The sequence below is a fragment of the Micromonospora sp. NPDC003944 genome (genome assembly GCF_053605225.1).
In genome coordinates this window covers 1-57,251 of sequence record NZ_JBSGIV010000016.1, presented here as the reverse complement: position 1 = coordinate 57,251, position 57,251 = coordinate 1, and the positions used below count along the sequence as shown (strand labels likewise).

The following is a 57,251-nucleotide window of genomic DNA, read 5'->3' as shown; positions in this document are numbered from 1 at the left end:
CGCCGCCACCGGCCCGGACGGCCTCACCGTCATCCCCGACTTCTCCCACATGACCCGCGCGCACATCACCGACGATCGGCTGAAGATCCTGCGCCGGCCCTACAACTACGACGGTGTGCCGACCGCCGAGGGCCACGCCGACAGCGGCCTGATCTTCGCGTCCTACCAGGCCGACATCGCCCGGCAGTACCTGCCGATCCAACGCCGGCTGGCCGAACGGGACCTGCTCAACGAATGGACGACGCCGATCGGCTCCGCCGTCTTCGCCATCCCACCCGGGTGCCAACCTGACGGTTGGATCGGCGAGCAGGTGCTCGGATGACCGTCCCGTCCCGTCGCACCGCCGTCCGACTCGGCGCAGCGATGCTCGCCGTCCTGATGGCGGTGCTCATCCCGACCGGCCCGGCCTGGGCGCACAACTCGCTCCGGGCGGCCACGCCCGCTCGGGACGCGACCCTGCCGAGCGCGCCGACCGAGGTCACGCTCGAGTTCATGCAGCGGCTGGACCCGGCGTTCACCACGATCGTGCTCACCGACGCGGCCAAGCGGAAGCTTCCGACCGGCGACCCGGTGGTCACTGGAGCGAAGAGCACGGTCCAGGTGACCGACACCCTGCCGAACGGGACGTACACGGTCGCCTACCGGGTCGTCTCCGTCGACGGGCACCCGGTCCAGGGCTCGTACCCGTTCACCGTGGCCGATCCCACGTCCACCGCAGCGCCGGTCGTCGCGGTCAGCGCGTCGGCGTCCGCCCCGCCCGCCGCCGCGGCAGCGTCCGGCGGTGGTGGTCCGAGCCTCGGTGTCCTCGTCGCGGGTGTCGCGCTGACCCTCCTCGTCCTGGTGACGGCTGGGCTGCTGTGGCGACGGGCGATCCGAGATCCCCGGGGAACCACCGCCGTCTCTTCCCCGACTACCGATTAGGGCCGACGCGACACCTCACCGGGCGACCAGACCAGTTCGGGAAGACCTTCGTGCTTCCCGACTCTTCCGATCGGATCACCATGTCTCTCACCGAGTTGTCCGGCACGCCGACGCCGGAACCCGTCACGACCGCCGAGCAACCGGCCCGGCCGGTCCGGCGCACGTCACCGTTCGGTGCGTTGCTGCTGCGGCTGCACTTCTACGCCGGCATCCTCGTCGCCCCGTTCCTGGTGGTCGCCGCGCTGACCGGCCTGGCCTACACCACCACCCCGCAGCTCGACCGCATCCTCTACGGCGACAAGCTGGCCGTCGCCCAGGTGGGTGACCGTCAACTCCCGCTGGCCGAGCAGATCGGGGCCGCCCGCAACGCGCACCCCGACGGCAGCATCGCCACCGTGCAGCCCGGCGAAGGCGACCAGACCACCAAGGTGGTGTTCTCCCTACCGGAGCTTGGCGAGAACCAGCACACCGTCTACATCAACCCGTACACCGGCGAGTCCCAGGGGCAGCTCACCACCTGGTTCGGGTCCACCCCGATCACCACCTGGCTTGACGACCTGCACCGCCACCTGCACCTGGGCACGGTGGGCGAGCACTACTCCGAGCTGGCCGCGAGCTGGCTGTGGGTGATGGCGCTCGGTGGGGTCATCCTCTGGTGGCGGCGCCGCGGGGCCGCGCGAGCCGCCGTCCGGCACCTGCTCGTGCCGAACCTGTCCACGGGTAAGGGTGTGCGCCGTACCCGGGGGTGGCACGCCACCACCGGCATCTGGCTCACCGTCGGACTCCTCTTCCTTTCGGTCACCGGCCTGACCTGGTCCCGCTACGCCGGCGCGAACTTCGCCGCGGGCCTCGACGCGCTGAGCGCCCGCACTCCCGAGATCTCCACGAGCCTCACCGTCGGCCCCACCGCCCCGGCCGAGACCGGCGGCGGCCACGAGCACGGTCCCGCCGGTGCGGGCGAGGTCGTTCCGTCGGCGACCTTCGACCGGGTCCTGGCAGTCGCTCGCGGCGCGGGCCTCTCCGGCCCGGTCGAGATCTCCCCCGCGCCGGAGGCAGGCACCGCCTGGACCATCACGCAGGTCGACAACACCTGGCCGGTCAAGAAGGACCGCATCGCCGTCGACCCGGCCTCCGACACGGTCACCGCCCGCAGCGACTTCGCCGACTGGCCCCTGCTGGCCAAGCTGAGCAGCCTCGGCATCCAGGCCCACATGGGGATCCTCTTCGGCCTGGTCAACCAGATCCTGCTCGCCGCGCTCGCCCTCGGCCTGCTCTGCGTCATCGTCTGGGGCTACCGGATGTGGTGGCAGCGCCGACCGACCCGCGCCGACCGCCGGGCGATCACCGGCGCCCCGCCGGCCCGTGGCGGCGTACGCGGCCTGCCGCTCTGGGCGCTGCTGATCGGCGTACCCGTGGTCGTGGCGGTCGGCTGGGTGCTGCCGCTGTTCGGGATCACCCTGCTCGCCTTCCTCGCCATCGACGTCGTGGCCGGGGTGGTGTCCCGACGCCGACGCCCCGCTGCGGCTCCCACCTCACCGGCACCCGCAGGGAGCTGATTCACCCGGCCGCGCCGTCCGTCGACCGACGGACGGCCGGCCGGGCGTGGTGGTCAGATCACGACCTGTTTGGTGTTCGGCAGGCTGTCGACGATCGACTTCTGCACGTTGATCGTGTCGGCGATGACCTCGTGGGGCGTGTTCGCCATCCACTGCATCACCGAGATGTCCTCGAACCGGGGATGCCGGAACATCTCCAGGAACACGAGTGGCTCGTCGCCGGTGTTCTCGATGTAGTGGCCGTACGCGAAGGGGACGTAACCCACGTCGCCGGCCTGGAAGTCGAACGTCCGGGCGGCGGCCTGCGAGGCGAAGACGCCCATCCGCCCGGTGCCGGAGATGTAGTACTGCCACTCGTCGGTGGTGGGATGCCAGTGCAGTTCGCGCATCCCTCCCGGCTCGACCTCCACGAGCGCGGCGGCGGTGGTCACCGAGGCGGCGAAGTTCGTCGAGTCGGTGATCCGGACCGTTCCGCCACGGAACCGCTGCGGGGTCTGCGCGAGCATCCGGTGCTTGAAGCTCCGGGGGATGTCGCCGGTTGGGCTGACCACCCGGTCCTGTTGCAGGGGTGGTGGGACGTCGCCCTGGAAGATGTACTTCTCCCGCTCGGGCAGGTTCTCCATCTGTTCCAGCGTCCAGCCGAAGTTCTTGGCCAGCACGTGCCGAGGGGTGTGTGCGAAGAAGTCGCTGAGCAGGAACGTGTTGTTCTCCGAGAACGCGCCGTCGTCGAAGACCAGCAGGAACTGCGCGCCGTCCTCCAACGCCTGGATGTTGTGCGGCACGCCCTGCGGAAAGAACCACAGATCGCCGGCCTTCACGTCCTCGATGAAGTTGCGTCCCTCGTGGTCGACGGCGCTGATCCGGCAACTGCCGCTGAGCATGTACGCCCACTCCGACTGCTGGTGCCAGTGGATCTCCCGGTACGCGCCCGGTTCGAGACCGAACTGGACACCGGACAGTTGGCTGGCGATCGGAAGGTCGCGGCTGGTGACCTCGCGGGTCCAGCCACCCTTCTCCACTCGGGTGTGCGCCTGCGAGAACGAGAACTTGAGGTTCGGCACCAGCCGACTGTCGGTGGTCGGCGGCACCAGCAGGTCCGGATTCTGCCGCTCGAGTTCGACGTTACGGCCCGCGAATGGCGCGGCGCCCTGGTCGCCACGCCGCGGCTGGGGATCGGTGTTCGCCATGCTCGCTGTCTCCTCACTCGGGGTGGGTCGGATGGGGCGCGGGAACGGGTCCGCCTCGCAGCCGGAGCCGGGACGAGATCCCCAGCAGGGCTCGCACCCCGGGCCAGCCGTACTGGGCCGCGATCGCGACCGGGATCGCCGCCGCGGTCGCCGTCAGCACCAGGCGGGTCCACGCCGGAGCGTGACCACCCGCGCCGGTGCCGGCGTAGAGAAGAAACACCAGCAGTACGACCCGGAGCCGACGCAGACCGGGGAGTTCGGTGAGCTGGGCCATGCCTCGATGATCGGCGCGCGACACCCCCCGGCGCTTCACGCGATCGCGCTATTGGCGCAGGTCGGATCCCGGACGCCGCAGGCCATTCCGCCCAACGGAGCCGGTTCGTCGATCTGGTCGCCGGTGCCTGACGCCATGGCTAGGCTCGGTCGCAGGACGGCTTGTCGACGCGCCTGGTAACAACCGGGGAGAACGCCCTTGTCCGAATCAGCAGTCAACGCCGGCACGGTCCCGGCCGACCACACCGCCGTTAACGCCGAGCAGCGACGGCACCGGCTGTTCGCCACGGCGGACCAGCTCCGGCTCGCCGGGCGCGGGATGGAGGCGCTGCACGTCCTGGCGGCGGAGATCGCGACCAGTCGCGGCAACGAGCGTCACCGCGCCCACCTGCTCGGTCGCCTCGCGCAGACCGTGGCACTGGAGCCACCGACCACCGCTCTGGCCGGGCTACGGGAGGCGCTGAACCTCCGGCTGGACGCCCGCAGCCGCAGCACGGTGCTCGCCCTGGTCGCCACCGTCGCGGCCCGCACCGGACACCCCGACACCGATGCCCTGCTCCGCGACGCGGGCACCGCGCACGCCGCCTCGGGTGACCAGTCGTCCGCACGCCACCTGGCCCTCGGCCGGGCCGGCCGGGCACTCGCACACGGCGACCTGCCGGGCGCCCAGGCCGTGCTGGCGGCGCTGAACCCGGAATCCTGGGCGGCACGAGCCGACGCCCTGTCCATCCGGGTCGAACGGATCCTCGTGCAACTCGGCCTCGGACGGCACCAGGACGCCCGGACCGCGACCCGCCGGACGCCCGACGAGGCCGACGTCTCGCTCACCGGGCTGACCGCGCTGGACTGCCTGCGCATGGTGGCCGTGGGAGAGCTGCCCGAGGCGGCCGCGCTTGCCGTCACCACGCTCAGCTCCAGCTCGTCGGAGATCAGCAGGGAGGTACGTGCCCTGTTGGTGGCGGTGATCGGCGAGGTCCGCTACCGCCGTGGCGAGCACGACGACGCACGTGCCGTTCTCCGCTCGTGCCTCGGCGAGGACCGATGGCCCGACCGTACGATGTGGACTCCGGCACTCTGCGTGGCGGTTCGCGACCCCACCCTCGGTGCTCAGGCGGGCCTGCTCACCAGGGTCGTCGCCGACCTGCACCGCTCGGTCCGGCCGCTCCTGCCGGTGCCGCACTTCGGCCCCCGACTGGTACGCGCCGCGGTCGCCGCTGACGATACCCAGGCCGCCCGTCGGGTCACCGAGCTCGTCGAGCTGGTATCCACCCGTACGCCGGTGCCGCTCTGGCGCGCGCTTGCCGACCAGACCCGAGGGTTGCGCGACGGTGACCCGGACGCGCTCCGGTCGGCTGTCGACAGGCTGCGTACCACCGCCGCCCGGCCGGCGCTGGCCGACGCGTTGCTCGACTTCGCGAACAGCCCTGGCGCGCGGTCCGGGGAGGCGCGCGACGCCGCGAACGAGGCGGCTGCCCTCTACGCCCGGATCGGCGCCCCTGGCGACCAGGCGATCGCCGACCGGCGCTGCGCCGACCTCGCCGCCACGCCGCGCCACCGGCCGTCGCTCGACGAGCTGCCGGGCGGGGGCATCGACGCGCTCACCCCCGCCGAGGAGCGGGTGGCCGAGGTGCTCGCCGCCGGTGCCACGAAGAAGGAGGCGGCCAGGAGCCTCTTCGTCTCCTTCCACACGGTGGACACCCAACTCCGCTCCATATACCACAAGCTGGGCATCCACAACCGGATGCAGCTGGTGCGGGCCTGGGAACGGGCCGGACGATAATCTGCCGATGACCGCGCCAGCCGACCTGACCCCGCTCGCCGAAGCTGTGGAGTGCGAATTCATGTACTCCTACGAGTCGCAGGCGCCCGGGCCCGCGTACACCGATCTCGGGATCGCGACCGCCCGCATCGGCGGCGGTGTCGCCCTGGCCATGCGCAACGATCCGACCGGCGGTTACTGGAGCAAGGCTCTGGGCTTCGGCACCACCGAACCGTTCACCGTGCAGACCCTGGACCGTGTCCTCGACTTCTACCGGGAGCAGGGCGTCGACCAGGCCGTCCTGCAGCTCGTACCGTCGGTGCTGCCCGCCGGTTTCGACGAGGTCGCCGCGGCGCGCGGGCTGGAGCCGGGAAGCACCTGGGTCAAGCTCGCCGCCCGACCCAACGACGTGGTCGCCGCGCAGACCCGCCTCCGCGTCGGCCCGGTGCCGGCCGCCGAGGCGACGCGCTGGGCCGACGTGCTGCTCACCGGGTTCGGCATGCCGTCCGGTGGGCTCACCGACATGCTTGCCGCGACTGTCGACAAGCCGGCGTGGCGTCCGTTCGCGGCCTGGGACGACGCCGAACTGGTGGCGGGCGGCAACCTGTTCCTGCACGGCGAGGCCGCGTCGCTCAACGCCGCCGCGACGACCTCCGGTCACCGCGGCCTCGGGGCGCAGTCGGCGCTGATCGCCGCCCGAGCCCGAGCCGCTGCCGGGGCGGGGTGCCGGTGGCTGTTCGCCGAGACCGGCAAGCCCGCGCCCGGTCAGCAGAACCCGTCGCTGAACAATCTGCGCCGCGCCGGGCTGGTGCAGCTCTACGAACGCCGCAACTGGGTCTGGCGAGCAGCGTCCTGAGCCCGCTCCCCCGCCGTCACTTCTCGCTGTCGAGCAGGGCCATCATGGCGGTGGCGTACCGCTGACCGGAGGCGGCGCCGGCCGGAACGGCCCGCTCGATCTCGTCCACCGCGTCCTGGTCGAGCACCACGTCGACCGCGGCCAGCGACTCGGCGAGCCGGTCCCGCCGCCGCGCCCCGACCAACGGCACGATGTGTTCGCCCTGCGCCGCCACCCAGGCGATCGCCACCTGACTGGTGGTCACCCCCAGACGCTGCGCGACCCGGCCGAGCGCGTCCACCAGGCGCAGATTGGCGGCCAGGTTCTCGCCCTGGAACCGTGGACTGTTCGCCCGGAAGTCCGTGCCGGTCAGCTCACGCTCCGCCGACCAGTGGCCGCTCAGCAGACCTCGGGACAGCACCCCGTAGGCGGTCAACCCGATGCCCAACTCCCGCAGCGCCGGCAGGATGGTGGCCTCCGGGCCACGGGAGAGCAGCGAGTACTCGATCTGGACGTCGCTGATCGGCGCCACCGCCGCGGCCCGCCGGATGCTGTCCGCGCCCACCTCGGAGAGCCCGATGTGCCGGATGTAGCCGGCCTGCTGCATCTCGAGCAGCGCGCCCACGGTCTCCTCGACCGGCACCTGCGGGTTCAGCCGCGAAGGCCGGTAGATGTCGATGTGGTCGGTGCCCAGCCGGCGCAGCGAGTACGCCAGCCGGTCCTTCACCGCCGCCGCCGACACGTCGTACGGTGCCGCCTGGAAGCCGCCGTCCGGTGTGCGGCGGGCGCCGAACTTCACGCTGAGCACCACCTCGTCGCGGCGACGCTCCCGCAGCACCCGGCCGATCAACATCTCGTTGTGACCCGACCCGTAGAAGTCGGCGGTGTCGATCAGGTTCACCCCGGCGTCGATCGCCGCGTGCAGCGTCGCGATGCTCTCCGCCTCGTCGGCCGGCCCGTACAGGTCGGACATGCCCATCGCGCCGAGCCCGATGATCGACACCTCCGGCCCGGAGGCACCCAACCGTCGCCGTCGTAGACCCGTCATGTCGCTCGTCTCCTTCGGTCGTCGTCGCGGTGCGTCGTGGGGTCCGGACACCGCTGTGTACGCTGTGTCCATATAACCAGCAAGTAGACACCGTGTCCATATAACCGGGAGGACCAGTGGCCGAGCTCACGCCGGACGCCCGCACACCAGCGCGCCGTGGTCGCGGCCGTCGCCCCGCCGAGCAGGTACGCGCGGAGATCCTCACGGCCGCCGGTGAACTCCTGCTGGCCGAGGGCATGGCCGGCTTCACCATCGAGAAGGTCGCGGCCCACGCCGGGGCCAGCCGGATGACCATCTACAAGTGGTGGCCCTCCAAGGGGGCGCTCGCCCTGGACGGCTACTTCACGGTCGTCGCGCCCACCCTGGCCTTTCCGGACACCGGCGACATCGTCGCCGACCTGACCCACCAGCTCGTCGCCTTCGTCCACCTCGTGCGGGACACCACCGCCGGGCGCGTCATCAGCCAACTCATCGGGCAGGCGCAGACGGACCCGGAGTTGGCAGCCGCCTACCGCGAGCGCTACTCCGCCCCCCGCCGGGCCCTCGCCGTCGAGACCCTCACCACGGCCATGGCCCGTGGTCAGCTACGCGCCGACATCGACCGTGAGTCGGTCGTCGACCAGCTCTGGGGCGCCTGCTACCACCGCCTGCTCATCGCCGACCTGCCGCTCACCGAGGACTTCGCCCGCACCCTTGTCGACAACCTCGTCCTTGGGCTGCGCTGACCGGCGACCGATCAGGCCAGGTCGCCACGCCACGTGTCGACCGGGCCTCGCGGCTGGTCGCCCCGCAGGGTGATCCGGTGTACGACCCGGCGCGCGCCGCCGTAGTCGCGGTTGGCGTAGTGCGGTGCTCCACCGGATCCAGCCGGGTTACCACCTCCCCCTCCCACACATTGCCCCGGCCACCACGACGCTGCGCCAGGTAGTAGCCGAACTCCCGGTTGCCGTCGTGCACGGCGACCAACTGGTCCACCAGCCGCCGCACCGGCTCGGCGAGGGAGTCATACGCGAGTTGGCTGTCCGCCCAGGTCGTGTCGCCGCCGCTGGGCGGCAGCGTCACCGCGCGCAGGATCGAGCCGAGCGGCGGACGGGCCACAAAGGTCACGTCGGTGTGCCAGACGTCGGCGAAACCGTTGTCCGCGCTGTCCAGCGCGTACACCTCGGGGTGTCTCTCGTCGACCCCACCGACCACCGGATGCGAGGCGGTCAGCTCGCCGAGCCGGCGACCGAGGCGTACCTGGCCGTCGTATTCCTACAGCTTTGGTGGGGTATCCACAAGGCGCCGCCCACTGCGTGGAACCAGAGGGCCGGACGCGGAGCCACCTCGCGCGTCGACGCGGCGCCCCCGCCCTGCCTGCGCAGCTGCGCCAGGCACCCGACCGCGCCGCGGACGAGAGTGGAAACGGTGCTGCCGGTGAGTCATCGTGATGACCCACCGGCAGCACACCGATCGGGAGGACCCCCGACCGTCGTCCGGGCTCACTGCGGCGGCGTGGCCCCCGACTGCTCGCTCACCATGTACGCCGCGTACCAGTCGGGCCAGTTGTCGTCCCGTTGACCAGTACGCTTCTCGTGCTCACCGTGGGCTTCGGCAGCGCGTCGCAGCGCGCTCGCCAGGTCGCTCGTGGAGCCGAACGACGTCAGACCGCCCTCGATGCGTCCGGGGAGCGTCGTCGTGATCTCCTGCATCAGCCAGGTGTTGCCATCCGGGTCGCGGAACGTGGCGCGGGAGAAGTAGCTGCGCCGCTCCGGGTCCGGCCCGTCGACCGGGCCGTCCGGGCTGACGTGGAAGACGTCGCCGACATCGACACCGGCCGAGACCAGGGTGTCGTGGGCCGCCTCGACGTCGGTCACGACCAGGTACGCCATGGCCGAGCCGGGTGCCGCAGGTGTGAGGCCCGGACCGAACTGGACGGAGCACCCGGAGCCGTGCGGCGTCAACTGGACGATGCCGGGCGGGGTCTGGTCGAGCCGCCACCCGAGTCGTTGGTAGAACGCCTTCGCCCGGTCGACATCCGAGACCGGGATGACGACCACCTCGAGCTTGACGTCGAGGCTCTCGATGCGTGACGCCGCACTCGCGTCGCCCTGGTCAACCTTCGGGCTCATCGCCGCTCCCTTCCTGATCATCACGCTACTGTTCGCGTTCCTGCCCGATCCCGGCTTCCCGGCATCAGCCGGACCCGGTTCTGGTGGCCCTGCGCAGCCCCAGCAGGGCGACCAGGGCGAGGAGGATGACGGCGACGGAGTACTCGTCGGCGGTCTGTGGCAGGCCACCGGCGTAGACCACGAGGAACCCGGCGATCACCGTGGGCAGACCGAAGCCGACGTAGCAGACGACGTAGAGCACGGAGAGCACGCTGGCGCGTTGGTGCGCCTCGACACGGGGCATGACCGTCTTGAGGCTGCCCTGAAAGCCGCTGCCGAAGCCCACGCCACCGAGTGCGAGGCCGACGAAGAAGCCCGGGATGGACTCCGCCATCACCGACACCAGCGTGACGATCATGCCCAGGATGAGCGCGACGATCCCGGTCAGGATCACGGTCCGGGCGGCGGTGTTGCGCTGCACCAGGACGGCTGCCGACCCGAAGACGGCGAAGACGAAGAGGACCAGGCCGCCGACCACGATCGACGTGTTCATGAGACTGCGCACGAGCGCCGGGCCGAGCGCGCCGAAGAACCCGGCAAGTGCCCAGACCGAGAAGAGCACCGGGACGACGACCAGAACCGGCTGGCGCACCGCGCGGGGTAGCGCGACGTCCGGCCGGAGGCTGCGTCGCGCCCCGGCCATGGGGGTGACCGTCTCCGGCATCAGCGTGACGCCCACGGCCTGGATCAGCAGGACCACGAGCAGCACGATGTACACCAGTCGCGTCGGCGCGGGCAGGAACTGGATGAGCAACGCCGAGAGCAGGGCGCCGCTTCCGGTGCCGATACCGGGGGCGAGGGAGTTGGCGAGCGTGCCCCGGGCACGGTCGATGTCGAGCATGGCGGCGCCCACCGCGCCGGTGGCGGCGCCGGCGGCCAGGCCCTGCACGAGGCGGGCGACCAGCAGGGACGCGACGCCGTTGGCGAAGACGAAGACGACGAGCGCGAGCATCTGCACCACGATCGCGACGGCCAGCACCGGCCGCCGGCCGACGTGGTCGGACAACTTGCCGAACGTGAGCAGCGACGCGAGCACCGCGAGCGCGTAGACGGCGAACACCACGGTGGTGGTGACCGGCGAGAAGTGCCAGCGTTCCTGGTAGGTGCCGTAGAGCGGGGTCGGGGCTGCCGACGCGGCCAGGAACGACACCAGGATCGACGCCAGCAGCACCAGGGAGGCCGTCTGCGAGAGTCGGGCCCGCCCTGAGATCGACATGTCGGTGCTCCTCGGCTGCACGGCAAAGCGGTCCGACCTGGGCGTTGCGCCAGCCCAGGGCCATCGCGGCGTACCCGGCACGCGGCGTCACATGCCCGCTCGACCGGATCGTCGTGGTCGGTCGCCAGTTGCTCACCGAGGAGCGCGGGTACGGCGCCCGGCTCAGCCCTCGGCGTCCTGACCCGTCGCCGGGAGGCTCGCCACGCCACGGGCCAGCGCGTCCCTGAAGTCGCGGTACCGTTCGGCGCCGAGCGTGTCGGCGAGTTTCTGCTCGATCGAGCGCACGAAGCCGTCGGTGGCCGTCATGAAGCTGAGGCCCCGATCCGTCGGAACGATCAACTTCGCCCGCCGGTCGGCCGGGTCGGGCGTACGCCGGACGTAGCCCAGCCGCTCCAGCTCGTCGAGGATCGCGCCCATCGTCTGCTTGTTGCGGCCGGCCAGCCGGGCCAGTTCGCCGGGGCGGGTGCCGTCGGCGTCCAGGTACGCGAGGACCGCGCCGTGGCGGGGCCGGACGTCGTCGAACCCCTGCTCCGCCGAGCGTCGGAAGATCTCCCGCTGGACGCGCGCGGAGAGCTGCACGGCAAGGATCCCGAGGTCGGGCTCCTGCTCCTTCAGTGTGCTGCGCTTCATAATTTGGTCCAATCATTGGACGGTACAAGTTATGGACTATATCGTCGCTGGCGGCGACCGGTGGTCCTTCCTCGGTCCGCCTGACCGAGAGGATGACCATGACCATTCTGGTAACCGGGGCAAACGGCACCGTGTCGCGGGACGTGCTGCGAGAGCTGGCCGGTAATCAACCGGTCCGCGCCCTCGTGCGGGACGCGTCCCGCACGCCGAGGCTCGACGGGGTCGAGTACGTCGTCGGCGACCTGGACCGCCCCACCACGCTGACCCCGGCGTTCGAGGGCGTGACGACACTGTGGCTGCTGATGCCGATGGGCCCGCTGGCGCCGAGCCAGAGCATGAACGCGGTGTGGGCGGCCCGGCGGGCCGGCGTGCAGCACATCGTCCGGCTCTCCGCGATCGGCGCCGCGCACGACGCGCCCACCCGCAACGGCCGCCTGCACGCGCTCTCCGACGCGGAGCTGCAGGAGTCGGGGATCCCCTGGACGATCCTGCGACCGAGTTACTTCATGCAGAACCTGCTCGGGGCCAAGGCCGGTGAGCACCTCTACGGCCTCTTCGGTGCCGAGCGGGTCGGCCTGATCGACGCCCGGGACATCGCCGCCACCGGAGCGGCGATCCTCACCGCGCCGCAGCAGCACGCGGGCAAGATCTACACGCCCACCGGCCCGGAGAGCATCACGCTTGACGAGGCGGCCGACGAGATCACCCGGGCGCTCGGGCAGCCGGTGCGCTACGTGTCGCAGAGCCCGGAGCAGACGCGCGACGGCCTGCTCCAGGCCGGCCTCGACCAGTGGTCGGCCGAGGTCCTCGCCGAGTACCGGGTCGCCTACGGCTCCGGGTGGGGTGACTTCACCAACGACCACGTCGCACGGATCACCGGCCGGCAGCCCCGGACGTTCGCCGAGTTCGTCCACGACCACCGCGAGCACTTCGCAAGCGTCTGACCCGTCGACAGGTCGGTACGGTGCCCTCCGGCGCGATCGCGTCGGAGGGCACCGCCGTGCGTGCCCGGCTGGTGCCCTACACCTCGGGGTGGCCGAAGAGACCGGGCAACCCACCGCTGTGCAGAAAGACGACCCGGTCGCCGCGCGGGAAGCTGCCGCCCAGCAGCGCCGCCATCGCCCGACCGGTGTACGTCGGGTCCAGGAACACCCCCTCCGTACGCGCGGTCACCTCCAGCGCCGCCCGGGCGGCGTCGGTCAACGTGCGGTATCCCGCGCCCACCTGGATGCCGTCGATCCGCAGCACCTCCGGCTCGACCTCGCCGACGAGCAGCCCGGCGACTGTCGCCCGTGGGTCCGGCACGGCCCCGACATCCACGCCGATCACCCGCTGCGCGCCCAACTCCCGCACCAGGCCGGCCATCGTCCCGCCGGAACCGAGCGCCACCACGACCTCGACCTCGTCGATCGTCGGCAACTGGGCCCGCAGCTCACGACCGCAGTCCACGTAACCCTGGATGGACGCGGGCGAGGTGCCGCCGAACGGGATGACGTACGCCGACCGTCGCTCCCCCTCGTTCGCCACCACCTCGGCGGGCGGACGATCACCGCTCCAGACGATCTCCGCGCCGGCAAGCCCGTCGAGCAGCAGGTTTCCTCGCCTGGTCTCCGGGGGCGGCCCGGCGAGCACCAGCACGCAGGAGAGACCGAGCCGGGCGGCCGCGGCCGCGGTGAGCCGGGCGTGGTTGCTCTGCGGCGCACCCGAGGTGATGACCGTGGTCGCACCGACGGCGATCGCCTGCGCACAGGTGTACCGGAGCTTGCGGATCTTGTTGCCGCCCGCACCCAGGCCGGTGAGGTCGTCGCGCTTGAACCAGAGCTCGGCCAACCCGAGCCGGGCGGCGAGCCGGGGTGCGGCCTCCAACGGCGTCGGCCAGGTACCGAGAGGAACGGGTGTGATCATCCGTTCAGCTAAGCACTCCGCGCCCAGGCTGCCCGGGGCAGCGGGCCAATGTCCGAGTGACGACCAGGACGGAGCGCAGGGTGCCGCCGGCCGGAGGATTCCGGCAGGCCGGTCAGCCGGGCCAGGACCCGGGCCGGCACGTAGGAGTCGGGTCGACCGGTCACCCGCTGTTCGATCTTCTCGGCGGCCGTCATCACCGCCACCCCGGCCAGACCCGCCCGGGGGGTAGGGGCCGCACATGCTACCTACACCCCTGGATATCTGCCGCGCCGGTGCGCGGACGCCTGCGCCGCGCCCTCTGCCCCCCGGTAGCGTGAACGGTCGTGGCCACCAGCGCCGACGTACGTCGGGAACTCGCCAGCCTTGCCGACCCACGTCGCGCCGAGGCATCGAGCCGATTCCTGCAGATGGTCCCGGGCGGCTACGGTGCCGGCGACCGTGCCCTCGGCGTCACCGTGCCCGACCAGCGCAGGGTGGCCGCCCGTTTCTGGCGCGACCTGTCGCTGGCCGAGACGACGAAGCTACTCACCAGCGACGCGCACGAGGAGCGACTGACCTCGCTGCTCATCATGGTGCGGAGGTTCACCAAGGGCGACGAGCCGGAACGAGGCCGGATCTTCCGCACCATCCTGGCCAACACCGACCGCATCAACAACTGGGATCTGGTGGACTCGTCCGCGCCGTACATCGTCGGCCCCTGGCTGATCGACAAGGACCGGAGCGTGCTGGATCGGTTGGCCGGGTCGAGCCTGGTGTGGGACCGGCGCATCGCCATCATGGCGACCTTCGCCTTCATCAAGGCCGACGACTTCGAGTGGACCTTCCGACTCGGCGACCGGCTCCTGCTCGACCCGCACGACCTCGTCCGGAAGGCGGTGGGCTGGATGCTGCGCGAGGTGGGCAACCGGGACAGGGCGGCGGAGGAGGAGTTCCTCGCCCGCCGCTACCGGGTCATGCCACGGGTGATGCTGCGGTACGCGATCGAGAAGTTCGAACCGCAGCGTCGCCGCGAGTACCTGTCCGGCGCACTCTAAGCCGTCTCAGCCGGTGGGATGGGAAGGTCAAACGCGCCGAGAAACAGGCCACCGACGCCTCGATGGCGCGCGGCGCGAGGCCGACAAGACGGTGAGCGCGGCCGCCAGGAGGTGGAGGCGATCCTGAACCGCGCGCACGAGCAGGCGGCCGGCAACACCCGCGCCGTCCCTCCCGCGAGGGAGTGACGTCCCCTGTCGGCGGGGTTCGCCCACCGCGGGACGCCGGAAGGATCGGTGCATGGCGACATCGACACCTACCGTCGGTCGGACCGTCCACGGCCTGACGTACGCAGTGCTCGGCTGGGCCGTGGCATACGGGGGCGTGCGTCTGGCGTGGACGGTCGGCGATGCTCCGGAGTTCGGGCGGTTGGGGCTGGACCTGCTCGGCTTCACCGGTTGGTGGTCGGTGGCGCTGTGCGCGAGCGCCGGAGGGCTGGCAATTGTCCTGGACCGGGTGACGACCTGGCGGCCGGCGCTGGCGGGGCTCGCCTGGGCCGTCGCCGGAGCTCTCGTCGCGGCGGCCGCGATCCTGCTGCCCGAGCTGGTGGGCTTCCTGCTGTTCACCGTCGGCCCGTTCTTCGACCCGGTGGCGTTCGCCAGCCGCCTCGGTTGTGTCACCGGAGCGGTTCTGCTCGCGCTTGCCACCGCGCGCTACCAACGGCGCACCCGGGGCGACTGTCCAGGCTGCTGCCGGACGGTCCGGCCGGGTACGCGACGCACGGCACCCACGAAGTGGGCACGCTGGGCCGCGTGGGCCGCGGTGGGTGGTCTCGTGACCCGCTTCGCGGCCCAGTTCGTGGTGGGGTTCGACCACGTCGACCAGAGCGCCTCGCTGCTCGGGTTGGAGGTCGGCCTGGTGCTGGCCGGAGTGCTGTTGCCGCTCGCGCTCGTGCACGGCTGGGGCGAGGTCTGGCCGGGCTGGGTGCCGCTGCTCGCCGGCCGGACGATTCCACGGCTCGTGCTGCTGGTGCCCGGCTTCGGGCTCGGCGCGGGCATCGTGGCCTACTTCGGCATGGGGATGGTGCAGGTGACGACGGGATCGCACAGCGAGTTCTCCGACGCGTTCCTCTGGGTGGCGATGTCGGCGTACCTCGCCGTCGGGTTGGGCCTGCTCGCCGCGTCCACCGACTACCACCTGCGCACACGCAGACTCTGCGGTGCCTGCGGCCGGTGAAGGAGGCGTCGACCCCGGGCCCGATGACATTGACAGGAATCGTTGGATGAATTAACTTTCTGAATCAAGCACCTGGGAGCGCTCCCAATCACCCACCGCTCGACCACCACTGAATCCCGCCGCAGACGAGCCCTCCCGAGGCGTGGACACCACCACCATTCGAGGAGGAGCTTCATGAGAAGGAGAGTGACGAACACCGCCCTGGTGTCGGTCGGTGCCGTCCTGCTGGCATCGGCAGCGGTCGCCGTGTCGGTGCCGGCCGGTGCCGCAGCCGCCGGCTGCTCGGTCAACTACACCGTGTCGTCGCAGTGGCAGGGTGGCTTCGGCGCCAACGTCACCATCACCAACCTCGACGAGGCGGTGACCAGTTGGACGCTGACCTGGAACTACAACGCCGGTCAGACCGTCTCGCAGGCGTGGAACACGACGCTGACCCAGAGCGGCACCGCCGTCACCGCCAAGAACGTCAGCTACAACGGGGCCATCCCCACAAACGGGACCGTCTCGTTCGGTTTCAACGGCTCGTGGACCGGCAGCAACCCCAGCCCAACGATCTTCGCCTTGAACGGAGTGGGCTGCACCGGTGGTACCGAACCGACCCCGCCGCCCACCACGCCGCCCCCGACGACCCCGCCGCCCACCACCCCGCCCCCGAACGGGCCGGCCGACATCACGGTGAACAGCGCGACCCGGTACCAGACGGTCGACGGCTTCGGGGCCGCGCAGTCGATCTGGGGTAGCGCCTGGTCGACGGCGGACACCCAGACCCTTGTCGGAATGGGCGCCAACCAGTTGGGGCTGTCGATCGTGCGGACCGGCCTGTCGCCGGTCTCCAGCGAGTGGGCGACGCACGTGAACTCGTTGAAGACGGCGAAGTCCTACGGGTCGAACGTGAAGATCCTCGCGTCGCCGTGGACAGCGCCGGCCGCGTGGAAGACCAACAACAGTAGGGTCAACGGTGGAAAGCTGAAGACCGACTTCTACGACGACTACGCCAACCATCTCAACAGCTACGTGCAGTACATGCGGGGTCAGGGCGTGCCCATCGACGTGACCTCGGTGCAGAACGAGCCGGACTGGCACCCGGACTACGACTCGATGGACTGGAGCGGCACCGAGCTGCGCACCTTCGTCCGCGACCAGGGCACGAGGGTGCAGAACACCAAGCTGATGGTCGCCGAGGCGGTGAACCTGAACTACGGGTACACCGATCCGACCCTGAACGACGCGACCGCCCGCACCAACATCGGCTACATCGGTGGGCACCTGTACGGCACCGAGGATTCGGGCCGGCTGCGGCCGTACTCCCTGGCCGAGCAGCACAACAAGCCGGTGTGGATGACCGAGTGGAACCTGCACGCCGCTGACGGTGGTGGTTCCAACATCTGGGGCAACCCGGCCAACACGGCGGTGTGGAACGAGACTCTCGACGACATCATGCGCACCGTGCACAAGTCGATGGAGGCCAACTGGAACGCCTACATCTGGTGGTACGGCAAGCGCTACTACTCCTTCATCGGCGACGGCGAGTCGGCATTCGGCACCGTCGCGGGCGCCCCGCTCAAACGCGGGTACGCCTTCTCCCAGTACGCCAAGTACGTCCGCCCCGGCTACCAGCGGGTCGCCCTGACCAAGAGCTCGAAGGCCTCGCCGCTGGAGGTGACCGCCTACCAGGGGGACGGAAAGATCACCCTGGTGATCCTCAACCGCTCCACCAGCGCGGTCAACAACGCCGTGATCCAGGCCCCGCAGAACGTGACCCGGGCCGAGCACTACCTCACCTCGCTCAACGCCAACGCGGCCAGCCAGCCGACCACGGTGAACGGCGGTCAGGCCACCATCAACGTCGGCGCCCGCAGCATCTCCACCCTCGTGTTCACCCTCTGAGAAGTCCGCTCGGCCGCCTGCACGGGCGGCGTCGCGGGTGCCCCGGCCACACGCCGGGGCACCCGTGCGTCAGCCAGCCCCCGCGACGGTGTCGCCGGCCACCGTCGGCGGCGCAGTGCTGCTGCGCACCACGAGCTTGGGAATGACAAGCGGCAGACGCCGCGGCGCCGTCTCGTCGATGGCCTGGGTGACGGCGGTGATGGCCCGCCGACCGACCGCGCCGAAATCCTGCTGGATCGTCGTCAACGGCGGAATGAGGTAGGGCGCCTCGGGGACGTCGTCGAATCCGACCACGGAGAGGTCCTGTGGCACCCGCCGCCCACGCTCGTGCAGCGCGCGCAGCACGCCGATGGCCATCTGGTCGTTGGCCGCGAACACCGCGGTGGCACCGGGCATCTCGTCGACCCGTAGCCCGGCGACGTAGCCACTGTGTGCTCTCCAGTCGCCCGTGACCGGCTCCGGCGGGCGTAGGCCCGCCGCGCTCATCGCCTGGCGCCACCCTTCGAGGCGGGCACGGGCCTCCGCCCAGTTGAGCGGGCCGCTCACATGCACGATCTCCCGGTGTCCGAGTTCGAGGAGGTGCTCGGTGGCCATCCGGGCGCCGAGCACCTGATCGACACCGACGGTCACGCTGGCCCTGGACACGTCGCCCTCCACGACGACGAACGGGACACTCGAGCGCGTCATCCGCACCACCTCGAGAGCCTCGTCGTTGCCGGCGATCATCACGACGCCCTCCACGCCCACGCGCATCAGGTGTTCGGTGGCGTCGCTGAGCGCCCGCACCGTCACCTCGGAGAGGCTCACCGACGTGGCGAAGTAGCCGGCAGCCCGTGCCGCGTCCTCGACGCTGCGATGGATGCTCGTCGGACCGAACAGTGTCCTGGCCGTGCCGATGATGCCGATCATCCCGGACCGTCCGCGCACCAGGGCGCGGGCGGCCGTGTTGGGACGGTAGTCGAGTCGCCGAATGGCCTCGAGGACCCGCTCGCGCGTCTCGCGCCTGATGCTTGGCGCACCGTTGATGACCCGGGACACCGTCTGGTGTGACACGCCCGCCAGGCGAGCGACGTCGGCCATCACCGGTGGCCGGTCGGCCGCTGTCACAGCGGCCCTTGCGTGAACTCGCACTGGCGGGCCGTCCGTTCTTCCATGGAATCAGTTCCTCGTGGGCCTCGTCCGTTCGTGCCCGTCAGTGTGAGTGACGGGGCACCGCGCTGCCGCTTCCACCGACGAGGAAGTCGAGATCCGCGCCGCTGTCAGCCTGCAGCACGTGCTCGCTGTACAGCCGTACCCAACCCCGGTCGGCCACCGGCTTCGGAGGCTGCCAGGCGGCACGACGCTCGGCGAGTTCCGCGTCGTCGACCAGGAGGTCCAGGCGGCGCGTCACGACGTCGACGGCGATCAGGTCGCCGGTGCGCACCAGCGCGAGCGGGCCGCCGACCGACGCCTCCGGTGCCACGTGCAGGACACAGGTGCCGTAGCCGGTGCCGCTCATCCGGGCGTCGGAGATCCGCACCATGTCCGTGATGCCGTCGGCGAGCAGCCGTCGTGGCATGGGCACGTTGCCCACCTCGGGGAAACCGGGGTAGCCCCGGGGGCCGGCGTTGCGCACGACGATCACCGTGTCGGGGGTGACGTCGAGGTCCGGGTCGTCGGCGGCGACGACGTAGTCCTCGATCCGGTCGAAGACGAGCGCCGGACCGGTGTGCGTGAGGAGCTGGGCGGAGGCGGCCGAGACCTTCAACACCGCACCGGACGGCGCGAGCGACCCGCGCAGCACCACGGTGCCCGAGCCGGCGGGCTGGAACGGCTCCTGCATGGTGCCGATGACCTCCCGGTTCCAGCACTGGGCGCCGTCGACGTTCTCGGCCACGCTCCTGCCGCTGACGGTGACGTGGTCCATGTGCAGCAGCGGCGCCAGCTCCTTCATCACCACCGGAAGGCCACCCGCGTAGGCGAAGTCCTCCATCAGGTACACCCCGGACGGCATGAGGTTGACGAGCATGGGGACGTCCGCGGTGAGGACGTCGAAGTCCTCGAGCGACAGGGGGACGCCGAGGCGTCCGGCGATCGCGAGCAGGTGTACGACGGCGTTCGTGGAACCGCCGATCGCGGCGTTGACCCGGACGGCGTTCTCGAACGCCTGCCGGGTGAGGACCGTGGACAACCGTTGGTCCTGTTCGACCATGGCGACGATCCGGCGCCCGGCGGCCTGCGCGAGCGCGTACCGCCGGGAGTCGACCGCCGGCACGGCGGCCGCCCCCGGCAGCTGCACACCAAGCGCCTCGGTCACGCAGGCCATCGTGGAGGCGGTACCCATGGTCATGCAGTGGCCCCGACTACGGGACATGCCGACCTCCGCCTCGGAGCAGTCGGCCGCGCTCATCCGGCCGGCCCGCATCTCCTCGGTGAAACGCCACACGACGGTGCCCGAGCCGATGTCCTGGCCGCGGAACTTGCCGTTGAGCATCGGGCCGCCGGTCAGCATCAGGGTCGGCAGGTCGACGCTCGCCGCTCCCATCAGCAGGCCGGGTGTGGTCTTGTCACAGCCGGAGAGCAGGACCACCCCGTCGAGCGGGTTGGCCCGGACCGACTCCTCCAACTCCATCGCCAGCAGGTTGCGGTAGAGCATGGTCGTGGGCCGCATCAGCGGCTCGCCCAGGCTCATCGCCGGGAACTCCAGCGGCAGACCGCCGCTCTCCCACACGCCCCGCTTCACCGATTCGGCCAGGTCGCGCAGGTGGGCGTTGCAGGGTGTCAGCTCCGACCAGGTGGTGGCGATGCCGATCACCGGGCGACCGTCGAACACGTCGTCCGCGAACCCCTGGTTGCGCATCCAGGACCGATGGATGAACCCGTTGCGGCCTTCCGCACCGAACCACTGCCCGCTGCGCAGCGGTCGATTCGTCGTCGACATCAGCACACCTCTCTGTCATCCGTCCGGCCGCTCCTGCGCGGCGGTCAATGCGCGTGGGTGGAACAGGTGGTCGGGGCGGCCTACCGGAGACCTCCGACGGACAGGCCGCCGCGCCAGTGTCGTTGGAGGCTGAAGAACGCGATGATCAGCGGGATCACCGACACCAGGGAGCCCAGGATGATGAGGCTCCACAGCGAGGTGCCTCCCGCGTTGTTCGCGGACGCGATGCCCTGCCAGAGGCCGAGGCCGACGGTGACGGGGAAGAGCCGGTTGTCGGAGAGCATGGCGAGCGGCAGGAAGTAGTTGTTCCAGGACGCCACCGCAGACAGCAACAGCACGGTGACCACGGCGGGACGCATCAGCGGCAGGGCGATCTGGATGAACGTCCTCATCTCACCCGCGCCGTCGACCCGTGCCGCGTCGAGGAGTTCGTCGGGAACCGCGTCGCGCGCGTACACGTGCATCAGGTAGACGCCGAACGGGTTGAGCAGCGACGGGAGGATCACCGCCCACACCGTGTTCGTCAGGCCGAGCCGGGAGAACATGATGAAGGTCGGGATGACCAGGGCGGTGGCGGGCACCATCAGCGCGCCGAGCACGACGGCGAAGCTGAAGCGTCGGGCGGCGAAGCGGTACTTGGCGAACCCGTAGCCGGCCATCACCGCCAGGACCGTGGCGCCGATGCCGCCGGCGATGGCGTACAGCGTGGAGTTGAGGATCCACCGCAGGTAGATGCCACCGTCGTAGGTGAAGAGCTGCCTGAGGTTCCCGAGGTAGTCGATCTGGTCGGTGAACCAGAGGGTGTTGCCGCCGCCGAACAGGCCCGGCGCGTCCTTGGAGCTGTTGACGATGACCCACCAGAACGGTACGAGGAAGTAGATCACCAGGAAGCCGAGGAGGATCTGCAGAGGGAGGTAGCGCTGCGGTCGGCGGGCGCCTGCGCGGACGCTGGTGTGGTCGGTCATCAGAGGAAGCTCCTCCGCTTGCGGGTGAAGAACAGGAAGGCGTACACGCAGATGAACACGATGCCGCCGAGGGCGAAGGAGATCGCGGACCCGTAGTTGAAGTTGGCGAGGGAGAACGCCTGTTGGTACGCGTACATGTTCGGTGTGAAGTCCGAGCCGATCGTGCCCGCGGCGAGGTACCGCAGGATCTGGGGTTCGTTGAAGAACTGCAGGGTGCCGATGAGCGAGAAGACCAGGATCAGGATCAGCGCGGGCGCGATCAGCGGGATCTTGATCCTCGTCGCGATCTGCCACCGCCCGGCGCCGTCCATCCGGGCCGCCTCGTAGAGTGTCGGGTCGACGCCCTGTAGGGCCGCGTACAGGATGATCATGTAATAGCCGGCCCACTGCCAGGTGACGACGTTGAGCAGCCCGTAGAAGATCAGGTCGCTGCTCAGGAAGTCCGGTGCGGTGGCGCCGAAGAGCCCGAAGATGTCGGTGAGCGGGCCGAAGCCCCTGCTGTAGAGGAACCCCCACATCACCGCGCCGATGACCGTCGGGATCGCGTACGGGAGGAAGATCATGAGGCGGGAGAAGCGGGCGAACAGGGTGGTCACCGAGTCCAGGATCAGCGCCATCGCGAGCGCGATGATGATCTGCACCGGGATCGAGACGAGCGAGAAGCGGATGACGAACCACGCCCCGGACAGGAAGCTCGGGTCGGTGAACGCCTTCACGTAGTTGTCGAAGAGAACGAAGCTGGTGCCGCCGATCAGCTTCTTCTGAAAGAGGCTGAGATACAGCGCGTACGCCAGCGGCGCGATGAGGAACGCCAGGAACACGACCCCGAACGGCCCGACGAAGAGCCACCCCATCAGGTGCTCGCGAAGGTGTACCTTGCCACGGATCTTGCGCGTCTCAGGCTGCGTACGCGCTGCGCGCTTCTCGGTCAGGGATGTCATTGTGGTCTCCGGGACGTGGACGCTGAGGGGGGAGGGTGGGCCGGCCGCCACCTGCCGGCGCGGCCCACCCAGCCGGTCACTGAACGGTGAAACCTTGTTCCTTGGCGTACTTCGCCACGTCCTCCTGGAGCCGGTCGGCAGCCTGCGATCCGGTGACGGACCCCTTGATGACCTCGCTTACCTGCTTCTCCATGGCGTCGAGGTAGTACTGGCCGAAGGGGGCGTACTGGACGCCCTGGTAGGCGTCGGCGGCGGGAACGTAGACCTCCTTGTTCGCCTGCTGGCCGCCGAAGAACGCCACCTTCAGGTCGACGAAGGCGGGATCCTTGAGCGCCGTGAGGTTCAGCGGGAAGATGACCTGGTTGGTCCAGCCGTCGGTGAGCGACTCCTTGTCGGCGTAGAGCCCGTAGGCGACCTTCGCGGCCAGCTCCGGCTTCTTCGCCTGCTTGGTCACCGAGAACGCCGACCCGCCCCAGTTCACCTGGACCGGGTTGGCCGGGTCCCACTGCGGCAGCGGCGCCACCGCGAACTTGCCGGTGTCCTGGCCCTTGCCGACACCCGCGCCGGTGAGGTAGCCCGGTGCCCACGCGGCCGAGATGTACGTCGCGTAGTTGCCGTTGATCACGCCGGAGATGTACTCCGGGGTGAACTGGTTCTGCGTGCCGACCAGGCCCTTCTTGGCCAGGCCACCCCAGTAGTCCAGCACGTCCTTGGATGCCTGGTCGTTGAGCTTCACACCGATCGCCTTCGGCTGCGCCGGATCGAAGGTGAAGGGCGTGGCGCCCTTCTGGATCTGGAGCGCCATCAGGACCGCCGGGACGTTCGCGCCGAAGTCCCCGAAGAGCGGACCGCCGGCGTCCTTGACCTTCTGCGCGGCCTGCTCGTACTCCGCCCAGGTCTTCGGTGGGGTGACCTTGTACTTGTCGAAGATGTCCTTGCGGTAGATCATGCCCATCGGGCCGCCGTCGACCGGGACGCCGTAGACCGCGTCACCGACCGACACGTCCTTCCAGGCGCCGTCGCTGTAGTTGGCCTTGACCGCGTCGTAGCCGTACTTCTTGATGTCGACGAGCGCGCCCTGGATCTGGAAGGTCGGGATGCGGTCCGCCTCGACCATGATCACGTCGGGCGCCCCGGTGCCCGCCGAGATGGCCGTCTGGAACTTGTCGTACTCGTCCCCGCCCTGCCCGACGTTGGTCCAGCAGACCTGCACCTCGTTGTTCAGCTTGTTGAAGTTGTCGACGACGAGTTGGGTGTTGGGGTACCAACCCCACATCGTCACGACCGGCAGGTCCTTCTTGGTGATGGTGTTCGTGCAGTTGCTCGCGTCGCTGCCGCCCTCGTCGGACGAGCAGGCCGCGAGGCCCGCCCCGACCGCGAGCATGGCAACCGTGGCGAGTATCCGTCTTCTCTTCATTGAGGTGGTTCCCTTCGGGTGGCGGTGCGGAGGGGTCAGCCGTACGGTGGCGGGCGCCACCGGGGCAGGAAACCTGCTCCCGGTGGCGTCGCCTGGAACGGCTCCTAGCGCTTGAACAGACGCGGCGCCAGGTCGATGAGGTTCTTCTGCCACACGTCCCAGCCGTGCGGCCCGGGGGTGACCCCGTCGAACTCGTAGCGGATACCGAGGTTGTCCATCGTGGTCAGCGAGGCCATGAAGCTCGGGTACACGAAGTCGGTCTGGTCACCGACGTACACGCGCAGCATCTTGGTGCCGTTGTTGATCGCCGCCGCGTCGACGCCGGTGCTGCTGCCGAACCCGGCCGAGAACGCCGCAACGTAGGCGAACTCGCCCGGGTAGGCCTTCAGCACCCCGAACGCCTGCCCCCCGCCCATCGACAGGCCGGCGAGGGCCTGCTGGGACGGGTCGCTGGAGATGTGGTAGCGGGCACGGGCCGTCGGAACGATGTTCTCCCGCAACTCCCTGTTGAAGTTCGAGGAGTTGCCGTTGCCCATCACGACCACCATGGGCGTGAGGTCGCCGTCGAGGAACTGGTTGTCGAGGATCTGCTTGGCCCGGCCCATCTCGACCCAGTCGGTGTAGTTCTGACCGCCACCGTGCTGTAGGTAGAGGACGGGGTACGGCTGCGCCCGGCCCGGGTCGTACCCGGGCGGGGTCCACACCAGGGCGGTGCGGTCCTGGCCCGCCACCGTGCTGGCGTACGTCATGCTCTCGACCTTCCCGCCGCGACCGGCGGGCACGTCGGACAGCAGTCGGGCGCCCGGACCGGGGATGAAGAAAGTGCTCCACATCGGCTCGGTGGTCACCGACGTCGGGTTCGAGGTGTCCTTGAACGGAACCCGGTCAACGATCAGCCGGTAGTAGTAGAACCACGGCTTGAGCGGACCCACCGTCGCCCGCCAACGGTCCCCGTCGCGGGTCAGCGGCAGGCGCAGCCAACTGCCGCCCGGCGCGACGTTCGCCCAGACCGTGACGTGCTGGGCGTCCGCGAAGTCGGTGGTGGTCTCGAAGGTGACGAACCCGTCCTCGCTCACGAAGGGGGTCGGGGTGGTGCCGGCCGGCGGCGGCGCGAACTCACCCTTGAGCTGCGTGTGACCCGGGCTCGGCCCGTGGTCCTGCACGTGCCGGAACAACCGTGGCACGAAGTCGACGAGGTTCTCCTGCCACGTCGTCCAGGTCGCGCCGCCATCCGGGTTGACCCCGTCGAACTCGAACCGGATGTCGGCTCGGTCCAACGCCTTCGACAGGCGGTAGGTGGTGTTGTACGCGGGATCGGTGACGTTGCCGGTGTAGACGCGCAGCAGCTTGACGCTGCGGTTGATCGCCGTGGCGTCCTTCCGGTCGATCGTCGGCGCCGACGTGCCCGAGAACCAGCCGACGTAACCGAACTGACCCGGCTTGGTGAGCGCGGCGCGTACCGCGTCCGTTGCCCCGTCGGAGACGCCCGCGATGGCCTGGTGCGCCGGATCACGAAGGACGCGGTAGGTGTCGGTGACCGCCTTGCGGAGGTCCTTCAACTCCCTGTCGTCCGAGACGTCGGCGTCGTTGATCACCACCACCATCGGGCTGATGGCGCGCGCGGCCGAGAGGTTGTCGAGGATCTGCTTGGATCGACCGAGATCGAGCCAGTCGGTGGTGGCCAGACCATCGCCGGACTGCAGGAAGAGCGACGGGTAACCCTTCGGCCCCTTGGCCGCGTAGCCAGGCGGCGTCCAGACCAGAGCCGAGCGCTGCGCGTTCCTGGTGCGGTAGGTCAGGGTCTCGATCTTTCCGCCGGTGCCCGACGGCGCGTCGTGCAGCCACCGCGCCGAGTCACCCGCGACGAAGAACGTGCTCAGGAGCGGGTTGGACGCGACGCTCGTGCTGTTCGTCGGGTCCTTGATGCTCTTGGTGTCGTCGGCGGTGAGCTGGTAGGTGTACAGCCCGGGCTCCAACGCGCCGAGCACACCCGACCACACGTCACCCCGGCGGGTCAGGCCGAACTCCGCCCAGGAGGCGGACGGACCGAAGTTGCCCTCGACGACGACCTGCGAGACGGTGCCCAGGTTCTCCTGGACGTACGCCGCCGGGACGGCGAACGAGGCGTAGCGGTCCGGGGAGACGTCCAACCACGGCGTGTCCGCCGCCGCTGGTTGCGGTGCGGAGAGAACCGCCGCGGTGGCGATGACTCCCGCGGTGAACGCCGCCGAGAGCCGCCGGCGTACGCCCAGACGGCGTAAGCGCCCGTGATACTGTTCGGTAACCACACTCCACTCCTTTCATGTGCCGGCAGCGGATGCGACCCGACTGACCGGCTCAACTCAACGGTGGATCTGGCCGTTCGTGCTGCGTGCACCTCCTTCAGGCTGCTGCCACGGGTGTCAGGGTCGTGCCGCGCTCGTCGGTGGTGCGGTCGAGTTGCGTACGACGAGGCTTGTCGGAAGCACGATCTGGCTCGGCTCGTCCCACTCGCCGGTCACCAGCGACTTGAGCATCCGCGCGGCTTCGTACCCGAGCTGGTACATCGACTGGTCCACAGTGGTCAGGCCCGGCTCGGTCGACGCCGACTCGGGGATGTTGTCGAACCCGACGACGGACAGGTCCCCCGGCACGGAGAACCCCAGCTCCCGGGCGACCTCGAGGACCTTGAGGGCCATCCCGTCGCTCGCCGCGAAGATCGCCGACGGTGGGTCCGGTCGTTGCAGCAGGACGCGCGCCAAGGGGGTCGCCGATTCGGGGTTGAAGTCCCCTCGGCCGATCAGCGTCGGGTCGACCGGAACACCGGCGGTTGTCAGCGCGGCCCGGTAGCCCTCCTCCCGCGACCAGGCCGAGGCCAGACTGTCGCGGCCGGCGATGAACCCGATGCGGCGGTGGCCCAGGTCGAGCAGGTGCTCGACCGCGGTGGTGGCGCCCGCGAGGTTGTCGGCCATCACCGAAGGCGACGTCGAACCGCGAACCGGGTCGATGGCCACGACCGGCGTCCGGCTCCGGATGTCACCCCAGGGCGTGACGACGATGCACCCGTCGGTGAGGGTGCCCGACAGGCGGGTCAGGTGCCGCTGCTCCCAGCCCTCCGAATACGACCCGTACAGGTCGCTGTTGGCGTAGATGATCAGATCGAAGCCCGAGCGGCTCAGCGCCTTCATCACGCCCTTGAGCACCTCGGCGGTGTACGACTGGAAGCTGTGTGACACCAGGCCCAGAACGTTGGTGCGGCTGCGCCGGAGGCTGGTGGCCACCAGGCTCGACTCGTAACCGAGCTGCTCGATCGCGGAGCGCACCTGGGCGACGGTGCGAGCGCTGACGCCGTAATGCCCGTTGACGACGCGCGAGACGGTGGCGGTGGAAACGCCGGCAGCTCGGGCGACATCACTCATTGTTACCGGCGCATTGACTTCAATCATGCCGCTCTCTCTGGACTGCAATCGTTATCGGTTACGTTTCCAGGATGTTGCCAACGTAACGGAGGATGATTACGAACACAAGACCTCTTCGCCCTTACTCAACTGTCGAGAAGAGGGTCCTAACTGGATGCTCTGCAGGGCGCGGCTGACGCCCGGTTGCCATGGCGCACAACGCGATCGGCAGTTTCTCCCGGCGCTTGAAGTGGAGCGCCGTTATCCGCGCCGGCCCTACCCCACGACAACAGGACGGCACGCTCCGTCAAGAACCGTTTCCCGGCCCGGGTGAGCGATCACAGTTGCTGGACTTCAACGGTCCCGGTAAAGACCTTCGACGTCGGCCGGTCCGGGTCCGCGGTGATGACGAAGGTGCCGGCGTGAGTGCTTTCGGTGACCGAGAAACCCACGTACACCTCGATCTGCCCGGCCTCCACCGCGTAGGCCATGCTCCGGTCGTAGAAGCCGAGCTGGCCGGTGGGGAGTTCGAAGCGCACCGCCACCCGCTCGCCGGCGGCGGCCGCGACGCGGGCGAAGGCCTTCAGCTCCAGCACCGGTCGGGTGACCGTGGCCTGCGGGTCGCGGACGTAGAGCTGCACGACCTGCTCCCCCGCCCTACCTCCGGTGTTGGAGACCGTGACCTCGACACCGACGCTGTCCCCGGCGCGGACCTCGGCGCTCCCCAGCGTGGCATCGTCGATCACGAACGAGCTGTACCCGAGGCCATGGCCGAAGACGTAGCGCGGGGCGACCGGCGAGTCCACGTAGTCGCCGTGCCAGTGCGACCGTCCGCCGGAGACCTTGTGGCCGTAGAAGACGGGGATCTGGCCGACGCTGCGCGGGTACGAGATCGGCAGCTTTCCGCTCGGGTTCACCTCACCGAGCAGCACCTCGCTTATCGCCTGCGCTCCGGTCTCCCCCGGCAGCCAGGCCATCAACACCGCGGCGCACTGCTCGTGCAGGAAGTCACTGCCGACGGGCCGACCGGCGACGAGCACCGCCACGACCGGCGTGCCGGTGGCGACGACGGCCCGGACCAGCTCCTCCTGCACGCCGGGCAGGTCCAGACTGGACCGGTCCCGGGACTCCCCGGTGGTGGCCCCGGGCGTCAGCCCGGAGCGGTCGCCCAGGACCAGCACCGCGACGTCGGCCGCCGCGGCTGCCGCGACCGCCTCGGCGAACCCCTCCGTCGAGGGATCGAGCACGTCACAGCCGGGTGCGAAGCGCAGCCGGTCGCCCAGCCGCGCCGCGAGTTCGTCCCGTACCGTCGGCACGCCGTCGGTGCTCTCGTCGATCTCCAGGTCGTCAGGGATCGTCATCATCTCGCCGAGCAGGCCACGCCGCTTGCGCGCCTCGACGAGCGCCTCGATGTGGGCAGCGAAAGAGTAGTCACCGAGCAGGTGTCGGGCGTCGTCGGCGTTCGGGCCGATGAGGGCGACCCGGCCGGCCCCTGCGAGCAGCGGCAGGACGCCGTCGTTCTTGAGCAGGACCAGGCTGCGGCGGGCGATCTCGAGCGCCACGACCCGGTGCCGCTCACCGCTGGCCGTCGTCGCGGCCGTGTCCTCGTCGACGTACGGGTTCTCGAAGAGCCCGAGTTCGATCTTGTGCCGGAGGACCCGGGAGACCGCCTCGTCGAGCCGCTCCTCGCTGACCTCGCCGGAGTCCAGCGCCCGGCTGAGGGCATCCCCGTACGCGTCGGTCGCCGGAAGCTCGACGTCCACGCCCGCGCCGAGGCCCACCGTCGCGGCCTGCTGCTTGTCCTGGACGAAGTGGTGGTACGAGTGGAGGTCGTTGACCGCGAAGTAGTCGGAGACCACGCTGCCCGTGAAGCCCCACTGCCCGCGTAGGACGTCGGCGAGGAGTTCCTGGTTGGCATGGCACGGGACACCGTCGAGCTCGTGGTAGCCGGCCATCACGGACTGGAGCCCGCCCTCGCGGACCGCCGCCTCGAACGGGTACAGGTAGACCTCGCGCAGCAGACGCGGCGGCAGGTGGGCGGGTGCCCAGTTCAAGCCGCCCTCGGACGCCCCGTAGCCGACGAAGTGCTTGGCGGTGGCGAGAACGCCGTCGGTCAGGTCGACGCCCTGGAGGCCCCGGACGAACGCCACCCCCATCCGGGACACCAGATACGGGTCCTCACCATAGGTCTCCTCCGTGCGGCCCCACCGTGGGTCGCGCACCACGTCAAGCACCGGCGAAAGCCCCTGGTGGCTTCCCATGGCCCGCATCTGTGCGCGGACCGCGTCCGCCAGCTGCCGGTTGAGCTCCGGCGCCCAGGTGCTCGCGACGCCGATGGCCTGCGGGAAGATGGTCGCCTCGCGGGCCATCACCCCCGAGCAGACCTCCTCGTGCACGATCGCCGGGATCCCCAGCCGGGTCTCGGTGACCAGGAACCGCTGGATCGCGTTCGCGGCCCGCGCCACCTGCGCCGCCTTCAGGCTTGTCGCGCCCGCCACCCGGGTCACGTGTCCCAGCCCGTGCCGAAGTATCGGCCAGGCCCGCTCCGCCGCGAACCGACCGCCCTCCAGCAGGGTGAACGCCCACGTGCTGCCCAGTTGCGCGAGCTTCTCCTCGCGGGTCATCCGGGACAACAGGTCCGACACCCGATCCTCGACGGCCGCGGTCGCATCGGCGTAGGTCGCCACGATCTCCGGCTCGACGATTGCCACCCGGTCACCCCAATCACCGCGACAAGCTGGTCTTCCGGCCTCGTCGGTCACGACGCCGCAGGCACCTGGCGGTGCCAGCGACACGTTGATCCCGGCACCGTGTTCCTTACGTAAACGTAATCGGTAACGTTTACATTGATCGAGAACGTAATCTAAGACCATCACGTTGTCCAGAGCTCACACTGCCTCCACCACCCCCTCGGTCCCGGCGCTCGGCCAGAGGTCTCCGCGTCGGACCTCGCACGAAGGAGCCAGCCCTGAACACCCACCCCGACAGCGCGCCGGAGAACGTCGTGAACACCGCGCGCCTGACCCTGGACCCCCGTCGACGCGTCGCGCCGGTGCCACGTCGGCTCTTCGGCTCGTTCGTCGAGCACCTGGGTCGTTGCGTCTACAACGGAATCTACGAGCCGGGGCACCCGACGGCCGACGCCGACGGCTTCCGGGGCGACGTCCTCGAGCTGGTGCGCGAGTTGGGCGTCACCACGGTGCGCTATCCGGGCGGCAACTTCGTCTCCTCCTACCGCTGGGAGGACGGCGTCGGCCCGGTCGACGAACGACCGGCGAGGCTCGACCTCGCCTGGCACAGCCTGGAGACCAACGCGTTCGGGCTCGACGAGTTCATGCGCTGGGTCGGCAAGGCCGGTGTGGACCCGATCATGGCGGTGAACCTCGGCACCCGGGGCACCGCCGAGGCCGTCGACCTGCTCGAGTACGCCAACCACCGCGGCGGCAGCCACCTCGCCGACAAGCGCCGCGACAACGGGGCGGTCGACCCGTACGGGATCAAGCTGTGGTGCCTGGGCAACGAGATGGACGGCCCGTGGCAGGTGGGCCAGCGCAGCGCGACCGAGTACGGGCGGCTCGCCGCGCAGACCGCCAAGGCCATGCGCCGCTTCGACCCCGATCTCGAACTCGTCGCCTGCGGCTCCTCACACCTCGGCATGCCGACCTTCGGTAGCTGGGAGCGCGACGTGCTGACCGAGGCGTACGACGACGTCGACCTGATCTCGCTGCACGCCTACTACCAGCCGGTCGACGACGACCTGGCCAGCTTCCTCGCCTCGGCCGAGGACATGGACAGGTACATCGACGCCGTCGTCGCCATCGCCGACTCGGTCGGGGCGATCCGCCGGTCGACCAAGAAGATCATGATCGCGTTCGACGAGTGGAACGTCTGGTACCAGTCCGCCGCCCCGTCCACGCCGCCGAGCGGCGAGGACTGGCCTGTCGCACCGCCGCTGCTGGAGGACCACTACAGCGTGGCCGACGCGGTCGTCGTCGGCGGCCTGCTGATCAGCCTGCTCCGGCACAGCGACCGGGTGAGCGCGGCCTGCCAGGCCCAACTGGTGAACGTCATCGCGCCGATCATGACCGAGACGGGAGGCTCGGCCTGGCGCCAGACCATCTTCCACCCCTTCGCCCGCACCGCCCGGCACGCGCAGGGCGCCGTACTGGACGTGCTGCGCGACGGCAGCACGACGACCACCGAGCGCTACGGTGAGATCGACGCGGTCGACGCGGTCTCCACCTGGGACGACAGCACCGGGGAGATGACCGTCTTCCTCGTCAACCGGGTCCTGGACACCCCGGCCGAGGTGACCATCGACGTCTCCGGCGCGCAGGTGACCGACCTCGTCGAGTGCGTCACCGTCGGCGGCACCGACCTGCACGCCAAGAACACGGCAGACGGCCCGGACCACGCCGCGCCGCGCGCCAACGGCACGGCCCGCAGCACCGACGCCAGCGTCCAGCTGACCCTGCCGCCGGCGTCCTGGACCATGCTGCGGCTGCGCGCCGCCGACGTGACCCCGTGACCGGCTGACGAACCGCCGGCCCCGGACGCACCCCGGCCGCGCACCCCCTGGCCTGACCAGGGGGTGCGCGGCCGGGGCTTCCCCACCACAGGGAGTACGGGGCCGAGCCTGGGGCTACCTGACGTCGACAGGTGCGCTCTCGGAGTCGTTGAAGAGCTTGTCGCCCCGGTAGCGGGCAACCACCGGCGCGTCCAGCTCGCCGTGGACGGTCTTCTTCAGCAGGGCGACGCCGTGGTACACCGGGGCCGAGCCGAGGCGCGTGCCACCCGCGTAAATGTCGACAGTCGTGGGTGAACGCTTGACGTCCTCTCCGCCCTGAAGGGCGGAGATTCCGGTCTGCTACGCCCCCGAAGGGGCAAGCTCCCGACGGGTTACCGCTTCCCTGTGCGGCGCCGGCACGGGTGCCGGTCTTACCTGCGCTCCACGGTCGTTGAGGTCCGCCCGTCCGGCGGCCCTGATGTTCTTGGCGGCGTTCACGTCTCGGTCGTGCAGGCTGCCGCATGGGCAGCCCCACGTCCGGACGTTGAGCGCCATCTTGGCGTTGATCCGGCCGCAGCCCGAGCACATGCGGGTCGACGGAAAGAACCGATCTACCCGGGCGAAGGTGCGCCCGCGCCGGGCGGCCTTGTACTGCAGCATGGCCGCGAACTGCGACCACCCAGCGTCGTGCACTGACTTCGCCAACCGTGTCCGGGCGAGACCGGTCACGCACAGGTCCTCGACGAACACCGCTTGGTTGTCGCGGATGATCTGCGTCGAAAGCTTGTGCTGCCAGTCCCGCCGGGTGTCGGCCACCTTCGCGTGCGCGCGGGCGACCTTCCGCACCGCCTTCTTGCGGTTGTTGCTGCCCCGCTGCTTGCGGGACAAGCCCTGCTGCAACCGGCGCAGCTTGCGGGCTGCACGGCGCAGAAACTTCGGCGCGGTCACCTTCGACCCGTCGGACATCACGGCGAAGTGCGTCAACCCCAAGTCGATGCCGACCTCCGCATCCACCTCGGGTAAGGGCTGGTCGGCGGTCTGCACCACGAACGAGGCGAAATGCCGACCAGCGGCGTCCCGGACCACCGTCACCGACGTCGGCGCAGCCGGCAGCTCCCGCGACCAACGGACTTCCAGGTCGCCGATCTTCGGCAGCCGCAGTCGACCGTTGTCGAGGACCTTGAACCGGGCGTTGGTAGTGAACCGGACAGCCTGACGGCTGTCCTTACGGGACCGGAACCGGGGAGCGGCGACCTTACGACCCTTGCGCTTGCCCGACAGCGAGGCGAAGAAGGTGCGGTACGCGGCGTTCAGGTCCGCCAGGGCCTGCTGCAACACCACCGATGACACCTCACCCAGCCACGCCCGCTCCGGGGTCAACTTCGCCACGGTAACCCGCTTGGACAGCTCGGCGTCCGTCGGGTACGGCAGGCCAGCCTCGTGCGCGTGCTGCCGCACGCGCAGCCCGTCGTTGAACACCACCCGCGCGCACCCGAACGCCTTCGCCAACGCCTCACGCTGGGCGGCATCCGGGTAGAGCCGGTAGTTGTACCGAAGCTGCACGCGTCGATTCTAGCGTTGGTCTATGGCTGATCTCGGAGACTTCCGCACTGTAGACGGTCAGGCGCAGGAGCGCGGGGGTGCGGCCGAGGCGGGCGAGACGGTGAACGTGGCGAGCAGCGCGAGCATCAGCCGACGTGTCCGTGCCGGCGTCAGGGGACGGGGAGGTGCGACGGGCATGTTCCTGCTCCCTCTTCGGCGTGTGGTCAGACCGCATCGAGCGGTCGACCGACCATTCGATGGTGAGGTGAAGGGATATCAGGGCCAGCGATGCAGCTGCGAGCGCTAACATCGGTTCCTGTCGAAAACAGAACCATGAATTGCATTGACGGTCAATACATGCCACAGAATCAGTGCGGGAAACCGGGCCGGAAAACAATTCGGGCACGCTTCAGCGGCACCAGCGGAACTGGCGCGCGAATTCACTGTCGGGTCAATGTCGTCAACGAATTCGCGCGCCAGCCGCGGGTGGCCCGGAAACGCACCCGGGAGAGACCGGCAGATGCGGTTACTCCACCGCCGGCTGCAACCTCCCGTCGATTCGCCGAGAAATGGCGGTGTACTCGTCGCGCAACTCCTCGGGCAGGACCCAGGCCGGGGCGTCCTGCCACGCCAGCGGGCGGAGGAACCGTCGGATCGACGTGGCGCCCACCGACGTGTGCACGGCGTTCGTCGACGGCCAGGGTCCACCGTGGTGCTGGGCCCAGGACACCCGGACACCCGTGGGGTAGCCGTCGAAGACGATGCGACCCGCGCGGGCGGCGAGCACGTCGACAAGTCGGCGTACGACATCGGCGTCGTCGCCCGGTCCGCGGTGCAGCGAGCCGGTCAGCGACGGCGGGACAGCGGTCAGCGCGGCGTCGAGGTCGGCGTCGTCGTCGTAGCGGACCACCACCAGGAGCGGGCCGAAGCACTCGTCGGCGATCTCGGCGGTCAGGCCGGAGAGGTCGACCTGCAGCAGCGTCGGCGCCACGGTGAAGCCCGCGTCCGGATCGACTGTGGGTCGCGCCGAGACCCGGGCACCGGCCCGCTCGAACTGCGCGGCCTGCTTCTCGTACGCGTCCCGGATGCGCTCGTTGAGCAGGACCGCGCCGCCGGACGAGTCGACTCTCGCCCGCAGGGCCTCGACCAGGCGGTCACCACCCGGGTCCGACGGGACGAACGCCAGGCCGGGCTTGGTGCACAACTGGCCGCCCGAGTTCGTGAAGGAGCCGAACAGACCCTCGGCGATCTGGTCCGCCCGGTCCGCCGCCGCGTCGGGCAGGACGACGATCGGGTTCACGCTGCTCAGCTCGGCGTACAGCGGAATGGGGTCGGGCCGTTCGTTGATTGCCGCCTGGATGGCGCGGGCGGCGTTGACCGAGCCGGTCAGGGCTGCCGCGCGGATCTCCGGGTGGCGTACCAGCGAGCGCCCGGCCTGCTCCCCGTACACGATCGCGATGACTCCCTCGGGCCCGCCGAGGTCGCGGACGGCGGCCTCGATCGCGGCGGCGGAGGCGTGCGAGGTCAGTGGGTGGGACGGGTGGGCTTTCAGGATCGTCGGACACCCGGCGGCGAGCGCGGCGGCGGTGTCCCCGCCGGCCACCGAGAAGGCGAACGGGAAGTTGCTGGCGCCGAAGACGGCGACCGGCCCGAGAGGTACGAGCATCCGCCGCAGGTCCGGGCCCGGTCCGAGTGGTGTGTCGGCGGCGTGGTCGATTGCCGCTTCGACGTACGCGCCATCGCGCAGCACCTCGCCGAACATCCGGAACTGGAGCGCTGCCCGGGTGAGTTCCCCGTCGAGTCGCGCGTGGCTCAGTCCGGTCTCCGCCTCGGCGGCAGCGACCAGCTCCTTGCGGCGGGACTCCAGCGACGCGGCGATCGCGTCCAGTAGTTCGGCGCGGCCGAGCCTCCCGCGGGCGGCCAGCCACCGCGCCGCCGCCGACGCCTGGCCGGCGATCACCTCCAGCCGGGACTCGTCGGTCTCGGTGAGATCCGTCGCGCGACGCTCACCGTCGCGCGGATCGACCGTGTTGACCACGTTCACAGCAGTCCTCTCCTCACCAGATTGCCCATGAGATCGCGGACGCCGAAGTGCCAGGGCTCGCACTCCTCCGCGTGCCGCACCCGGTTGACCAGGGTGCCGAGCGCTGGGCAGCTGATCCGTACCACGTCGTCGACTTTGTGGGTGAAACCCTCACCGGGGCGGTCCCGGTCCTGGATGGGCGCGAACATGGTGCCGAGCATCAGGGCGGCACCGTCGGGATAGTGGTGGTGTGGCCCGATCAGCTGCCGGACCAGCTCCTCGGGATCACGCGACATCTGGGTCATCTCCGAGACGGCCTCCAGGTGGAAGCCGTCCACACCGTTGACCTCCAGGCGCACCTCGAGGTCGCGTACCCGGTCCATGCCGAACCTGTCGTCGAAGAGCCGGATCAGGGGGCCGAGGGCGCAGGAGGCGTTGTTGTCCTTCGCCAGGGGAAGCAGGAGCGCCGAGCGGCCCTCGATGTCGCGCAGGTTCACGTCGTTGCCCAGGGTGGCACCGATGATCCGACCACTGGACTGGACGATGAGGGTGACCTCGGGTTCCGGGTTGTTCCAGGTCGACGCGGCGAGCACGCCTACCGGAACGGCGGTGCCGACGGCGGAGAGGATCTGCCCCTTGGTGAAGATCTCGGCGTCCGGGCCGATACCCACCTCCAGGTACTGGCTCCACATGCCCTCGGCGACAAGCAGGCTCTTGAGCCGGTCCGCCTCCGGCGAGCCGGCCTCCAGGCTGTGCAGGTCGACGCCGACGTCGGCGAGCATGCGGTGCCGGATGTCCGCCGCCAGTGCCAGGTCTCCCCGCGCCCGTTCCTCGATCACGCGTTCGATCATCGAGATGGGGAAGGTCACCCCGGCGGCCTTGAGCGCCTGGAGGTCGACCGGGGCGAGCAACCAGGGCCGGCTCCGGTCTCGGGTCGCGGCGCCCGTGTTGGCCAGGATCTCCCCGAAGTCGCCGACCATCGGCCCGTCGAGCCCGGCCACCGTCGCGGCGGGGTCGGGCAGCTCGCAGATGTCGCGGACGGTCGGGAACCGGTGGCTGATGTCGATGACCTGGCCGTCGCGGACGGTCACCGGCGAGGGGCCGTCGCCGGACGGGTCCCAGATCCGACCGATGAGGACGCTGTCGGCGTCGTCAGGTAATGCCTCGGCGGCGGTGCCGACCCAGTCCGCCTCCTCGGCCAGCCCCCGAGGCCGTGGCACCGTCATGAGTCGCGCTCCAGGTTGAAGAAGGACCGCTCGTCGCGGGGGCGGATGTCGTAGACGGCGTCCTGGAACATCCGCAGCGGGTGCGGTGTGAACGGGTGCTGTTCGATCGCGGTGAGATCCAGCTCGATCCCCAGGCCGATCCCGGTGGGGATGAGGATGTCGCCGTCGTCGGTGAGCACCAGCCGCTCGTTGGTGATCTCGGGCCGCCAGGGCACGTCGGTCGCCATGATCTCCAGGTACCGGAAGTTGGGCAGCGTCGCCCCGAGTTGCAGCGTCGCGGCGGTGCTGAGTGGACCGCTCGGGTTGTGCGGCGCGAAGCCCACGTAGCTTGTCGCCGCGAGCGTGGAGATGAAGGCCAGCTCGGCGATCCCGCCGGCGTGCGTCACGTCGGGCTGGACGAAGTCGACCGCCTGACGGGCCAGTGCCGGCGCGAAGCCCTGCCGGCCGAACCACCGCTCCCCCGCCGCGATCGGCACCGGCGACGCGCGACGGATGTCGACGAGCGCGTCGAGATTGTCCGGTGGGCAGGGCTCCTCGAACCACACCGGGTCGAACTGGGCGATCTCGGTGGCGACCTTGATGGCGTGACGGACGTCGAAGCGGCCGTGCCCCTCGACGAACAACTCGACCTCGCGGCCCACCGCCGCACGGACGGCGTCGATCTGGGCGAGCACCCGGTCCAACTGCGCGGTGGTGATGGTGAGGTCGTAGTTCTCGAACGGGTCCCACTTCAGGCCACGGAAGCCCGACTCCACCGTCCGACGGGCGGCGGCCGCGTAGTCCTCCGGCGTGACGGCGCCGGAGAACCAACCATTCGCGTACGCGCGGACCCGGTCCCGGGTCGCGCCGCCGAGAAGCCGGGAGACCGGGACGCCGAGCTCGCGCGCCGAGATGTCCCAGAGGGCCATCTCCAGCGAACTCAACGCGGTCATGATGACCGGCCCGCCGCGCCAGTACCAGTCCCGTGCCGTCTCGTAGAGGATCTTCGAGATGCTCGTGGGATCCAGCCCCACCACGGCCTCGGCCAACTCGGCGACGGCACCCTGGACGGCGCGCTCCTTGCCCTCGAGGGTGGCCTCACCGAGCCCGACGATCCCCTCGTCGGTGTGGACGCGCACGATGACGAGGTTCGTACGGTAGAAGTCGACGACAAGTGTGTCGACAGAGACGATCTTCATCCTCGACTCAACCCTTCACCGCGCCGGCGGTCATCCCGGACACCACGTACTTCTGCACCAGCAGGTAGAAGGCGACGGCTGGCAGCGTGAACAGGAAGGCGACGGCCATCACCGTCTGGATCGGCGTACCCAGCTCGCCGATGAAGTTCGCGATGCCGACCGAGGCGGGTTGCAGGTCCGGGTTGAAGATGAACGTCACCGCGAACACGTACTCGTTCCAGGCGTGGAAGAAGGCGATGACGGCGGTGGCCGCGATCGACGGCGCGATGAGCGGCACGTTGATGCGGGTCAGGGTGGTGATGGGCCGGGCACCGTCGGCACGCGCGGCCTCCTCCAACTCCTTCGGAATGCCGTCGATGGCGCCCTTGAGGATCAGCGCGACGATCGGCAGGACGAAGGCGGAGTTCACCAGGACGAGGCCGGTCAGCGAGTCGAGCAGTTCGAAGCGGCGGAACAGCGCGAACAGCGGAACGACCATGAGCGCCTCGGGAAGCATCTGCGTGAACAGCAGCACCACGGTGAGCACGGCCTTGCCCCAGAACGAGAACCGGGACAACGCGTAGCCGAGCGGGATGCCGAGGCCGACGGAGAGGACCATCGTTCCGACGGCGATGATGAGGCTGTTGAGCAGCCACCCGGCGGCCTTGCCCTCGGCCAGGGCATCCACGAAGACCCCGAACTGGCCGAGGTCCGGCGTGAGCCGGGGCTGGTCGGCGAAGAGGTCGCTGTTGCTGGACAGCGCCGTGACGAACATCCAGTACAGCGGGAACACCGCGACACCCAGCACGACGAGCACGGCGACGATCCGTGCGGTGACACCGAAACGGAAGCGCCTCATCGGACCTCCCCCTTCTCCACGGCACGAGCGACCAGGCGGCTGCCGATGACGACGATGAGCGAGATGACGACGCCGACCATGCCGATGGCCGCCGCCGATCCGAGTTCCTTCGAGTCGAAGGCCTGCGAGTAGAGGTCGATGACGAGCGTCTCGGTGGCACCGACAGGCCCACCCTTGGTCATCAGCCAGATCAGCTCGAACCGCCGCAGCGACCAGATCGTCATCAGCAGGGCCAGCAGACCCACCGTCGGCTTGATGACCTGCCAGGTGACGGCCCGGAAGGTGGCCCAGCGTCCCGCCCCGTCCACGGTCGCGGCCTCGTTGAGGTCCTGCGGAACGGACTGTAGGGCGGAGAGCAGCACCACGGAGGTGAAGGGGAACAGCTGCCAGATGGTCGTCGCGAGCACCGCCGGGAGCGCGTAGCGCGGGCTGTCCAGGATCGCGCCGCCGGGCACACCGAGCCCCACGGCGTCGAGGAAGCGGTTCACGATGCCGTACTGCGCGTTGAGCATCCAGGTGGCGATGAGCGCGACCGCGATGCCCGGGGCGGCCCAGGGGACCGTCACCAGCGCCCGGGCCACGCCTCGGCCGCGGAACTTCGCGTTGAGCAGGAGCGCGACGGCGAGCCCGGCGCCGATCGCGACGACCACGCAGGTGATCACATAGACGACGGTGATCAGCAGGGTGTGGTGGAACTCGGGATCGCCGAAGATCCGGTTGAAGTTCTCGAGCCCGACCCACTCGCTGCGGGTGGGGTTGAGCAGTCTCGTCCTGGTGAAGCTGAGGTACACCTCCTGGACGAGGGGTACCGCCTGGAAGACGAGGATGAACAGCGCGGCGGGTGCCAGGAACAGGTACGGCGTCCACTTGCTACCGAGTGGGCTGGGCCGACGCCGGGGCCGGCCTGAGGGTGTTGTCTTCGGTGCTCCGGTCTGTTCGACCACAGTCATCGGGTTTGGTCCTTCGGGGGAAGGACGCTGCCGGCGCGGAGATCGTCGCGCCGGCAGCGTCGCCGTGTCGAGCGGTCAGCGGACCAGTTCGCTCGCCTGCTGCTGGGCCTTATCCAGCGCCGACTTGAGGTCGGCCTTGCCCTGCAGTGCCGCGACCACGTTCTGCACGACCACCTTGCGGATGTCCGGCGTCTTGGCCTCGAACCCCAGCACGATCTGCGGCAGGCTGGTCTCGGTGAGCCCGTCGAAGACCGGGAGGAACGGCGTCTCCTTGAGCTTCTCCGCGCTGCGCTGCGTGGCGGTGGCGACGCTGCTCGCGCCGAGGATCTCCTGGAGCTTGATCTGGTTCTGCGGTTCCAGCGCCCACTTGATGAAGGTGCCGGCCTCGTCCTTGCCCTCGCTGGCCTCGTTGATCACGATTGGTGCGAGGATCGCGCCCTGCTTGCGGACCGGGAACGGGATCGGTGCGACGTTGAAGTTCAGCTTGGCGTTCTGGCCGCGCGTGGCGGTCACGTAGCCGCCGTTGTTGAGCTCCATCCCGACCTTGCCCTCGGCGAACATCCGCCGGAACGTCGCCGCGTCCGCGCCGCGCGGGATCACGTTCGCGTCGTACAGGTCCTTGAACGCCTGCAGGCCCTTGAGGTTCTCGGGCGAGTTGATGGTCAGGTTCTTGCCGTCGGACCACGCGCCGCCGAAGCCGTAGACGTAGTTGAAGATGTCCTGCCAGACGCCTGCCTCCTCGGCCTCGGTCTGGCGGAACGCCAGACCGAAGACGTCGCCCTTGGTCAGCGACTTCGCGGTGGAGGTGAACTGCTCGTAGGTGGTCGGCGGCGTCGGGATCAGGTCCGCGTTGTAGAACATCGCGTAGTTCGAAGCCTCGAAGATGACGCCGTGCCGGACACCGTCGTGGACCATGAACTGGTCCGGCTGCTTGAGCAGGTCGTACGTGCTGGCGTCGATCACCTTGTCGAGCGGGGCGACGAGGCCGGCGTCCGAGGCGGCCTCGAACTCGGGCATGTCGAAGCGGACGAGATCGGGGCCCTTGCCGCTGCCCATCTGGGTGAGCACGGTCTGGCCGAAGGTCGGGTACGGCACCGCGGCGGCGGAGACCTGGACCTTGGTCTGGCTCTGGTTGAACTCATCGAGCCACTTCGTCAACAGGGGCCCGCGGCCCGGGTCGCCGAAGGTCGAGGCGGCGAAGGTCAGTTTGGTGACGCCGTCGCTGGAACCGCCGTCGGAGCCGCAACCGGTCAAGAGAGTGGCGACCAGGCCGAGGGCACATGTCGCCCTGGCAATGCCGAAACGAGCGCGCTGATTACCCATCGTTACTCCACTGTTACGAGTCAGAGTCAAGCGGATGAAATTGCAACGATCGTAGCGTCATGTGCAACGGTGTCAAGTGGCAGTTGCGTATCGCGTCATCTATATTGCACAATGTGCAATGACAGCGACGGCGCTGCCCGTCGCGCGAGGGGAGACAGAGCCTTGGCGCAATCGATTCGCCGCGCGATCGACCTCATTCGTCGATCCGCGGAGCACCCGCTGTCCCTTACCGAGGCCGCCGACGTGCTCGGCGTCCACAAATCCACGGCCCTGCGGATCCTGCAGACGCTGGAGTCCGCGCGCTTCGTCCGCCGGACCGGCGCCGGCACCTACGTGCTCGGTAGCGGCCTCATCGAGTTGTCCGAGCTCGCGCTCGGCTCGATGGACCTCCGCCAGCCGGCGGCCTCGCACCTGCGTGCGCTGCAACGCGAGACCGGCCACACCGTACACCTCGCGCAACTGACCGGCGACGAGATCATCTATATCGACAAGGTGGACAGCCCCGCGTTCGACGCCGTGAAGCTGCCCTCGCGGGTGGGGCGCGCGGTCTCCATCTACGCGAGCGCCGTCGGCAAGACGATCCTCGCCTACCTACCCCGGCAGGAGCGCGACCGTCTGCTCTCCCACGTCGTCTTCGAGCGGTTCACCGACACCACGTTCACCGACCACGACGCCCTCGAGGCCGAGCTCGCCCGCATCCACGAGTGCGGCTGGGCCATGGACAACGGCGAGCACGACGCCTACGTGATGTGCGTGGCCGCGCCGATCAGGGATTCGCGGGGGCAGGTCATCGCCGCTGCCTCGATCACCGCGATCGAGGTCATCGCCAGCCTCGACCAACTGAAGAGCAACCTGCCGCTGCTCCTGGAGACCGCCGACAAGATCTCGTACGAACTCGGCTACGTACCGCCGTCCACCGTGGCCAGCGCAGACGGTGAGAGCCTCTCGGCGACCTGACCGCGCAGGGTCTGGGCGATCACCGGGTCGTCGGCGTCGACCCGCCGTTGACGCGCTGGTGCTCGTCGGTCTCCATCTCGATGAAGGCCCGGATCATGCCCCGGTAGATCCGTTCGATCAGGTCCGGGTCGGCGCCGGCGTCGCCGGCCAGCCCGCGGACACGGGCCACCACCTGCGCGACCCGGTCTGGCGCACGGACCGCCTGGCTGTCGCTCTTGAGTGGGGCGGCCTGCCGGACCAGCGTCTCCCGGCGGGCGAGCAGGCCCACCAGCTCAGCATCCAGCTCGTCGATGCGGGCGCGGATCTCGGTAAGCGTCGGAGCGGTCTCGGCCACGCCGAGATCCTCGCACGACGGCGACACGATCAGGCGACGCGTTCACCGGGGACTGCGCGTATTGCCCGCTTTAACCCTAATCTCGACACGTTCATGTTCGCCCCGGCACGGCAACCACGGAGGATGACGATGGGCGAGATGCCGCGACGTCAGTTCGTCAGACTCTCCGGTACCGCCGGCACCACCGGACTGCTGGCGCTGATCGGCGCGGACCGGGCGCTGGCCGACGGAGGCCCGACCCCGCAACCGTCACCCTCGACACCCGGCGGCCCCGGTGCCGCAGCCTGCCCCACACCCTCCGCCCTGTGCGGTTACCCCGCCGACACCGGCGGCAGGTACGACCTGTGGGACCGGGTCCAGGTCTGCGAGGGTACGAAGACCGGACCACCGTTCCCGCAGTGCCTGCGGACGACCCCCACGTACGTCATCCTCAATGGCGGGTCAGGGTCCAACCACGACTTCCTGCTGGTGCCCAGTTGCCGGGTCAGCGGCATCGAGTGCCCGTTCATCACCACCGCCGCCGCGCCGAACTACTGGTTGGAGGCGTGGAACAACGCCCAGCCGGGGCAGCCGGGACACGTGGTCTACCCCCACATCGGGCTGGGCATCAACTCGGCCGACCCGACCATCCGTCAGCAGGACCAACTGCACATCCACCTGGCCGGGATCCATTCCGGAATCCAGACGCAACTGAACAACCACGACAGCGCGATCAGCAACGACCCGTCGCGGTGGCGCAGCCAGATCGTGCCCATCTGGGGCCTGACCAGCGCCGGCCTGCCCGCCCCCCGCTCCTACCGGGTGCTGCACGTCGCGAACCTGAACGGGAACCTCTTCCGGCTGCTCCTGGACAGCGTGGTGCGGCCGACCGGGGCGACCATGGCGGCGCAGATCCTGGCCGTGACGCCCCGCCTGGTCGGCGGAGGCGGGTTCTACGTCCTGAACAGCGAGCCCGGCCTGCCCGTCCCGGCCGGTCAACCCGGCGGTACGGGCACCGTCGACTTCCTGCTCGCGTACGCCTGAGGGGCCTGCCCAGCGCAGCCCGGTGTCAGCGGGTGACGGCGTTGCCGGCCCCGGCGCCAGCACGAAGACCCTGATCCAGAAAGCTGACCAACCAGGTGAAGCTCTCGTCGACGGACGCGTCGATCTGGAACCCGCCGGCCACCTCCAACGTCGCGAAGCCGTGCAGGACGCTGCGCAGCGTCCGCATGGCGTGGATCTCCTGGCCGGGGTCCAGGCCGTACCCGCTGAGCATGGCGGCCCAGGAGGCGAGCACGCGCTCGCTGGCCGGGATGAACGGGTCGTCGGGGCCGGTGGGGCGAGCGGCGTTGCTCGCCGCGTACCGGCCGGGGTGTTCCCGCACGAACGTCCGCATCGCCTGTGCTCCCGCGGCGAGGGCATCGCTGCCGGAGCAGCCCTGGATGGCGTCACGGAGGACATCGCCGGCCTGGGTCATCGCCAGGATGGCGATCCGGTGCGCCAGGTCGGCCTGGCTGGCGACGTGCTTGTAGAGCGAGGGGGTCTTGATCCCGAGTCGTTCGGCGAGCAGGCCCATGCTGAGGTTGTCGAAGCCGACCTCGTCGACGAGCGCGGCTCCGGCTTCGGTGATGGACGCCGGGGTGAGCCGGGCCTTAGGCATTGTTCAGCGTCCGGGCGAGGAAGGGCAGGGCCAGGGCAAGGACCTCGTCCGGCGTCTGGACGTGCGGGTAGTGGCCCGCGCCGTCGATGACAGCCAGCTCGCCGAGCCCGCGCGGCAGGTCCGCGATGATGCGTTCGCCCTCGGCCCGTGGGTCGGCCCAGTCGGGGTCGGCGCTGCCCTGGATCACCAGGACCGGGCGGGTGACATTGGGCAGCTGCCTACCGGCATCGGCGGGGCTGGTCTTGGCCATGGCCTGCAGGGCCTTCATCCGGCCGGGCTCACTCATCTTGGCCTCGATGCGCGCCAGCTCGCCGTCCCAGTCGGCGGGCTTGGTGGGGATCGCCACGTCGAGGTACTTGCGCCAGCTCGCCACGCTGCCCCGCAGGAGCACCTGCGCCAGTTGGAGATAGCCGGCCCGGAAGCGCTTCACCCGCACCAACCCGCCCAGGTCGAACGACTGTGCGCGGGTGAACGGCGCCAACTCGATGACGCCGTTGATCAGCTCGGGCGCGGTGGCGGCCGCGATGGTCGCGGCGCCGCCGCTTATCGACTGGCCGATGATCACGGCCGGGCCGCCCAGGTGGCGCACGACGGCGAGGAGATCGCCAGCGATGTCGGTGCGGCTGTAGCCGTCCCAGCCGAGGCTGGAGTCGCCGCTGCCGCGGATGTCGACGTTGGCGACCCGGTATCCGGCCGCGGCGAGGGCCGGAGCGACGAACCGGTACGAGTGCCGGCTGTCACCCATGCCGTGCGCCAGGACGACAAGTGGGCCCTGCCCGGTCACCTCGTAGGCGAGGGTGTTGCCGGCAACAGCCAGGTATTCGGTCATGACGCCTCCACGATGAGCTAATTCGGTTAGCTAAAGGCTAACGACATTAGCCTCCGGTGGCAAGTCACGGAGGTCAGCAAGCCTGGTGACCCTTATAGTGCCGCGATGGAAACGGACACCGTACGACAGGCCTACACGTCCGTCGCGCAGCTCTACATCAGCTTGTTCGGCACCGCCGGGCAGGTGCACCCGGACGACCTCGCCTTCATCGAGCGACACCTGACGGGTCGACCCGGCCCGGTGCTCGACCTGGGCTGCGGGCCCGGTCACCTCACCGGTCACCTTCGGGCGCTCGGCGTCGACGCCACCGGAATCGACCTGGTGCCCGCGTTCGTCGCGCACGCCCGGGCGGTCCACCCGGAGGTCGAGTTCCAGCTCGGGTCGCTCGAACGCCTCGACGTCGCCGACGAGTCCGTCGACGGCATCCTCGCCTGGTACTCGTTGATCCATCTGCCGCCGCCGGAGCTCGACGGCGTACTCGAGGAGTTCCGGCGGGTACTGGCCCCGGGCGGGCGGTTGGTGCTGGGCACCTTCACCGCGGACGAGGTCGGGGCCTTCGACCACAAGGTCGCGACCGCCTACCGGTGGCCGCTCGACGAGTTCTCCGAGCGGCTCACCCACGCCGGTTTCCGGGAGGTGGAACGCCTGCCCCGACCCGACGACGATCAACACCGGCCCCATGCCGCCATGGCTGCGGTCGCGGTGTGAGGACGCCGAGGGCCGGTCTCCCGTCACGGGAGACCGGCCCTCGCCCAGCTGGGCGCCCGCGTCGAGGCGGGCGTCCGGTACGGCGGCAGCGCGCTCAGGCGCTGAGCTTGCCGGCGATCTTGACGACCCGCTCGGCCATGTGGTCGAGCGCGGCGAACTGGGCGTCGCCGAGCGGGGCGTCGTTGCCGCCGCCGGTGACGTGCGAGACGCCGTACGGGTTGCCGTCGGCGAACTTCAGCGGGTCGGTGTAGCCGGGGGCGACGACCAGGCCACCGAAGTGGTGGACGGTGTTGTAGAGCGCGAGAAGGGTCGACTCCTGGCCGCCGTGTGCGGTCATGGACGCGGTGAAGCCGGCGTACACCTTGTCGGCGAGCAGCCCCTGCGCCCACTGCGGGCCGAGGGTGTCGATGAACTGCTTGAGCTGGCTGGCCACGTTGCCGTAACGGGTGGGCGTGCCGAACACCACGGCGTCCGCCCAGACGACGTCGTCGGCGGTCGCCTTCGGCTCGTTCTTGGTGGCGTCGAAGTGCTGGCTCCAGGCGGCGTTGGAGGCGATGGCCTCCGCCGGGGCGAGCTCCGGCACCTGACGCAGCCGCACCTCGGCGCCGGCCTTCTCGCCAGCCTCGGCGATGCGCTTGGCCATGGCGTGCAGAGTGCCGGTGGACGAGTAGTAGATGACGGAGAGCTTGGTCATCGGAAGCATCCTTCCCAGGAAAGTAGTTGCCGCTGATAAATTTGCGGCCGCAACAATCTCGACTGTAGCAGCCGCTCCCCCGGACCCCAACGGGCTGACCATGCCCACCTGAGTGACGGCGCACACCAGCGGGGACGGACCCGGCAACGGCCGTCCAGCCGATGAACCGGGCGGCTTCCCGGCACCCGTACGACGGGGCCCTGCGGGTGGTGCGCCAACTCGGCAGCCTGGGCCACCTCCTCACCTACGAGGGGCGGGCCACGTCAGCTACCCACGGACGGAGTGCACCCGTCGTCAGGTGGAGCGGTCCCTCGTCAGCGGAACCACACCTCCGGCCGGCGAGCTGCCCGGCCGCCCCGGCCTTGCCGGCGGGATCCTCGGGTCACGATCCATCGGGGAGTTCGGCCGGTTGCTGGCCCGGCCAGAACGGCCACTCCTCGAATGACCGGCACCGCCCGTCGTCGGCGAACCGCATGACCCACAGATCGCGGTACTCCTGGTCGACCGGGTCGCCGTAGCGGACCTCCTGGCGCGACACGGCGGTGTCGCCGTCGACAGCGACGATTTCCGCAGTCATCCGGAACACCTCGTCCGGGCCCTTGCGCTGCTTCTCCCACATCCGGGCGATGGCCGGCAGGCCGACGACCGGAGTCCAGTACGGCCCCTGCTGGTAGGTCGCGTCCTCGGTGAAGAGCGTGACCAATGCGTCCGTGCCCGGCGTCCGCCAGAGCCGCTCGTAAGCAGCGAGCCATTCCCCGACGTGCTTCCTGTCCATTGACATCACTGTGCCACCCGAAGGGCGGCCAGCCGGGCAAACCCGCAGGCCGCAGGCACTGCACCAGGCGGCCCGCCGATGAGCGCGCGCCGGGAGCCCTTGACATCCAAAGGTGTACGTGGCGACACTTCCGAATGCTAATTCGATTTAGCGACCTCGAAGCCCCCGACTGCCACCGACCAGACCGCGACGGGCCACCACGAAGGAGTCTTCGCGCATGAGGAGAACGACAGGACGACGCCGGCTCCGGCTCGCGATCTCGACTCTCGCGATCACGGCACTCACCGCGGGGGTGGTCGCCCCGACACCGGCCGCCGCCACCGGCAGACCCCCGACCGCGCAGGGTGCGACGGTCAAGGTGGACCGAGCCTCACCGACCGGCTACACCGTCACGTTCGTCTACCGCAATCCCCAGGCGACCCAGGTCCGCCTCGCCGGGGACCTGACCCTGCTCGACGTCGCCACCGGCACCACCCGCTACCAACCGGAACAGTGGCAGCCGGGGCGCTACCACGCCGGCGGCACCGAGTTCCTGCGGGACATGACCCGGGACCGCAAGGGGAACTGGTCGGTATCGGTCCCGCTGCACGCCGGCGGGCTCAGCTACTGGTACCGGGTCTGGGACCCGACCCAGGGCTGGGAGAACAAGCGCATCTGGGATCCCGCCTCGTCGAACCCCCGGCCGCCGGGCGAGTCCTCGTTCCGGGTCAGGAACAACGACGTCCTCGACGCGGTGTACGTGCCGTACGCCAAGAAGCAGAACGACCCGGTGCTGAAGGAGCGCGCAGAGTACGAGCTGCCGGTGACGGGCCGCGCGAAGCGGGGCACCGTCAGGTACGTCCCGTACACCACGATCCTCGGCGACAGCGGCCACTACCTCGGCGTCTACCTGCCGGCGAAGTACGACCCCAAGCGCGCGAAGCCGTACAAGGTCGCGTACCTCGCTCACGGCATCTTCGGTGACGAGACCGACTTCATGGTCCCCGCCAACGTCCCGAACATCCTGGACAACATGACCGCCAGGGGCGAGATCGAGCCCACTGTGGTCGTCACCATGGGCAACCACTTCACCGGCACCAGCCTCGGCTTCGCGTCGTACAACCAGACCAACGCGGCCAACAATCTGGTCCAGACGATCCTGCCCCTCATTGAAAGCAGCTTCAACGTCTCGACCGAGCGTTCGGGGCGTGCCTACGCCGGGTTCTCCTACGGCGGGATGACGGGCGGCGTCGTCATGAAGAACTACCCGACCACCTTCGCGTACTACGGGCACTTCTCCGGCAATCCGTCCCTCACCACTCAGGACTACGACACCATCGCGAACGCGGTCGGGGACGACGACCTCTCGGTCTTCCTCGGCAACGGCGTCTTCGAGGGCACCCTCAACGCCCAGAACGCCATCGCCGACAACTTCCGAGCGCGGGGGTACGCTGCCGCGACGGCGCAGGTCCCCGGCGCGCACGACGGCATGACTGCCGGCCAGCTGTTCACCATCTTCGCGCGGGACCACCTCTGGGCGGCGTCGACTTCGCGGCGGTGACCGGCAGGGTGGGTCGGCGACGTCTCGTCACCGACCCACCCTCTGCTGCCCGGACGGCCGGTCAGCTCACGCCCCGAACCGCCTCGATGATCGTCTCGGCGACCTCGCTCGGGCGAGCCACCGCCATCGCGTGCGAGCCGCCGACGACCTCGCGCTGCCCCCGGGCGTTGGCCCGCTCGGCCATGAAGCGGTGCGCCTCGACGGGGATGTTCTTGTCAGCGTCGCCGAACACGAACCAGCTGGGCAGCGATCGCCAGGCCGCGTCACCGGTGAGCTTGTCGCCCAGGCCCTGTTCGGTGATCGGCCGCTGGGTCCGGGCCATCAACGCGGCCATGTCGTCGGACGCGTCCGCGCAGAACTGGGCGTGGTACTGCTCCTGGCCGATAGCCACCTCGTTCCCACCGGTCGACACCGGGTACTGCACAAGCGTGTCGGCGAGGGTGCTGCCGGGGAACTTGCCGGACAGCATCAACGCGGACTCGTCGGTGTCCGGGGCGAGGGCGTTGACGTACACGAGGGCCCGTACCGAGGTGTCGCCGGCTGCGGCCTGCGTGATCACCATGCCGCCGTACGAGTGGCCGACGAGGACGACCGGTCCGCCGATCCACCGCACGACGTCCCGCAGGTACGCGGCGTCGCCCGCGACGCTCCGCAGCGGGTTCGCCACGGCCACCGAGGCGTACGCGGCGCCCAGCCGCTCGAGCACACCGTTCCAGCTCGCCGACTCGGCGAATGCGCCGTGCACGAGCACGATGGTGGGCTGTGGATCAGGCATGACAGGTGCCCCCTCACTCCGTGAAGCTGTTCACCGCCGGTCGCACTGGTACGCCTGGATACCCGTTACGCGAGCGTGAAACGTCAGGTTCCGGCGATGGAGACATCGACACGAGGTGTAACTCACGGTTTCCCGGGGCATCAACCCGCACATGGAGGGAACGGCAGGGTGCGAGAAGCACCCGCTCGACCAGCGGCGTCGGGCCGGTGAACCGGATCGCCCACTGGTGGCGACACCACTGACCGCCGCCTCTGCCTGATGGCGCTGAGGCACAGTCTCCCTCCGGTGGCGCTCGGCGCGGTGGCGCTCGGCGCGGCCCTGGCTGCCAACCCCGCCCACGCCGACACCCCGTCGCCGCCATCTCTTCCACTGGTGGAGGTCGCCACCTCGCCGGAGGGCGTCACGGTCTCGGTGGCCGACGTGGTCGAGGTGCGGCTGAGCGTCCCCCTGCCCCTACCCACCGCGGTCGTCCCGCTGCCGCTGCCGCTGCCCGTGCCCCTGCCGTCGACGGACCCGCTGCCCCTGCCGTCGGATGTTCCGGTGCCGACGCCGTCGGCCCACCCCACAACCGTTCCGCCGAGCCGGCCGAGCCGGCCGAGCCGGCCACCGTCCCCGCAGGCCACCACCGCACCAACCGCCTCGGCCTCCCCGCCCGCACGCGTCGCCACTCGACCGTCGCCGACATCCTCTACGCCCACACCGGCGACGGTGGCCCAGGGCGGCACCCGCGGCACATCGATTGGCCGGGCACCGGAGCAGGCGCACACGACGCCGACCGCCGTCACCGGGCAGCGGCCCACCCCGCCCGCCCGTCCCGCGTCGGGGCCACCGGCGTTCGTGCTGGCGCTCGCCTCGGCACCGAGCGGCGTCGGCACCGGCGGCGCTGACCCACCCACGTCGACAGCCGAAGCTCCGCCGCCCGCCGCGACGCTGCACGCCGGGCGCACCGTACGAGCCGTCGACATGCGTGCCACCAGCCGTCCCGTGGAGCGGGGCCCTCCCCCACCCCGACAACTCCTGATCACCCACTCGCGTCCACGACGTTGATCAGGAGAGGTTCATGGAAATCGCCGTTATCTGGATCCCCGCTACCATCGAGCCGTCGGAGCCCGCCGTCGCGAGGTGCCTCAGTCACCTTCGCCGACGCTCCTACCGATTCGCAGGAATCATGCGGGCCTCGTGGGAGACCGTCGAGCAGACGATGATCGACGGGGAGGTGGATGTCGTCGTCATCGCCGACTTCGCCCACCTTCCGCCGGATCGGTCCCCCCGGATCGAGCTGGCCAGCCCGACCGGCATCGACGCGTACGAGGATCCAGCGGTTCCGGACACACAGCTCGGCTGACACCACGAAGCGCCCCGTCCGCAACGGACGGGGCGCTTCGTCGAGCTGATGAGATCGTCGCCCCGCCCGCACCAGGGTCAGGCGGCTACTGCCGCCCGGACGTCGTCGGCGGCGGCGCGCAGCCGGGCGGCGGCCTCCTCGGCGGTGCAGTTCGCAAGCAGCAGCACGATGGCCGTCTTGGCGTGCCCGTGCGCCGCCGCCAGAGCCCGCGCGGCGGTGTCCAGGTCGGTGTCGGCGGCCTCGGCGACGATCCGACGCGCCCGGTCGACGAGCTTCTCGTTTGTGGCGTTCATGTCCACCATCAGGTTGCCGTAGACCTTCCCGAGCCGGGCCATCGTGGCGGTCGAGAGCATGTTGCAGACCAGCTTCTCGGCGGTGCCGGCCTTGAGCCGGGTGGAGCCGGTGAGCACCTCGGGGCCGGTGGGCACCTCGATGGCGACGTCGGCGTGCCGGCTGATCACCGCGTCGGTGTTGCAGGCCACCGAGACTGTCGCCGCGCCGAGCGCGCGGGCGTGGTCCAACCCGCCGACCACGTACGGGGTACGGCCGCTGGCGGCGAGCCCGACCACCGTGTCGCGCGCGGTCAGGCCGACCGCGTCGAGGTCGGCGACCGCACGGCTCGGGTCGTCCTCCGCACCCTCGACGGCGACGCCGAAGGCTCGCGCCCCGCCGGCGAGCAGACCGACGACCCGGTCGGGCGTCGTACCGAAGGTGGGTGGGATCTCGACGGCGTCGAGCATGCCGATCCGGCCGCTGGTGCCCGCGCCCAGGTAGATCAGCCGTCCGCCCTGGCGCAGCGACGCCACGACGACGTCGACGGCGGCCGCGATGTCCGGTACCGCCCGGCGGACGGCGTCGGCGACCGTCTGGTCCTCGTCGTTCATCGCGAGAAGCAGCTCGGTGGGAGACATCCGGTCGAGATCGCTGGTCTTGTCGTTGCGGGTCTCGGTGCCGAGGGTGCTGAGGTCCACGGGGTGCTCGTTCCTCTCGCTGGTGTGCAGTCGCCGGCCGGTGGGGTGGTCTCCGGCCGCGGCCAGGCTGAGGGCGCAGCTGCGAACGGTCCCCGTATCAGCAGGCTGAAACCACAGCGTAACCAGCCCGGACGGGCGGTGGCAAAAAGTTTCGCGTTACCCTGGGGCAACGTCACTTATTGACAACCGCTGGTTGGGAGCGAGCCGTGCGTCAACTCGACCTGGTCGTGATCGTGCTGTACCTCGTGGTGATCGCCTTCGTCGGACTACGCCTGTCCGGGAAACAGAAGTCCGCCAAGGACTACTTCGTGGGCGAGGGCCGGCTGCCCTGGTGGACCGTCTCGTTCTCCGTGGTCGCCACCGAGACCAGCGTCCTGACCGTGATCAGTGTTCCCGGCGGCGCCTACAGCGGTCAGGGCTTCGGCAACGTCGAGCTGGCCCTGGGCTACGTCATCGGCCGGGTCGTGGTGGCCGCGGTGCTCATCCCGCTCTACAAGCGGGGTGGGTTCGTCAGTGCCTACCAGTACCTTGGTGAGCGGTTTGGCCTGAAACTTCAGGGCCTGGCGTCGGTGACGTTCGTCTTCACCCGCCTGCTGGCCGAGGGCGTACGGCTGTTCGCCTCGGCCATCCCCATCAAGCTCCTCCTCGACGAGTTCGGCCTGAATGTCGGTTACCAGGCCATCATCATCGTTCTGACGCTCATCACGGTGGTCTACACCTACCTCGGTGGCATCAAGGCGGTCATCTGGACCGACGCCATCCAGATGGGGCTCTACCTGGGCGGGGCGATCCTGGCCATCGCGGTGCTCAGCCACGCCGTCGGCTTCGACGGCTACTCGCAGGCGCTGGACGCCGGCAAGTTCCAGCTCTTCGACACCAACGTCGACCTGGCGCACGTTCTCACCAGCCCGTTCGCCCTGCCGACCGCAATCATCGGTGGCGCGATCTTCGCGATGGCCAGCCACGGGTCGGACCAGCTGATCGTCCAGCGCATCCTGTCCACCCGCACGCTGCGCGAGGGGCAGAAGGCGATGATCTCCTCGGGCATCTTCGTGGTGATCCAGTTCGCGGCGTTCTCGCTCGTCGGCGCGCTGCTGTGGTCGTACAACAAGGGTCAGACCTTCAAGGAGCTCGGCCTGGCCAGCAGTGACAACCTCTACCCGAGCTTCATCCTGCACGCCCTGCCGGTGGGCATCTCGGGTCTGCTGGTGGCCGGCATCCTCGGCGCGGCGATGGGTTCGCTGTCGTCGGCGCTGAACTCGATGTCGAACTCCACGGTCGCCGACTTCATCCACAGCTTCTTCCGCACCGTCCCGTCCGACGACACGATGCTCCGGCTCGCCCGGGTGATGACCCTGGTCTGGGCGGTGCTGATGGCGATCTTCGCCTGCGCGTTCAGCTCCAGCACCGGAAACGTCTACCTGACCGGTCTGACAATCGCCGGCTACACCTACGGGGCGCTGCTCGGGGCCTTCCTGCTCGGCCGCCTCGTCAAGCGGGCCAACCAGGTCGACGCGGTGATCGCCTTCCTGGTCACCGTGGCGGTGATGACCTACATCGTCCGGTATGTCAAGATCGACGTCACGACGGCCGGGACCACCACGGCGACCGCGATCGCCGCGCAGTGGCTGGTTCCGATCGGCGTCCTGATCACCCTGGTCGTCGGCGCGGTGTCGAGCCGGTTCCACCCGGCCCCGGAGACGCCGTACCACCATGGGCGCACCGACGAGGTCGACGACGAGGCGGCGGCGCCCGCCGGCCGGGCGTGAAGGAGACCACGATGCGCGTGATCGGTCTGATGTCCGGAACCTCCTACGACGGCATCGAAGCCGCCGCAGCCGAGTTCGAGCTGAGCGGCGACACCCTGCGGTTGCGACCGTTGGGCCGACTCAGCCACCCGTACTCCGAGGACCTGCGCGGGAAGATCGCCGCCGCCCTGCCGCCCGCGCCGACCACCACCGAGGCGATCTGCGTGCTGGACACCGGCATCGGCCAGGCCTTCGCCGAGGCCGGCGTGCGGGCCCTCGCGGAGCTGTGCGACGGCCGGGCCGACCTGGTCGTCTCGCACGGGCAGACCATGCACCACTGGGTCGAGGCGGGCACGGTCCGGGGCACTCTCCAACTGGGTCAGCCGGCCTGGATCGCGGAGGCCACCGGCCTTCCGGTCGTGGCCGACCTGCGCAGCCGCGACGTCGCCGCCGGCGGCCAGGGCGCTCCCCTGGTCGCCCTCTTCGACGCGCTGCTGCTCGGCGGCCTGCCCGGCGTCCCGGCCGCGCTGAACCTGGGCGGCATCGCCAACATCACCGTCGTCGCTCCGGACGCGGATGCGCTCGCCTTCGACACCGGCCCGGCCAACGCCCTCCTCGACGCCGCCGCCCGCCACTTCAGCGGGGGCACCGAGGAGTACGACCGGGACGGGCGCGGGGCAGCCGCCGGTGAGGTGAACCCGGCCCTGCTGCGGCGGCTGCTCGACGAGCCGTACTACCGGCTGCCCAGCCCGAAGAGCACCGGCAAGGAGCTGTTCCACAGGCCCTACCTGCTCGCCGCCCTGGCCGACGCACCCACACCGGCCCCGCAGGACGTGTTGGCCACGCTGACGCGGCTGACCGCGGTCACGGTGGCCGGCGCCTGCCGCGACCACGGCGTCACCCGGCTCGTCGTCTCCGGCGGCGGCGCACACAACCCGACGCTGATGGGCATGATCGCCGATGAGCTGCCCGGCGTCGAGCTGTCCTCAAGCGACGACCTGGGCATCGCCTCGGACGCCAAGGAGGCGCTGGCCTTCGCGCTGCTGGGCTACCTGACCGTGCACGGGCTCCCGGGCACCCTGCGCTCGGGCACCGGCGCGCGGCACGCCTCCGTGCTCGGCAGCATCACCCCCGGCCGCCTTCCGCTACGGCTGCCGACCCCGGTCGGCACCACCCCCGCCCGGCTGCTTGTCGTCGCGTCTCCGGTGGCCGACTGACCCAATCCTTTCGGAGGATCCGCCCATGAGCACCGTCGTACCCACGCCGACCTCGGCCGGCGTGCGCGCCCGCGAGGTCGCCGAGCTGCTGCGCTCGCGCCTCGACGACCCGGGCCGGGCCAGCGCCGAGCTGCCCCGGAGGCTTGCGGCGGCACACGACGCCTCGCCGTACCTGTTCGAGCCGCAGGCCGTGGTCCGCGCCGCCTCGGCGGCCGAGGTCGGGGCGCTGATGGCCGGCGCCCGGGAGGCAGGCGTACCGCTGACCCTGCGCGGCGGCGGCACCAGCCTCGCCGGTCAGGCCGGCGGTGCGGGCGTGCTGGTCGACGTCCGCACCGACTGGCGGCACGCCGAGGTCCTCGACGACGGTCGCCGCATCCGGCTCCAGCCGGGCCTGACCATCCGGCAGGCCAACGCCCGACTGGCCCGCTACCGACGCCGGCTCGGCCCGGACCCGGCCAGCGAGGCCGCCTGCACGGTGGGTGGCATGGTGGCGAACAACTCCAGCGGGATGACCTGCGGCACCACCGACAACGCGTACCGCACCATGGAGTCGCTGCGTTTCGTCCTCCCGTCCGGCACGGTCGTCGACTCCGGTGCCCGCGACGCCGACGACCGGCTGCGGGTCGACGAACCCGAGTTGCACGCCGGGCTGCTGCGGCTGCGCGACCGGGTCCGCTCGACGCCGGGGTCGCGCGCCACCATCGAGCGGCTGTTCAGCATGAAGAACACCATGGGGTACGGGCTGAACTCGCTGCTCGACCACAGCACCCCGATCGACATGCTCGCCCACCTGATGATCGGCAGCGAGGGCACGCTCGGGTTCGTCGCCGAGGCCGTCTTCCGTACCGTCGAGATCCACGAACACGCCGCCACCGGCCTGCTGATCCTGCCCGGTCTCACCGACGCCACCGACGCGCTGCCGGCCCTGCTCGCCGCCGGCGCCCGTACCGCCGAACTGCTCGACGCGGCCGCGCTGCGGGTCAGCCAGCGCGACCCGGGCGCGAGCCCGGCCCTACGCGGGCTGACGGTCGCCGGCCACGCCGCGCTGCTCGTGGAGTTCGCCGAGGACAGCGCGGAGCGGCTGGCCGCGACGCTCGCCGACGCCCGTCCCGTCCTCGACCGGCTGCCGGCCGTCACCGGCACCGAGCTGACCCGCGATCCACGGGAACGGGCCAACCTCTGGCACCTGCGCAAGGGCCTCTACACCGCCGTCGCCGGCGCGCGCTCGCCCGGCACCACGGCCCTGCTGGAGGACGTCGCGGTGCCGATGCCGCGCCTGACCGGCACCTGCGACGGGCTGATCGAGCTGTTCGACAGGCACGGCTACCCGGACGCGGTGATCTTCGGGCACGCCCGGGACGGCAACCTGCACTTCATGCTCACCCAGTCGTTCGACACCCCGGCCGAGATCGACCGCTACGCCCGGTTCACCGACGAGATGGTCGACCTCGTGCTCGCCGAGGGCGGAACGCTCAAGGCGGAGCACGGCACCGGCCGGGCCATGGCGCCCTTCGTCCGCCGGCAGTACGGCGACGAACTGTACGACGTGATGCGCGAGCTCAAGCGGTTGTGCGACCCGAGCGGGCTGCTCAACCCGGGGGTGCTGCTCAACGACGACCCGACCGTGCACCTGCGGCAGCTCAAGGCCGTCCCGACCGTCGACCCCGAGCTGGACGCCTGCGTCGAGTGTGGCTACTGCGAGCCGGTCTGCCCCACCGCCGACGTCACCACCACGCCCCGGCAGCGCATCGTCCTGCAACGTCAGATCGCCCTCGCCACCGCCGCCGGTGACGAGGAGCGCCGCCGGGAGCTGGCCGCCGACTACGCGTACGCCGCGGTGGACAGCTGCGCCGCGGACAGCCTCTGCGTCACTGCCTGCCCGGTCGGCATCGACACCGGGGCGGCGATGAAGCGACTGCGCGCCGAGCGGCACAGCCCTCGCGCCCAGCGCACCGCCCGTACCGCCGCGAAGCACTGGCGGGCCGCCGTGACGGGAGTCCGGGTGGGGCTGACCGCCGCGCACACCGTTCCGACGCCTGTCACCCGCGCGGCGACCGGGGTGATCCGTGGGCTCGGCGCCACCGAGCTGGTGCCACTGTGGACCGACGACATGCCGCGCGCCGGCGCTCCCCGCCCCGCACCCCGCGACACGCCGGACGCCCAGGCGGTGTTCTTCGCGGCCTGCGTCGGCAGCCTCTTCGGCCCGGAGGGTGGCTCGTCCGGCGGAGCGGCTGCGGCGTTCCTGCGCCTGTGCGAACTGGCCCGGGTGCCGCTCGTCGTACCGACCGGCACGGCGGGCCTGTGCTGCGGAACCCCGTGGCAGTCCAAGGGTTACCCCGCCGGCCACCGGGAGATGGCCGAACGGGCCCTGGCCGCGCTGTGGGCGGCAAGCGACGAGGGTCGGTTGCCGGTCGTGTGCGACGCGTCATCGTGCACCCACGGGCTGACGCAACTGACCGCCGCGCTGGCCGAGGAGGACCGGGCACGGTACGCCGCGCTGCGCTTCGTCGACAGCGTGACCTTCACCGCCGAGCACCTCCTCCCGGCGCTGCCGCAGCCCCGGCGGCTCGGGTCGCTGGCCCTGCACCCCACCTGCTCCAGCGTGCACCTGGGCGGCATCGACGACCTGCGTACGGTGGCCCAGGCGGTCGCCGACACCGTCACCGTGCCGGACAGTTGGGGGTGCTGCGCCTTCGCCGGTGACCGGGGGCTGCTGCACCCGGAGGTCACCGCCGGTGCCACCGCCGCCCAGGCCGCCGAGATCGATCAGCGCGACTTCGACGCGTACGCCTCCTGCAACCGCACCTGCGAGATGGGCATGAGCCGGGCCACCGGCCAGCCGTACCGGCATGTGCTCGAGGTGCTCGTCGAGGCGGTCGAGCCGTCGGCCTGACCGGCGATCACGAGCGCGCCGCCCGCCGCGGATCTGCGGCGGGC

51 protein-coding genes (1 of these 51 running past the window's edge) are annotated in these 57,251 nt (G+C 70.1%); 20 read left to right on the top strand and 31 right to left on the bottom strand.

What is annotated here, in order from left to right:
• The 3 genes from ACWER9_RS10775 to ACWER9_RS10765 form a co-directional block, all read left to right on the top strand.
• Positions 1 to 322, top strand: partial view of a Dyp-type peroxidase gene (locus tag ACWER9_RS10775; RefSeq protein ID WP_452301667.1) — the end only. It extends 887 nt beyond the left edge of the window; 322 of the gene's 1,209 nt are visible here — the last part of the coding sequence; the start codon falls outside the window, past its left edge; its stop codon occupies positions 320 to 322.
• A complete protein-coding gene (locus tag ACWER9_RS10770; RefSeq protein WP_452301617.1) occupies positions 319 to 921 on the top strand; it encodes a copper resistance CopC family protein in 603 nt (200 codons plus the stop codon). Before ACWER9_RS10775 ends, ACWER9_RS10770 begins: the two co-directional genes overlap by 4 nt.
• 80 nt (positions 922 to 1,001) lie before the next feature.
• The gene (locus ACWER9_RS10765) at positions 1,002 to 2,477 is read left to right on the top strand and encodes a PepSY-associated TM helix domain-containing protein (protein ID WP_452301616.1); all 1,476 of its coding nucleotides are present in this window, start codon (positions 1,002 to 1,004) and stop codon (positions 2,475 to 2,477) included.
• A gap of 53 nt (positions 2,478 to 2,530) precedes the next feature.
• Here ACWER9_RS10765 and ACWER9_RS10760 read toward each other — a convergent pair whose 3' ends face one another.
• Together ACWER9_RS10760 and ACWER9_RS10755 are read right to left on the bottom strand one after the other, a co-directional pair.
• Entirely contained in the window at positions 2,531 to 3,664 is a 1,134-nt protein-coding gene (locus tag ACWER9_RS10760; RefSeq protein WP_452301615.1) for a cupin domain-containing protein, read from the bottom strand.
• Between the two features lie 13 nt (positions 3,665 to 3,677).
• A complete protein-coding gene (locus ACWER9_RS10755; RefSeq protein WP_452301614.1) occupies positions 3,678 to 3,938 on the bottom strand; it encodes a hypothetical protein in 261 nt (86 codons plus the stop codon).
• A 198-nt stretch (positions 3,939 to 4,136) separates the two neighbouring features.
• Here ACWER9_RS10755 and ACWER9_RS10750 point away from each other — a divergent pair, with 198 nt between their 5' ends.
• A complete protein-coding gene (locus ACWER9_RS10750) occupies positions 4,137 to 5,717 on the top strand; it encodes a LuxR C-terminal-related transcriptional regulator (protein WP_452301613.1) in 1,581 nt (526 codons plus the stop codon).
• Between the two features lie 7 nt (positions 5,718 to 5,724).
• Positions 5,725 to 6,552, top strand: coding sequence for a hypothetical protein (locus tag ACWER9_RS10745; protein WP_452301612.1), 828 nt, complete (start codon positions 5,725 to 5,727; stop codon positions 6,550 to 6,552).
• A gap of 16 nt (positions 6,553 to 6,568) precedes the next feature.
• On the opposite strand, the gene ACWER9_RS10740 is transcribed toward ACWER9_RS10745, so the two are convergent.
• On the bottom strand, positions 6,569 to 7,579 hold the full coding sequence (locus tag ACWER9_RS10740; protein WP_452301611.1) for an aldo/keto reductase: 1,011 nt from the start codon (positions 7,577 to 7,579) through the stop codon (positions 6,569 to 6,571).
• 116 nt (positions 7,580 to 7,695) lie between these two features.
• On the opposite strand from ACWER9_RS10740, the gene ACWER9_RS10735 reads away from it, so the two are divergent.
• Entirely contained in the window at positions 7,696 to 8,304 is a 609-nt protein-coding gene (locus ACWER9_RS10735) for a TetR/AcrR family transcriptional regulator (RefSeq protein WP_452301610.1), read from the top strand.
• Here the strand turns inward: ACWER9_RS10735 and ACWER9_RS10730 are convergent.
• The 4 genes from ACWER9_RS10730 to ACWER9_RS10715 all read right to left on the bottom strand — a co-directional run bounded on the left by ACWER9_RS10730 (position 8,249) and on the right by ACWER9_RS10715 (position 11,587).
• Positions 8,249 to 8,773, bottom strand: a complete 525-nt coding sequence (locus ACWER9_RS10730; protein ID WP_452301609.1) for a TauD/TfdA dioxygenase family protein — start codon at positions 8,771 to 8,773, stop codon at positions 8,249 to 8,251. The genes ACWER9_RS10735 and ACWER9_RS10730 overlap by 56 nt on opposite strands.
• Before the next feature lie 287 nt (positions 8,774 to 9,060).
• A complete protein-coding gene (locus ACWER9_RS10725; RefSeq protein WP_452301608.1) occupies positions 9,061 to 9,690 on the bottom strand; it encodes a VOC family protein in 630 nt (209 codons plus the stop codon).
• A gap of 64 nt (positions 9,691 to 9,754) precedes the next feature.
• A complete protein-coding gene (locus ACWER9_RS10720) occupies positions 9,755 to 10,945 on the bottom strand; it encodes an MFS transporter (RefSeq protein WP_452301607.1) in 1,191 nt (396 codons plus the stop codon).
• Between the two features lie 162 nt (positions 10,946 to 11,107).
• Positions 11,108 to 11,587: a MarR family winged helix-turn-helix transcriptional regulator gene (locus tag ACWER9_RS10715; protein WP_452301606.1), complete on the bottom strand. Its 480-nt coding sequence runs from the start codon at positions 11,585 to 11,587 to the stop codon at positions 11,108 to 11,110.
• An 86-nt stretch (positions 11,588 to 11,673) separates the two neighbouring features.
• Between ACWER9_RS10715 and ACWER9_RS10710 the strand changes: the two genes are divergently transcribed.
• Positions 11,674 to 12,519 (top strand): SDR family oxidoreductase, encoded by an 846-nt coding sequence (locus ACWER9_RS10710; RefSeq protein WP_452301605.1) that lies wholly within the window; start codon positions 11,674 to 11,676, stop codon positions 12,517 to 12,519.
• A gap of 76 nt (positions 12,520 to 12,595) precedes the next feature.
• On the opposite strand, the gene ACWER9_RS10705 is transcribed toward ACWER9_RS10710, so the two are convergent.
• Positions 12,596 to 13,480 (bottom strand): pyridoxal-phosphate dependent enzyme, encoded by an 885-nt coding sequence (locus ACWER9_RS10705; RefSeq protein WP_452301604.1) that lies wholly within the window; start codon positions 13,478 to 13,480, stop codon positions 12,596 to 12,598.
• A 323-nt stretch (positions 13,481 to 13,803) separates the two neighbouring features.
• Between ACWER9_RS10705 and ACWER9_RS10700 the strand changes: the two genes are divergently transcribed.
• From ACWER9_RS10700 to ACWER9_RS10690, 3 genes are all read left to right on the top strand, one after another.
• A complete protein-coding gene (locus tag ACWER9_RS10700) occupies positions 13,804 to 14,514 on the top strand; it encodes a DNA alkylation repair protein (RefSeq protein ID WP_452301603.1) in 711 nt (236 codons plus the stop codon).
• 238 nt (positions 14,515 to 14,752) lie between these two features.
• Positions 14,753 to 15,688 carry a hypothetical protein gene (locus tag ACWER9_RS10695; RefSeq protein WP_452301602.1) on the top strand — a complete coding sequence of 312 codons (936 nt, stop codon included), beginning with the start codon at positions 14,753 to 14,755 and terminating at the stop codon, positions 15,686 to 15,688.
• A gap of 174 nt (positions 15,689 to 15,862) precedes the next feature.
• Positions 15,863 to 17,575, top strand: a complete 1,713-nt coding sequence (locus ACWER9_RS10690) for a cellulose binding domain-containing protein (RefSeq protein ID WP_452301601.1) — start codon at positions 15,863 to 15,865, stop codon at positions 17,573 to 17,575.
• A 69-nt stretch (positions 17,576 to 17,644) separates the two neighbouring features.
• On the opposite strand, the gene ACWER9_RS10685 is transcribed toward ACWER9_RS10690, so the two are convergent.
• From ACWER9_RS10685 to ACWER9_RS10650, 8 genes are all read right to left on the bottom strand, one after another.
• Positions 17,645 to 18,655, bottom strand: a complete 1,011-nt coding sequence (locus ACWER9_RS10685) for a LacI family DNA-binding transcriptional regulator (protein WP_452301666.1) — start codon at positions 18,653 to 18,655, stop codon at positions 17,645 to 17,647.
• 112 nt (positions 18,656 to 18,767) lie between these two features.
• Positions 18,768 to 20,495, bottom strand: a complete 1,728-nt coding sequence (locus ACWER9_RS10680; RefSeq protein ID WP_452301600.1) for an IlvD/Edd family dehydratase — start codon at positions 20,493 to 20,495, stop codon at positions 18,768 to 18,770.
• A gap of 80 nt (positions 20,496 to 20,575) precedes the next feature.
• Positions 20,576 to 21,460: a carbohydrate ABC transporter permease gene (locus ACWER9_RS10675; RefSeq protein WP_452301599.1), complete on the bottom strand. Its 885-nt coding sequence runs from the start codon at positions 21,458 to 21,460 to the stop codon at positions 20,576 to 20,578.
• Positions 21,460 to 22,401 (bottom strand): carbohydrate ABC transporter permease, encoded by a 942-nt coding sequence (locus tag ACWER9_RS10670; protein ID WP_452301598.1) that lies wholly within the window; start codon positions 22,399 to 22,401, stop codon positions 21,460 to 21,462. Before ACWER9_RS10670 ends, ACWER9_RS10675 begins: the two co-directional genes overlap by 1 nt.
• 76 nt (positions 22,402 to 22,477) lie before the next feature.
• A complete protein-coding gene (locus ACWER9_RS10665) occupies positions 22,478 to 23,818 on the bottom strand; it encodes an ABC transporter substrate-binding protein (RefSeq protein WP_452301597.1) in 1,341 nt (446 codons plus the stop codon).
• Positions 23,819 to 23,922: 104 nt separating this feature from the next.
• Positions 23,923 to 26,106, bottom strand: a complete 2,184-nt coding sequence (locus ACWER9_RS10660; protein ID WP_452301596.1) for an alpha/beta hydrolase — start codon at positions 26,104 to 26,106, stop codon at positions 23,923 to 23,925.
• A 114-nt stretch (positions 26,107 to 26,220) separates the two neighbouring features.
• Positions 26,221 to 27,216, bottom strand: coding sequence for a LacI family DNA-binding transcriptional regulator (locus tag ACWER9_RS10655; protein ID WP_452301665.1), 996 nt, complete (start codon positions 27,214 to 27,216; stop codon positions 26,221 to 26,223).
• 317 nt (positions 27,217 to 27,533) lie between these two features.
• Positions 27,534 to 29,906, bottom strand: a complete 2,373-nt coding sequence (locus tag ACWER9_RS10650; RefSeq protein WP_452301595.1) for a glycoside hydrolase family 3 N-terminal domain-containing protein — start codon at positions 29,904 to 29,906, stop codon at positions 27,534 to 27,536.
• 293 nt (positions 29,907 to 30,199) lie between these two features.
• Between ACWER9_RS10650 and arfA the strand changes: the two genes are divergently transcribed.
• A complete protein-coding gene (gene arfA, locus ACWER9_RS10645; RefSeq protein ID WP_452301594.1) occupies positions 30,200 to 31,723 on the top strand; it encodes an arabinosylfuranosidase ArfA in 1,524 nt (507 codons plus the stop codon).
• 114 nt (positions 31,724 to 31,837) lie between these two features.
• Here arfA and ACWER9_RS10640 read toward each other — a convergent pair whose 3' ends face one another.
• From ACWER9_RS10640 to ACWER9_RS10605, 8 genes are all read right to left on the bottom strand, one after another.
• Positions 31,838 to 31,963, bottom strand: a complete 126-nt coding sequence (locus tag ACWER9_RS10640) for a hypothetical protein (protein ID WP_452301593.1) — start codon at positions 31,961 to 31,963, stop codon at positions 31,838 to 31,840.
• Positions 31,964 to 32,062: 99 nt separating this feature from the next.
• Positions 32,063 to 33,265 carry an RNA-guided endonuclease InsQ/TnpB family protein gene (locus ACWER9_RS10635; RefSeq protein WP_452301592.1) on the bottom strand — a complete coding sequence of 401 codons (1,203 nt, stop codon included), beginning with the start codon at positions 33,263 to 33,265 and terminating at the stop codon, positions 32,063 to 32,065.
• A gap of 505 nt (positions 33,266 to 33,770) precedes the next feature.
• Positions 33,771 to 35,288 carry an aldehyde dehydrogenase family protein gene (locus ACWER9_RS10630; RefSeq protein ID WP_452301591.1) on the bottom strand — a complete coding sequence of 506 codons (1,518 nt, stop codon included), beginning with the start codon at positions 35,286 to 35,288 and terminating at the stop codon, positions 33,771 to 33,773.
• Complete coding sequence (locus ACWER9_RS10625; protein WP_452301590.1) at positions 35,285 to 36,493, bottom strand: fumarylacetoacetate hydrolase family protein; 1,209 nt, start codon at positions 36,491 to 36,493, stop codon at positions 35,285 to 35,287. The genes ACWER9_RS10630 and ACWER9_RS10625 overlap by 4 nt, the downstream gene beginning before the upstream one ends.
• Complete coding sequence (locus ACWER9_RS10620; protein WP_452301589.1) at positions 36,490 to 37,671, bottom strand: mandelate racemase/muconate lactonizing enzyme family protein; 1,182 nt, start codon at positions 37,669 to 37,671, stop codon at positions 36,490 to 36,492. The genes ACWER9_RS10625 and ACWER9_RS10620 overlap by 4 nt, the downstream gene beginning before the upstream one ends.
• A gap of 7 nt (positions 37,672 to 37,678) precedes the next feature.
• On the bottom strand, positions 37,679 to 38,509 hold the full coding sequence (locus tag ACWER9_RS10615) for a carbohydrate ABC transporter permease (protein ID WP_452301588.1): 831 nt from the start codon (positions 38,507 to 38,509) through the stop codon (positions 37,679 to 37,681).
• Positions 38,506 to 39,459: a carbohydrate ABC transporter permease gene (locus tag ACWER9_RS10610; RefSeq protein ID WP_357351078.1), complete on the bottom strand. Its 954-nt coding sequence runs from the start codon at positions 39,457 to 39,459 to the stop codon at positions 38,506 to 38,508. Before ACWER9_RS10610 ends, ACWER9_RS10615 begins: the two co-directional genes overlap by 4 nt.
• 75 nt (positions 39,460 to 39,534) lie before the next feature.
• Positions 39,535 to 40,782 carry an ABC transporter substrate-binding protein gene (locus ACWER9_RS10605; protein ID WP_452301587.1) on the bottom strand — a complete coding sequence of 416 codons (1,248 nt, stop codon included), beginning with the start codon at positions 40,780 to 40,782 and terminating at the stop codon, positions 39,535 to 39,537.
• 162 nt (positions 40,783 to 40,944) lie between these two features.
• Between ACWER9_RS10605 and ACWER9_RS10600 the strand changes: the two genes are divergently transcribed.
• Positions 40,945 to 41,739: an IclR family transcriptional regulator gene (locus tag ACWER9_RS10600; protein WP_452301586.1), complete on the top strand. Its 795-nt coding sequence runs from the start codon at positions 40,945 to 40,947 to the stop codon at positions 41,737 to 41,739.
• A 19-nt stretch (positions 41,740 to 41,758) separates the two neighbouring features.
• On the opposite strand, the gene ACWER9_RS10595 is transcribed toward ACWER9_RS10600, so the two are convergent.
• The gene (locus ACWER9_RS10595) at positions 41,759 to 42,073 is read right to left on the bottom strand and encodes a chorismate mutase (RefSeq protein WP_452301585.1); all 315 of its coding nucleotides are present in this window, start codon (positions 42,071 to 42,073) and stop codon (positions 41,759 to 41,761) included.
• Between the two features lie 138 nt (positions 42,074 to 42,211).
• Here ACWER9_RS10595 and ACWER9_RS10590 point away from each other — a divergent pair, with 138 nt between their 5' ends.
• Complete coding sequence (locus ACWER9_RS10590) at positions 42,212 to 43,096, top strand: CDP-diacylglycerol diphosphatase (protein ID WP_452301584.1); 885 nt, start codon at positions 42,212 to 42,214, stop codon at positions 43,094 to 43,096.
• A gap of 25 nt (positions 43,097 to 43,121) precedes the next feature.
• Here ACWER9_RS10590 and ACWER9_RS10585 read toward each other — a convergent pair whose 3' ends face one another.
• Positions 43,122 to 43,712, bottom strand: coding sequence for a TetR/AcrR family transcriptional regulator (locus ACWER9_RS10585; RefSeq protein WP_452301583.1), 591 nt, complete (start codon positions 43,710 to 43,712; stop codon positions 43,122 to 43,124).
• Complete coding sequence (locus tag ACWER9_RS10580; RefSeq protein WP_452301582.1) at positions 43,705 to 44,541, bottom strand: alpha/beta fold hydrolase; 837 nt, start codon at positions 44,539 to 44,541, stop codon at positions 43,705 to 43,707. Before ACWER9_RS10580 ends, ACWER9_RS10585 begins: the two co-directional genes overlap by 8 nt.
• A 105-nt stretch (positions 44,542 to 44,646) precedes the next feature.
• On the opposite strand from ACWER9_RS10580, the gene ACWER9_RS10575 reads away from it, so the two are divergent.
• Positions 44,647 to 45,249 carry a class I SAM-dependent methyltransferase gene (locus tag ACWER9_RS10575; protein ID WP_452301581.1) on the top strand — a complete coding sequence of 201 codons (603 nt, stop codon included), beginning with the start codon at positions 44,647 to 44,649 and terminating at the stop codon, positions 45,247 to 45,249.
• A gap of 94 nt (positions 45,250 to 45,343) precedes the next feature.
• On the opposite strand, the gene wrbA is transcribed toward ACWER9_RS10575, so the two are convergent.
• Together wrbA and ACWER9_RS10565 are read right to left on the bottom strand one after the other, a co-directional pair.
• Positions 45,344 to 45,943, bottom strand: a complete 600-nt coding sequence (wrbA, locus tag ACWER9_RS10570) for an NAD(P)H:quinone oxidoreductase (RefSeq protein WP_452301580.1) — start codon at positions 45,941 to 45,943, stop codon at positions 45,344 to 45,346.
• Positions 45,944 to 46,325: 382 nt separating this feature from the next.
• A complete protein-coding gene (locus tag ACWER9_RS10565) occupies positions 46,326 to 46,718 on the bottom strand; it encodes a YybH family protein (RefSeq protein WP_452301579.1) in 393 nt (130 codons plus the stop codon).
• 217 nt (positions 46,719 to 46,935) lie between these two features.
• Between ACWER9_RS10565 and ACWER9_RS10560 the strand changes: the two genes are divergently transcribed.
• A complete protein-coding gene (locus ACWER9_RS10560) occupies positions 46,936 to 48,258 on the top strand; it encodes an alpha/beta hydrolase-fold protein (protein WP_452301578.1) in 1,323 nt (440 codons plus the stop codon).
• A 61-nt stretch (positions 48,259 to 48,319) separates the two neighbouring features.
• Here ACWER9_RS10560 and ACWER9_RS10555 read toward each other — a convergent pair whose 3' ends face one another.
• A complete protein-coding gene (locus ACWER9_RS10555) occupies positions 48,320 to 49,033 on the bottom strand; it encodes an alpha/beta fold hydrolase (RefSeq protein WP_452301577.1) in 714 nt (237 codons plus the stop codon).
• A gap of 258 nt (positions 49,034 to 49,291) precedes the next feature.
• On the opposite strand from ACWER9_RS10555, the gene ACWER9_RS10550 reads away from it, so the two are divergent.
• On the top strand, positions 49,292 to 50,080 hold the full coding sequence (locus ACWER9_RS10550; RefSeq protein ID WP_452301576.1) for a hypothetical protein: 789 nt from the start codon (positions 49,292 to 49,294) through the stop codon (positions 50,078 to 50,080).
• A 121-nt stretch (positions 50,081 to 50,201) separates the two neighbouring features.
• Positions 50,202 to 50,378, top strand: coding sequence for a hypothetical protein (locus tag ACWER9_RS10545; protein ID WP_452301575.1), 177 nt, complete (start codon positions 50,202 to 50,204; stop codon positions 50,376 to 50,378).
• A gap of 77 nt (positions 50,379 to 50,455) precedes the next feature.
• On the opposite strand, the gene murQ is transcribed toward ACWER9_RS10545, so the two are convergent.
• Entirely contained in the window at positions 50,456 to 51,349 is an 894-nt protein-coding gene (murQ, locus tag ACWER9_RS10540; RefSeq protein WP_452301574.1) for an N-acetylmuramic acid 6-phosphate etherase, read from the bottom strand.
• Positions 51,350 to 51,555: 206 nt separating this feature from the next.
• Here murQ and ACWER9_RS10535 point away from each other — a divergent pair, with 206 nt between their 5' ends.
• From ACWER9_RS10535 to ACWER9_RS10525, 3 genes are read left to right on the top strand one after another with little or no spacing between them, the layout of a single operon-like run.
• The gene (locus tag ACWER9_RS10535; RefSeq protein ID WP_452301573.1) at positions 51,556 to 53,118 is read left to right on the top strand and encodes a sodium:solute symporter; all 1,563 of its coding nucleotides are present in this window, start codon (positions 51,556 to 51,558) and stop codon (positions 53,116 to 53,118) included.
• 11 nt (positions 53,119 to 53,129) lie between these two features.
• Positions 53,130 to 54,314 (top strand): anhydro-N-acetylmuramic acid kinase, encoded by a 1,185-nt coding sequence (locus ACWER9_RS10530; protein WP_452301572.1) that lies wholly within the window; start codon positions 53,130 to 53,132, stop codon positions 54,312 to 54,314.
• A gap of 25 nt (positions 54,315 to 54,339) precedes the next feature.
• Positions 54,340 to 57,207 (top strand): FAD-binding and (Fe-S)-binding domain-containing protein, encoded by a 2,868-nt coding sequence (locus ACWER9_RS10525; protein WP_452301571.1) that lies wholly within the window; start codon positions 54,340 to 54,342, stop codon positions 57,205 to 57,207.
• The last annotated feature ends 44 nt before the right edge of the window (positions 57,208 to 57,251 follow it).

Coding starts and splice junctions, on each gene's coding strand:
- ACWER9_RS10770 (WP_452301617.1), top strand. CDS start 319: ATGACCGTCCCGTCCCGTCGCACCGCCGTCCGACTCGGCGCAGCGATG.
- ACWER9_RS10765 (WP_452301616.1), top strand. CDS start 1,002: ATGTCTCTCACCGAGTTGTCCGGCACGCCGACGCCGGAACCCGTCACG.
- ACWER9_RS10760 (WP_452301615.1), bottom strand. CDS start 3,664: ATGGCGAACACCGATCCCCAGCCGCGGCGTGGCGACCAGGGCGCCGCG.
- ACWER9_RS10755 (WP_452301614.1), bottom strand. CDS start 3,938: ATGGCCCAGCTCACCGAACTCCCCGGTCTGCGTCGGCTCCGGGTCGTA.
- ACWER9_RS10745 (WP_452301612.1), top strand. CDS start 5,725: ATGACCGCGCCAGCCGACCTGACCCCGCTCGCCGAAGCTGTGGAGTGC.
- ACWER9_RS10740 (WP_452301611.1), bottom strand. CDS start 7,579: ATGACGGGTCTACGACGGCGACGGTTGGGTGCCTCCGGGCCGGAGGTG.
- ACWER9_RS10725 (WP_452301608.1), bottom strand. CDS start 9,690: ATGAGCCCGAAGGTTGACCAGGGCGACGCGAGTGCGGCGTCACGCATC.
- ACWER9_RS10720 (WP_452301607.1), bottom strand. CDS start 10,945: ATGTCGATCTCAGGGCGGGCCCGACTCTCGCAGACGGCCTCCCTGGTG.
- ACWER9_RS10710 (WP_452301605.1), top strand. CDS start 11,674: ATGACCATTCTGGTAACCGGGGCAAACGGCACCGTGTCGCGGGACGTG.
- ACWER9_RS10705 (WP_452301604.1), bottom strand. CDS start 13,480: ATGATCACACCCGTTCCTCTCGGTACCTGGCCGACGCCGTTGGAGGCC.
- ACWER9_RS10695 (WP_452301602.1), top strand. CDS start 14,753: ATGGCGACATCGACACCTACCGTCGGTCGGACCGTCCACGGCCTGACG.
- ACWER9_RS10690 (WP_452301601.1), top strand. CDS start 15,863: ATGAGAAGGAGAGTGACGAACACCGCCCTGGTGTCGGTCGGTGCCGTC.
- ACWER9_RS10685 (WP_452301666.1), bottom strand. CDS start 18,655: ATGGCCGACGTCGCTCGCCTGGCGGGCGTGTCACACCAGACGGTGTCC.
- ACWER9_RS10680 (WP_452301600.1), bottom strand. CDS start 20,495: ATGTCGACGACGAATCGACCGCTGCGCAGCGGGCAGTGGTTCGGTGCG.
- ACWER9_RS10675 (WP_452301599.1), bottom strand. CDS start 21,460: ATGACCGACCACACCAGCGTCCGCGCAGGCGCCCGCCGACCGCAGCGC.
- ACWER9_RS10670 (WP_452301598.1), bottom strand. CDS start 22,401: ATGACATCCCTGACCGAGAAGCGCGCAGCGCGTACGCAGCCTGAGACG.
- ACWER9_RS10665 (WP_452301597.1), bottom strand. CDS start 23,818: ATGAAGAGAAGACGGATACTCGCCACGGTTGCCATGCTCGCGGTCGGG.
- ACWER9_RS10655 (WP_452301665.1), bottom strand. CDS start 27,216: ATGAGTGATGTCGCCCGAGCTGCCGGCGTTTCCACCGCCACCGTCTCG.
- ACWER9_RS10625 (WP_452301590.1), bottom strand. CDS start 36,493: ATGACGGTGCCACGGCCTCGGGGGCTGGCCGAGGAGGCGGACTGGGTC.
- ACWER9_RS10620 (WP_452301589.1), bottom strand. CDS start 37,671: ATGAAGATCGTCTCTGTCGACACACTTGTCGTCGACTTCTACCGTACG.
- ACWER9_RS10615 (WP_452301588.1), bottom strand. CDS start 38,509: ATGAGGCGCTTCCGTTTCGGTGTCACCGCACGGATCGTCGCCGTGCTC.
- ACWER9_RS10610 (WP_357351078.1), bottom strand. CDS start 39,459: ATGACTGTGGTCGAACAGACCGGAGCACCGAAGACAACACCCTCAGGC.
- ACWER9_RS10605 (WP_452301587.1), bottom strand. CDS start 40,782: ATGGGTAATCAGCGCGCTCGTTTCGGCATTGCCAGGGCGACATGTGCC.
- ACWER9_RS10590 (WP_452301584.1), top strand. CDS start 42,212: ATGCCGCGACGTCAGTTCGTCAGACTCTCCGGTACCGCCGGCACCACC.
- ACWER9_RS10585 (WP_452301583.1), bottom strand. CDS start 43,712: ATGCCTAAGGCCCGGCTCACCCCGGCGTCCATCACCGAAGCCGGAGCC.
- ACWER9_RS10580 (WP_452301582.1), bottom strand. CDS start 44,541: ATGACCGAATACCTGGCTGTTGCCGGCAACACCCTCGCCTACGAGGTG.
- ACWER9_RS10575 (WP_452301581.1), top strand. CDS start 44,647: ATGGAAACGGACACCGTACGACAGGCCTACACGTCCGTCGCGCAGCTC.
- wrbA (WP_452301580.1), bottom strand. CDS start 45,943: ATGACCAAGCTCTCCGTCATCTACTACTCGTCCACCGGCACTCTGCAC.
- ACWER9_RS10565 (WP_452301579.1), bottom strand. CDS start 46,718: ATGGACAGGAAGCACGTCGGGGAATGGCTCGCTGCTTACGAGCGGCTC.
- ACWER9_RS10560 (WP_452301578.1), top strand. CDS start 46,936: ATGAGGAGAACGACAGGACGACGCCGGCTCCGGCTCGCGATCTCGACT.
- ACWER9_RS10555 (WP_452301577.1), bottom strand. CDS start 49,033: ATGCCTGATCCACAGCCCACCATCGTGCTCGTGCACGGCGCATTCGCC.
- ACWER9_RS10550 (WP_452301576.1), top strand. CDS start 49,292: ATGGCGCTGAGGCACAGTCTCCCTCCGGTGGCGCTCGGCGCGGTGGCG.
- ACWER9_RS10545 (WP_452301575.1), top strand. CDS start 50,202: ATGCGGGCCTCGTGGGAGACCGTCGAGCAGACGATGATCGACGGGGAG.
- ACWER9_RS10530 (WP_452301572.1), top strand. CDS start 53,130: ATGCGCGTGATCGGTCTGATGTCCGGAACCTCCTACGACGGCATCGAA.
- ACWER9_RS10525 (WP_452301571.1), top strand. CDS start 54,340: ATGAGCACCGTCGTACCCACGCCGACCTCGGCCGGCGTGCGCGCCCGC.